Origin of the sequence: Lentzea sp. NPDC058450 (assembly GCF_042721395.1) — a bacterium.
In the GTDB taxonomy this organism is placed as follows: Bacteria; Actinomycetota; Actinomycetes; order Mycobacteriales; family Pseudonocardiaceae; genus Lentzea.
Genome location: NZ_JBHXLO010000018.1, coordinates 1 through 56287 on the forward strand (window position 1 = coordinate 1; position 56287 = coordinate 56287).

General features: G+C 69.6%; 55 protein-coding genes (1 of these 55 cut by a window edge). 18 read left to right on the forward strand and 37 right to left on the reverse strand.

From position 1 onward, the window contains the following. Positions 1 to 3: 3 nt before the first annotated feature. The 3 genes from ACFWNN_RS26155 to ACFWNN_RS26165 form a co-directional block, all read right to left on the reverse strand. Entirely contained in the window at positions 4 to 1677 is a 1674-nt protein-coding gene (locus tag ACFWNN_RS26155; RefSeq protein WP_382442557.1) for an amidohydrolase, read from the reverse strand. A 139-nt stretch (positions 1678 to 1816) separates the two neighbouring features. Further along, positions 1817 to 2143: a hypothetical protein gene (locus tag ACFWNN_RS26160; RefSeq protein ID WP_382442558.1), complete on the reverse strand. Its 327-nt coding sequence runs from the start codon at positions 2141 to 2143 to the stop codon at positions 1817 to 1819. Positions 2144 to 2161: 18 nt separating this feature from the next. Then, positions 2162 to 2707 carry a DUF6232 family protein gene (locus ACFWNN_RS26165; RefSeq protein WP_382442559.1) on the reverse strand — a complete coding sequence of 182 codons (546 nt, stop codon included), beginning with the start codon at positions 2705 to 2707 and terminating at the stop codon, positions 2162 to 2164. Positions 2708 to 2811: 104 nt separating this feature from the next. Between ACFWNN_RS26165 and ACFWNN_RS26170 the strand changes: the two genes are divergently transcribed. Together ACFWNN_RS26170 and ACFWNN_RS26175 are read left to right on the forward strand one after the other, a co-directional pair. Next, a complete protein-coding gene (locus ACFWNN_RS26170) occupies positions 2812 to 4536 on the forward strand; it encodes a histidine kinase (protein ID WP_382442560.1) in 1725 nt (574 codons plus the stop codon). Next, positions 4533 to 5186: a LuxR C-terminal-related transcriptional regulator gene (locus ACFWNN_RS26175; protein WP_382442561.1), complete on the forward strand. Its 654-nt coding sequence runs from the start codon at positions 4533 to 4535 to the stop codon at positions 5184 to 5186. Before ACFWNN_RS26170 ends, ACFWNN_RS26175 begins: the two co-directional genes overlap by 4 nt. Here the strand turns inward: ACFWNN_RS26175 and ACFWNN_RS26180 are convergent. After that, positions 5168 to 5533, reverse strand: coding sequence for a response regulator transcription factor (locus ACFWNN_RS26180; RefSeq protein WP_382442562.1), 366 nt, complete (start codon positions 5531 to 5533; stop codon positions 5168 to 5170). The two genes, ACFWNN_RS26175 and ACFWNN_RS26180, sit on opposite strands and share 19 nt — an antisense overlap. 107 nt (positions 5534 to 5640) lie before the next feature. Here ACFWNN_RS26180 and ACFWNN_RS26185 point away from each other — a divergent pair, with 107 nt between their 5' ends. Then, positions 5641 to 6408, forward strand: coding sequence for a hypothetical protein (locus ACFWNN_RS26185; RefSeq protein ID WP_382442563.1), 768 nt, complete (start codon positions 5641 to 5643; stop codon positions 6406 to 6408). Here the strand turns inward: ACFWNN_RS26185 and ACFWNN_RS26190 are convergent, their stop codons facing one another. Genes ACFWNN_RS26190 through ACFWNN_RS26200 form a run of 3 tightly spaced genes read right to left on the reverse strand, consistent with a single transcriptional unit; the run spans position 6409 to position 7982 of the window. After that, positions 6409 to 7092: a DsbA family protein gene (locus tag ACFWNN_RS26190; protein ID WP_382442564.1), complete on the reverse strand. Its 684-nt coding sequence runs from the start codon at positions 7090 to 7092 to the stop codon at positions 6409 to 6411. It lies immediately after the preceding gene. Positions 7093 to 7148: 56 nt separating this feature from the next. Next, a complete protein-coding gene (locus ACFWNN_RS26195; RefSeq protein WP_382442565.1) occupies positions 7149 to 7502 on the reverse strand; it encodes a hypothetical protein in 354 nt (117 codons plus the stop codon). A gap of 36 nt (positions 7503 to 7538) precedes the next feature. Further along, positions 7539 to 7982, reverse strand: a complete 444-nt coding sequence (locus ACFWNN_RS26200) for a YdeI/OmpD-associated family protein (protein ID WP_382442566.1) — start codon at positions 7980 to 7982, stop codon at positions 7539 to 7541. Positions 7983 to 8034: 52 nt separating this feature from the next. On the opposite strand from ACFWNN_RS26200, the gene ACFWNN_RS26205 reads away from it, so the two are divergent. Beyond that, a complete protein-coding gene (locus tag ACFWNN_RS26205) occupies positions 8035 to 9699 on the forward strand; it encodes a hypothetical protein (protein WP_382442567.1) in 1665 nt (554 codons plus the stop codon). Positions 9700 to 9703: 4 nt separating this feature from the next. On the opposite strand, the gene ACFWNN_RS26210 is transcribed toward ACFWNN_RS26205, so the two are convergent. Continuing rightward, entirely contained in the window at positions 9704 to 10504 is an 801-nt protein-coding gene (locus ACFWNN_RS26210) for an SDR family NAD(P)-dependent oxidoreductase (RefSeq protein ID WP_382442568.1), read from the reverse strand. 129 nt (positions 10505 to 10633) lie between these two features. Here ACFWNN_RS26210 and ACFWNN_RS26215 point away from each other — a divergent pair, with 129 nt between their 5' ends. After that, positions 10634 to 11224, forward strand: coding sequence for a TetR/AcrR family transcriptional regulator (locus ACFWNN_RS26215; protein ID WP_382442569.1), 591 nt, complete (start codon positions 10634 to 10636; stop codon positions 11222 to 11224). Between the two features lie 39 nt (positions 11225 to 11263). Here the strand turns inward: ACFWNN_RS26215 and ACFWNN_RS26220 are convergent, their stop codons facing one another. Then, positions 11264 to 11776: an IclR family transcriptional regulator gene (locus ACFWNN_RS26220; protein WP_382442570.1), complete on the reverse strand. Its 513-nt coding sequence runs from the start codon at positions 11774 to 11776 to the stop codon at positions 11264 to 11266. A gap of 153 nt (positions 11777 to 11929) precedes the next feature. On the opposite strand from ACFWNN_RS26220, the gene ACFWNN_RS26225 reads away from it, so the two are divergent. The 5 genes from ACFWNN_RS26225 (at position 11930) to ACFWNN_RS26245 (ending at position 15313) form a co-directional block, all read left to right on the forward strand. After that, positions 11930 to 12289 (forward strand): VOC family protein, encoded by a 360-nt coding sequence (locus ACFWNN_RS26225; RefSeq protein WP_382442571.1) that lies wholly within the window; start codon positions 11930 to 11932, stop codon positions 12287 to 12289. 89 nt (positions 12290 to 12378) lie between these two features. Then, positions 12379 to 12735 carry a UBP-type zinc finger domain-containing protein gene (locus ACFWNN_RS26230; RefSeq protein WP_382442572.1) on the forward strand — a complete coding sequence of 119 codons (357 nt, stop codon included), beginning with the start codon at positions 12379 to 12381 and terminating at the stop codon, positions 12733 to 12735. 114 nt (positions 12736 to 12849) lie between these two features. After that, positions 12850 to 13305 carry a YbaB/EbfC family nucleoid-associated protein gene (locus tag ACFWNN_RS26235; RefSeq protein ID WP_382442573.1) on the forward strand — a complete coding sequence of 152 codons (456 nt, stop codon included), beginning with the start codon at positions 12850 to 12852 and terminating at the stop codon, positions 13303 to 13305. Positions 13306 to 13412: 107 nt separating this feature from the next. Then, positions 13413 to 13745: a hypothetical protein gene (locus ACFWNN_RS26240; protein WP_382442574.1), complete on the forward strand. Its 333-nt coding sequence runs from the start codon at positions 13413 to 13415 to the stop codon at positions 13743 to 13745. Then, positions 13742 to 15313, forward strand: coding sequence for a hypothetical protein (locus ACFWNN_RS26245; protein WP_382442575.1), 1572 nt, complete (start codon positions 13742 to 13744; stop codon positions 15311 to 15313). Before ACFWNN_RS26240 ends, ACFWNN_RS26245 begins: the two co-directional genes overlap by 4 nt. Positions 15314 to 15368: 55 nt before the next feature. Here the strand turns inward: ACFWNN_RS26245 and ACFWNN_RS26250 are convergent, their stop codons facing one another. Genes ACFWNN_RS26250 through ACFWNN_RS26270 form a run of 5 tightly spaced genes read right to left on the reverse strand, consistent with a single transcriptional unit; the run spans position 15369 to position 23003 of the window. After that, entirely contained in the window at positions 15369 to 18260 is a 2892-nt protein-coding gene (locus ACFWNN_RS26250) for a carbohydrate-binding protein (RefSeq protein ID WP_382442576.1), read from the reverse strand. Between the two features lie 35 nt (positions 18261 to 18295). After that, positions 18296 to 19156 (reverse strand): carbohydrate ABC transporter permease, encoded by an 861-nt coding sequence (locus ACFWNN_RS26255; protein ID WP_382442577.1) that lies wholly within the window; start codon positions 19154 to 19156, stop codon positions 18296 to 18298. Then, complete coding sequence (locus tag ACFWNN_RS26260; protein WP_382442578.1) at positions 19153 to 20037, reverse strand: carbohydrate ABC transporter permease; 885 nt, start codon at positions 20035 to 20037, stop codon at positions 19153 to 19155. The genes ACFWNN_RS26255 and ACFWNN_RS26260 overlap by 4 nt, the downstream gene beginning before the upstream one ends. 7 nt (positions 20038 to 20044) lie before the next feature. Next, complete coding sequence (locus tag ACFWNN_RS26265) at positions 20045 to 21397, reverse strand: ABC transporter substrate-binding protein (protein WP_382442579.1); 1353 nt, start codon at positions 21395 to 21397, stop codon at positions 20045 to 20047. Positions 21398 to 21413: 16 nt separating this feature from the next. Continuing rightward, a complete protein-coding gene (locus ACFWNN_RS26270) occupies positions 21414 to 23003 on the reverse strand; it encodes an alpha-amylase family glycosyl hydrolase (RefSeq protein ID WP_382442580.1) in 1590 nt (529 codons plus the stop codon). Positions 23004 to 23149: 146 nt separating this feature from the next. On the opposite strand from ACFWNN_RS26270, the gene ACFWNN_RS26275 reads away from it, so the two are divergent. After that, entirely contained in the window at positions 23150 to 24169 is a 1020-nt protein-coding gene (locus ACFWNN_RS26275; protein ID WP_382442581.1) for a LacI family DNA-binding transcriptional regulator, read from the forward strand. Between the two features lie 51 nt (positions 24170 to 24220). Here ACFWNN_RS26275 and ACFWNN_RS26280 read toward each other — a convergent pair whose 3' ends face one another. Together ACFWNN_RS26280 and ACFWNN_RS26285 are read right to left on the reverse strand one after the other, a co-directional pair. Next, positions 24221 to 24514, reverse strand: a complete 294-nt coding sequence (locus tag ACFWNN_RS26280; protein WP_285640644.1) for a DUF4342 domain-containing protein — start codon at positions 24512 to 24514, stop codon at positions 24221 to 24223. A 106-nt stretch (positions 24515 to 24620) separates the two neighbouring features. Further along, positions 24621 to 25394 (reverse strand): class I SAM-dependent methyltransferase, encoded by a 774-nt coding sequence (locus tag ACFWNN_RS26285; protein ID WP_382442582.1) that lies wholly within the window; start codon positions 25392 to 25394, stop codon positions 24621 to 24623. A 41-nt stretch (positions 25395 to 25435) separates the two neighbouring features. Here ACFWNN_RS26285 and ACFWNN_RS26290 point away from each other — a divergent pair, with 41 nt between their 5' ends. From ACFWNN_RS26290 to ACFWNN_RS26300, 3 genes are all read left to right on the forward strand, one after another. Beyond that, positions 25436 to 26020 carry a TetR family transcriptional regulator gene (locus ACFWNN_RS26290; RefSeq protein WP_382442583.1) on the forward strand — a complete coding sequence of 195 codons (585 nt, stop codon included), beginning with the start codon at positions 25436 to 25438 and terminating at the stop codon, positions 26018 to 26020. A 99-nt stretch (positions 26021 to 26119) separates the two neighbouring features. After that, positions 26120 to 26506, forward strand: coding sequence for a hypothetical protein (locus ACFWNN_RS26295; RefSeq protein WP_382442584.1), 387 nt, complete (start codon positions 26120 to 26122; stop codon positions 26504 to 26506). A gap of 76 nt (positions 26507 to 26582) precedes the next feature. After that, positions 26583 to 27008 (forward strand): nitroreductase family deazaflavin-dependent oxidoreductase, encoded by a 426-nt coding sequence (locus ACFWNN_RS26300; protein ID WP_382442725.1) that lies wholly within the window; start codon positions 26583 to 26585, stop codon positions 27006 to 27008. Positions 27009 to 27068: 60 nt separating this feature from the next. Here the strand turns inward: ACFWNN_RS26300 and ACFWNN_RS26305 are convergent, their stop codons facing one another. Beyond that, entirely contained in the window at positions 27069 to 27824 is a 756-nt protein-coding gene (locus ACFWNN_RS26305) for a class I SAM-dependent methyltransferase (RefSeq protein ID WP_382442585.1), read from the reverse strand. Positions 27825 to 27949: 125 nt separating this feature from the next. Next, complete coding sequence (locus ACFWNN_RS26310) at positions 27950 to 28462, reverse strand: hypothetical protein (RefSeq protein ID WP_382442586.1); 513 nt, start codon at positions 28460 to 28462, stop codon at positions 27950 to 27952. A 260-nt stretch (positions 28463 to 28722) separates the two neighbouring features. Between ACFWNN_RS26310 and ACFWNN_RS26315 the strand changes: the two genes are divergently transcribed. After that, on the forward strand, positions 28723 to 29304 hold the full coding sequence (locus tag ACFWNN_RS26315; RefSeq protein ID WP_382442587.1) for a hypothetical protein: 582 nt from the start codon (positions 28723 to 28725) through the stop codon (positions 29302 to 29304). On the opposite strand, the gene ACFWNN_RS26320 is transcribed toward ACFWNN_RS26315, so the two are convergent. The 3 genes from ACFWNN_RS26320 to ACFWNN_RS26330 form a co-directional block, all read right to left on the reverse strand. After that, positions 29289 to 30191: a DUF5984 family protein gene (locus ACFWNN_RS26320; RefSeq protein ID WP_382442588.1), complete on the reverse strand. Its 903-nt coding sequence runs from the start codon at positions 30189 to 30191 to the stop codon at positions 29289 to 29291. The genes ACFWNN_RS26315 and ACFWNN_RS26320 overlap by 16 nt on opposite strands. Next, on the reverse strand, positions 30097 to 31047 hold the full coding sequence (locus ACFWNN_RS26325; RefSeq protein WP_382442589.1) for a hypothetical protein: 951 nt from the start codon (positions 31045 to 31047) through the stop codon (positions 30097 to 30099). Before ACFWNN_RS26325 ends, ACFWNN_RS26320 begins: the two co-directional genes overlap by 95 nt. A gap of 152 nt (positions 31048 to 31199) precedes the next feature. Further along, on the reverse strand, positions 31200 to 31967 hold the full coding sequence (locus tag ACFWNN_RS26330) for a DinB family protein (RefSeq protein WP_382442590.1): 768 nt from the start codon (positions 31965 to 31967) through the stop codon (positions 31200 to 31202). Between the two features lie 648 nt (positions 31968 to 32615). On the opposite strand from ACFWNN_RS26330, the gene ACFWNN_RS26335 reads away from it, so the two are divergent. Beyond that, entirely contained in the window at positions 32616 to 35126 is a 2511-nt protein-coding gene (locus tag ACFWNN_RS26335; protein WP_382442591.1) for a tetratricopeptide repeat protein, read from the forward strand. Positions 35127 to 35190: 64 nt separating this feature from the next. On the opposite strand, the gene ACFWNN_RS26340 is transcribed toward ACFWNN_RS26335, so the two are convergent. The 10 genes from ACFWNN_RS26340 to ACFWNN_RS26385 form a co-directional block, all read right to left on the reverse strand. Beyond that, the gene (locus tag ACFWNN_RS26340) at positions 35191 to 36531 is read right to left on the reverse strand and encodes a tachylectin-related carbohydrate-binding protein (RefSeq protein WP_382442592.1); all 1341 of its coding nucleotides are present in this window, start codon (positions 36529 to 36531) and stop codon (positions 35191 to 35193) included. 534 nt (positions 36532 to 37065) lie between these two features. Next, entirely contained in the window at positions 37066 to 37824 is a 759-nt protein-coding gene (locus ACFWNN_RS26345) for a DeoR/GlpR family DNA-binding transcription regulator (protein WP_382442593.1), read from the reverse strand. A 53-nt stretch (positions 37825 to 37877) separates the two neighbouring features. Continuing rightward, positions 37878 to 38798, reverse strand: a complete 921-nt coding sequence (locus ACFWNN_RS26350; RefSeq protein ID WP_382442594.1) for a carbohydrate kinase family protein — start codon at positions 38796 to 38798, stop codon at positions 37878 to 37880. Beyond that, positions 38798 to 40084, reverse strand: coding sequence for an alpha-galactosidase (gene melA / locus ACFWNN_RS26355; protein WP_382442595.1), 1287 nt, complete (start codon positions 40082 to 40084; stop codon positions 38798 to 38800). Before melA ends, ACFWNN_RS26350 begins: the two co-directional genes overlap by 1 nt. A 3-nt stretch (positions 40085 to 40087) precedes the next feature. Next, complete coding sequence (locus ACFWNN_RS26360; RefSeq protein ID WP_382442596.1) at positions 40088 to 40909, reverse strand: ketose-bisphosphate aldolase; 822 nt, start codon at positions 40907 to 40909, stop codon at positions 40088 to 40090. 15 nt (positions 40910 to 40924) lie between these two features. After that, entirely contained in the window at positions 40925 to 41836 is a 912-nt protein-coding gene (locus tag ACFWNN_RS26365; RefSeq protein ID WP_382442597.1) for a 1-phosphofructokinase family hexose kinase, read from the reverse strand. Further along, positions 41833 to 42732: an SIS domain-containing protein gene (locus ACFWNN_RS26370; protein WP_382442598.1), complete on the reverse strand. Its 900-nt coding sequence runs from the start codon at positions 42730 to 42732 to the stop codon at positions 41833 to 41835. The genes ACFWNN_RS26365 and ACFWNN_RS26370 overlap by 4 nt, the downstream gene beginning before the upstream one ends. A gap of 23 nt (positions 42733 to 42755) precedes the next feature. Next, complete coding sequence (locus tag ACFWNN_RS26375) at positions 42756 to 43562, reverse strand: carbohydrate ABC transporter permease (RefSeq protein ID WP_382442599.1); 807 nt, start codon at positions 43560 to 43562, stop codon at positions 42756 to 42758. After that, positions 43559 to 44443 (reverse strand): carbohydrate ABC transporter permease, encoded by an 885-nt coding sequence (locus tag ACFWNN_RS26380; protein ID WP_382442600.1) that lies wholly within the window; start codon positions 44441 to 44443, stop codon positions 43559 to 43561. The genes ACFWNN_RS26375 and ACFWNN_RS26380 overlap by 4 nt, the downstream gene beginning before the upstream one ends. Further along, positions 44440 to 45708, reverse strand: a complete 1269-nt coding sequence (locus ACFWNN_RS26385) for an ABC transporter substrate-binding protein (protein ID WP_382442601.1) — start codon at positions 45706 to 45708, stop codon at positions 44440 to 44442. The genes ACFWNN_RS26380 and ACFWNN_RS26385 overlap by 4 nt, the downstream gene beginning before the upstream one ends. A 176-nt stretch (positions 45709 to 45884) precedes the next feature. Here ACFWNN_RS26385 and ACFWNN_RS26390 point away from each other — a divergent pair, with 176 nt between their 5' ends. Then, entirely contained in the window at positions 45885 to 46721 is an 837-nt protein-coding gene (locus ACFWNN_RS26390; RefSeq protein ID WP_382442602.1) for an endo alpha-1,4 polygalactosaminidase, read from the forward strand. A gap of 42 nt (positions 46722 to 46763) precedes the next feature. Here the strand turns inward: ACFWNN_RS26390 and ACFWNN_RS26395 are convergent, their stop codons facing one another. The 3 genes from ACFWNN_RS26395 to ACFWNN_RS26405 form a co-directional block, all read right to left on the reverse strand. After that, positions 46764 to 48158 carry a radical SAM protein gene (locus tag ACFWNN_RS26395; protein WP_382442603.1) on the reverse strand — a complete coding sequence of 465 codons (1395 nt, stop codon included), beginning with the start codon at positions 48156 to 48158 and terminating at the stop codon, positions 46764 to 46766. Beyond that, on the reverse strand, positions 48158 to 50668 hold the full coding sequence (locus ACFWNN_RS26400) for a glycosyltransferase (protein WP_382442604.1): 2511 nt from the start codon (positions 50666 to 50668) through the stop codon (positions 48158 to 48160). The genes ACFWNN_RS26395 and ACFWNN_RS26400 overlap by 1 nt, the downstream gene beginning before the upstream one ends. Positions 50669 to 50756: 88 nt before the next feature. Continuing rightward, positions 50757 to 51524, reverse strand: coding sequence for an SDR family oxidoreductase (locus tag ACFWNN_RS26405; RefSeq protein ID WP_382442605.1), 768 nt, complete (start codon positions 51522 to 51524; stop codon positions 50757 to 50759). 99 nt (positions 51525 to 51623) lie between these two features. Here ACFWNN_RS26405 and ACFWNN_RS26410 point away from each other — a divergent pair, with 99 nt between their 5' ends. Beyond that, a complete protein-coding gene (locus tag ACFWNN_RS26410) occupies positions 51624 to 52193 on the forward strand; it encodes a TetR/AcrR family transcriptional regulator (protein WP_382442606.1) in 570 nt (189 codons plus the stop codon). Here the strand turns inward: ACFWNN_RS26410 and ACFWNN_RS26415 are convergent. The 3 genes in view from ACFWNN_RS26415 to ACFWNN_RS26425 are tightly spaced (at most 28 nt apart) and all read right to left on the reverse strand, a layout consistent with a single transcriptional unit that may run on beyond the window. After that, positions 52174 to 54552 (reverse strand): hypothetical protein, encoded by a 2379-nt coding sequence (locus ACFWNN_RS26415; protein ID WP_382442607.1) that lies wholly within the window; start codon positions 54550 to 54552, stop codon positions 52174 to 52176. The genes ACFWNN_RS26410 and ACFWNN_RS26415 overlap by 20 nt on opposite strands. A 28-nt stretch (positions 54553 to 54580) precedes the next feature. Beyond that, positions 54581 to 56170, reverse strand: a complete 1590-nt coding sequence (locus ACFWNN_RS26420; protein WP_382442608.1) for a glycoside hydrolase family 43 protein — start codon at positions 56168 to 56170, stop codon at positions 54581 to 54583. Next, positions 56167 to 56287, reverse strand: partial view of a carbohydrate ABC transporter permease gene (locus tag ACFWNN_RS26425; RefSeq protein WP_382442609.1) — the end only. Its footprint extends 719 nt past the window's final position; the window shows 121 of its 840 coding nt (coding positions 720-840); its start codon lies off the right edge, out of view — the gene reads right to left on this strand; the stop codon is at positions 56167 to 56169. The genes ACFWNN_RS26420 and ACFWNN_RS26425 overlap by 4 nt, the downstream gene beginning before the upstream one ends.

Sequence of the window (56287 nt, forward strand, 5' to 3'; positions counted from 1 at the left end):
CCCTCATACCGGGCGTATTCGGGCGTTGCGGCGGCACCGCCTCCGGGTCCCTCGGCCGCTGCTGTCGCCCGATGAACTTGCAGGGCAGCGCGCCAGGAAGTCCGCGGGCGGCTGGTACAGCGGCTGCTGGACGCCGTCCGGGATCATGCTCTTCCACTGCGCGGGTGCCGTCCGCGCGACGAACTCGTCCTTCATGCGCACCAGCAGTTCGGGCTGGGTCAGCAGGTCGATCGACGTCGCCGCCAGGTACCGCGCGGCCGACAACGCCGCCTGGTGGCCGATGTTGGTCGAGGCGACCGCCGACACCGCCCAGTTGTGGTGCGGCACGCCGATCGGGAACGTCGCCACCAGCGCGGTGACCTTGGGCGCCTGCCAGCTCACGTCGGCCGCGTCGGTGGACGGGCCGCCGAGGTACACCGGGGCGGGCGCGGTGAGCGGCACGAGGGTGGTCGCCATGCCCGCCTCCGGCCTGCCCAAAGCCCGCTGCAACCCTTTGGCCAACTCCTGGTCGGCGGCGGTGAAGGCGGGCGGGCCGATCTTGACCATGTTGTCGTTGAGCACCTCGGCGGCGACCTTGTTGCCGAGCGAGTTCCAGGTGCCGGAGTGGAACTTGTGCACCAGGCGGGTCTGGCTGGCCTGCGCCGCCGCCTTCGCGCACTCGACGATCTTGTCGTAGAGCACCCGGGCTCGGGCCGGGCTGCCCTCGCGCACGAAGAACCAGATCGAGCACATGTCCGGGGTGACGTTGGGCGCGCCGCCGCCGTTGATGATCGCGTAGTGGAACCGGCCGGACGGCGCCACGTTCTTCTCGCGCAGGTACTCGCTCATCGTGGCCATCAGCAACGCGCCGTCGAGGCCGCTCTTGTTGCCCAGCGGGGTGCCGCCGTGGCCCGCCGCGCCGAGGAACGTGAACGTCGCCGACATCAGCGCCGCCGTGGTGCCCCAGTCGGCGAGCGTCGAGGTCAGCGGGTGCCAGTCGAGGTAGGCGTCGAGTCCGTTGTAGACACCGGCCTTGGCGCTGAAAGCCTTGCCCACCAGCTGTTCCTCGCCGCTGGAGCCGTAGACCTTCAGGGTGCCGGTGAGGTTGTCCTGCTTCATCGCCTTGCTCACGGCGATCGCGGCGCCGATCGAACCCGCGCCCAGCACGTTGTGCGCGTCGCCGTGGCCTGCGCCGTACGTCGGGCCGTAGGCGTCGTAGTTGTAGACCAACGGGTCGTGCGTCGCCACGCCCTTCTTCTGCGACAGACCGGGCAACGCGTCGTACTCGGCGTTGAACCCCAGCACCGGCTTGCCCGAGCCGTAGGTCGCGGTGAACGCCGCCGGGAACCCGCCGGTCCCCCACTCGATCGTGAACCCGTGCCGCTTCAGCAACTCCGCGCTGTCCCACGCGGAGTTCCACTCCCGCAACGACAGCTCGGCGTGCTGCCAGATCCGGTCCGACAGCCCGGTCACCTCGCCGCCGTGGTCGCGCAGCCAGTCGAGCGCGGTCGCCTTGCCCGCGCTGTCCTTCGCGATGCCGGTCGGCGCCGTGTACGTGGCCGGGTCGACACCGATCGACTCGTCGTAGCCCAGCGTGGCCCCGAGCACGGGATCGGCCGCGTACATCGCGGCGGCGCTCGCGGCACCGGCCGCACCGAACGCCTGCAGCATCTTGCGCCGGTTGAGCTGATAGCTCATGGAGAAACCTCTTCAGTCTCGCTCCAGGTATTGCCTCCTTTCCATGAAAACCACGCTCCCGGCGAACAGCGCGAAACAAGACGGAATGCGTCTATCGCGAACGTCACAAAGGCCGGTTCATTTCCCGGTAAAGGCGATTTCAGCGGCCCAGCAGAGCGACGACGAGTGCGGCCACCCCGCCCTGCACGACGGTGAGCACCGCGTCCTTCGCGCCGCCGAGCACCGCCTTGCCCAGGGCGGCGAGCCGGCTCCTGCCGGACTCCACCTCGGCCACCACCGCCGTCGGGTCGTTCACCTGGCCGTTCGGGCCGACCGCGCCGGTGCGGGTCAGGTGGTCGATGAACGCCCGCAGCTCGACCACGGCGGCGTCGACGTCCGCCCTGGTCACGCCACCTGAGTTGTTCACCGTCATGTTGCTGTTGGAGCCGGTCTGCTTGTACTGGCTGCCGTGGACGACGTCGCCCATGTGCGTTCCCTCGCTCGCTCAGTTGTTGATGGTCATGCGGCTGCCGGAGCCGGTCTGCTTCGTCTGGTTGCCGAGCACCAGGTCTCCGTGGACCTCGACGACGTGCTCACGAGTCGGCGGCTTCTCGATCGCGCCGACGATTTCCGCCTCGATTCGGCGGAGTTCCGGAAGATCGGTACCGGACAACGCGGTGTATTGCGTGCCCGCCGTTTCCAGCAACAACGCGTAGTGCTTGCGGCGGAACAGCACGCGGTACAGGAACGCCAGGACGAGATACGCGATCCGGACGCCGAACAGCACCATCGCGCCCATCATCAGATCGGTGATCAGCTGACGGCCGCCGAGGCCGAGCGCGGGCACCCCCACCTGGATCGCCACGGCCACCAGACCGAACAGCAGGAGGAGCACCGCGGTCTCCTTCGGCGGGTACGACGTGGCCTTCCGCCCGCCCCACCGCACCTCCAGCGTCTGCACCCTGGAGATGTTCGCGAGCGGGTACACCTGATGCCCGATGCGGACCGTCCGGGGGTTGATCCGGATCTCGGCGACCTTGTCCCGTGCCATGTCCTCGACGGTAGGAGCGCGGACGGCCGGTGACATCGGGGCCTGCACTGAGAAACCTGTTACGCGCCCCGGCGTTCGGGCGACAACCGGGTGGGGAGGTTCGCGTGGTGGAACCGGTGGGTGCGGCCCGGCACGGCCCGGCGCCGTTGATCGGGGTGCTCGCCGCGGCCGGTGCGTGCTGGGGCGCGCTCGTGCTGGTCGTGACGGCGTCCGGGCAGCACGAGACGTCGACGGGAACGGTGTTCTCGGCGGCGGTCGGCGGGGGTTACCTGCTCACCGGGGTGATCGCCGCGTACCGCAGGCCCGACGTGCCCGCCGTCCGGATCGGCCTGCTGATGGTGCTGATCGGCATCGCCTGGTTCGCCGAGGACGTGCAGATCTCGGTGGATCCCGCGGTGCACACGGCCGGGCTGCTGTTCCGGTCGGCGTCGTCGGCGTTCCTCGTGCACCTGCTGCTCGCCTACCCGGACGGGGTGCTGCGCGCCGGGCTGGAGCGGCTGCTCGCGCGGACCTGTTACGCGGTGGCGTTCGGGCTCGTCCCGCTGAGCGCGCTGTGGCTCGACTCGCTGGTGCCGAACCTGCTGCTGGTGTGGCGGTTGCCGTTCGGGACGGTCGGCAGGGTCGTCGACGGCGTGCAGTTCGTGCTGGGTCTCGCGGTGACGGCGGTGCTGGTGCGGCGCTGGGTGACGGCCAGCAGGCCCGCGCGCCGGGTGCTCGCGCCGGTGTTCGCCGTCGGGTCGTTCGGTGGTGCGACATCGGTGCTGGACGCGTTGCTGGGCACCGGGATCTCCTGGCACCACGAGATCCTGGTGAACCTGACGCGGGCGGCGACGCTCGCGTTGCCGCTGGCGTTCCTCAGCGGTGTCTGGCGGGTGCGGCTCGGCCGGACCTCGGTGGCGAACCTGCTGGCCCGCCTGCCGGGGTCGCCGCCGGAACGGTTGCGCGACCTGCTGGCCGAGGCCCTCGGCGACCCGTCGCTGAAGGTCGGCTACCACCGGCCCGAGCACGACGACTACGTGGACGCCGACGGACGGCCGATCGAACTCGGCCGCGCGTGCACGCCGGTCGACCGCGGCGGACGAAGGGTGGCGGTGCTGGTGCACGACCCCGCGTTGCTGGACGACCATCACGTGCTGAGCGCCGTCGCGTCCGCCGCCGCCCTCGAACTCGACAACCAGCGTCTCGCCGCCGAGGTCCGCGCCCAGCTGGCCGAGGTGAAGGCGTCCCGGGCCCGGATCGTCGCCGCCGGAGACGAGGAACGCCGGCGCGTCGAACGGGACCTGCACGACGGCGCGCAGCAACGGCTGGTCACCGCCGCGCTCACCCTCCGCCTGGCCCGGCAGCGCTCGGCCGGCGACCCCGAGCTGGACGACCTGTTGCGGCGCAGTGCCGACGGCCTGGAGGAGGCGCTGGCCGAACTGCGCGAGCTGGCCAGGGGCATCCACCCGTCGGTGCTGACCGACCTCGGGCTGCTCCCGGCGTTGCGCGCGCTCGCCGCCCGCTCGCTCCAGCCGGTCGACCTGGTCGAGACCGACCTGCCGGACCTGCCCGGCCTGGTCGCCGCCACCGCGTACTACGTGGCTGCGGAAGCGGTGACGAACGCGCTCAAACACGCTGCCGCCCAGCACATCCGCGTCGAGGCCGGTGTCCACGAGGGCTCGCTGCGACTGGCCGTCGTCGACGACGGAACGGGTGGCGCCGCTCCCGCCCTGGGCACCGGACTGACCGGACTGCGGGACCGGGTGTCCGCTGTGGACGGTTCGCTGACCGTCGTCAGCAGCACGACCGGCACCACCGTGATCGCCCTTCTCCCGCTGGAGCGCCCATGACCGGACTCGGGGTGGTCATCGCCGACGACGCACGGCTGTTCCGCAGCGCCCTCGCCGAACTGCTGACGAAGGCGGGCTGCCGCGTCCTCGCCGAGGTCGGGGACGCGGACGCGTTGCTGGCCGCCGTCGAGGCCCACGAACCCGGCCTCGCGGTGGTGGACATCAGGATGCCGCCGGACCACCGCCTCGAAGGCCTGCACGCGGCCGTGCGCATCCGCACGAGCAGGCCGTCGATCGGCGTTCTGCTGCTGTCGCAGTACCTGGAGGTCGCGCACCTGACCGAACTGGTTGGCGACGTCACGCGCGGCGTCGGCTACCTGTTGAAGGACAGGGCGTCCGGCGCCGACTTCCTCGACGCCGTGCACCGCGTCGCCGCCGGTGGCTGCGTCTTCGACCCGGACGTGGTGGCGGCGATGCTCGCCGGTCCGCGCCGCCGGGACCTGCTCGACGGCCTGACCGCCCGCGAGCTCGAGGTGCTCGCGCTCATGGCCCAGGGAATGTCCAACCAGGCGATCGCCGAGCGGCTCAGCCTGACGGGCAAGACCGTGGAGACGCACGTGCGCAGCATCTTCCAGCGCCTCACCCTGCCCGTCGAGTCGGGCCACCACCGCCGGGTGCTCGCCGTGCTGGCCTACCTGCGGTCGCGCTGAGCGAGCACGGCGGCCAGTGCCGGCGCGGACAGCCGCGACTTGGGCAGGAACCCGACGGCGGGTGACCGCCGCACGGCGTCCTCGTACTGGTCGGCCCCGCGCACCGAGCAGAACACGATCGCCGCTTCCGGCACCACCGCCTGCAGATCGGCGCACGCGCTCACGCCGTCGCGGTCGGGCAACCCGATGTCGAGCAGCACCACGTCCGGCCGCACCTCTGCGGCCCTGCGCAACGCGCCCGCGACCGTGCCCGCCTCGCCGACCACCCGGAAACCGCCCTGCTCCAGCAACGCCCTGGCCACAGCGCGAAACGACGCGTTGTCGTCCACGAGCAGCACGTCGTCCACCGCTCCAAGGATGACCATCCGGCGTGAAGGCGGCATCAGGGCTGGCCCTGATGACAGCACGGCTCCGCGCGACGAGCCTGGACCGTGATCGGCGAAGGAGTCAGGACATGAGCGTGCAGGCCGGCTGGCGGTGGTGCGATCGGTGCTACTGCCTGGCGTTCAACGCGTACGGCGACGGGGTGTGCGAGACCGGCGTCCCGCACAACCTCGGTGCCGGCGAGTACTTCCTCGCGGTGGGCGAGGTCCCGGTGGGCAGCCAGCGGGGCTGGCGGTGGTGCGCCCGCTGCCAGAACCTCTGCTTCGGCGGCGCCGGCAGCGGCGACTGGTGCCCGGCGGGCGGTGGCCACGACCACACCGGCAGCGGCGACTACGCGGTCCCGCTGGACACCGTGCCGCCGTCCGCCCAGGAGGGGTGGCGGTGGTGCCGGGCCTGTCTGTGCCTGTCGCTCCTCGACGACGGCTGGGGCCGGTGCGCCACTGGAACGTTCCACGACTTCAGCCTGAGCCGCGCCTACTCGGTGCTGACGGTGATGCCGCCGCCGAGGCCGCGGCTGAGCATCACCGTCCACCGCGACAACGGTGTGCTGATCGTCAACGGGGAGCACTTCACCCCGAACGGCGACGTCAACGTCCGCTACCTCAACGACGGCAGGACGCTCGACCTGCGGGCGCTCGCGAACGAGATCGGCCGGATCTCGCACGTCACCGGCTACCGGCGGACCGAGGGCAGCTGCACCCTGTTCGTGCGTGACGAGACCACCGGCGACCTGGCGATCGGGACGGCGGGCACGTGGGTGCCCGACCGGTTCCCGCTGTCTCCCGTCACCATCGACCCCGGCACCGCGATCGGCGAACCCGACCCCCGGTACGAGTGATCACTTGGCGAGCTCCTGGTCGAGCGCGGCCTTCAGGCCCTCGTAGCTCGCCCGGCCGGTGAACTTGACGCCGTTGACGAAGAACGTGGGCGTGCCCTGCACCCCGACCGTCGCGCCGTCCTTGCGGTCCTTCAGCACGCGGTCGAGCGTGGCCGGGTCGTTCAGGTCGGTCTCGAACTTCGCCATGTCGAGGCCGAGGTCGCGGGCGAAGCGGACGAACAGCTCGCGCTGCTCGACCTGCTTCTCGCCCCACTCGGCCTGGGTCTCGTACATGCGCTTGTACATCGCCTCCAGCTTGCCCTGCCTGCTCGCGGCCTCGACGACGGTCGCCGACAGCTCGGCGTTGCGGTGGCTGGGAATCGGGAAGTACCGCAGCACGAACGTCACGCGGTCGCCGTACTCGGCGCGCAGTTGCTCCACGCTCGGGTAGGCGGCCCGGCAGGACTCGCACTCGAAGTCGAGGAACTCGACGAGCGTCACCTTGGCGTTCGGGACGTCGTTCAGCTTGTGGCTGTCGGGCCGGACGAGCAGGTCGGCGGGCGCGGCGGCGACGGGTCCCGCCGCCCTGGTGGTCCCGGCCTGGGGCTGTGCCGGTGTGGTCAGCCTGCTCATCAGGATGAAGCCGCCGACCACCACCACGACCGTGGCGATGATGATCAACGAGATTCGGGCGTTCTTGGTCATGACGAAAGCACCTCTGCGGGTTCGTGGACGTGGAGCGAGCGCTGAACGGGCTCGGTCTACGTCCGCAACACGCAGAGCTGGGTGAGACGCACTTCCGGACGCCGGCGCGGGCCACTTCGCCGCACGGGTGCCGAGACGGTCACCGGGAACAGAGCGGGGATCCGCAGTACGCCGACGACGAGGAGCACGGCGAACAGCACGGCGAGACAGATCTCCGGAACGCCACCGAGGCCGTCGAGGTCAACGGGCTCGGCGAACACCTGCACGCTGGAGATCGAGCACTCCGCCGAGGGCACGAGGTCGCGTTCGCACGGCGTGCCCTGGAGCAACGCGATCCCCACGGCGAGCGCGAGCACGGCGAAGACGCGCACGAGACTCACTCGCGCGATCTTCCGCATCGTGCCGACCACGGGCCACAGGCTAGCGGTACGGACGTTCCGCGGGTGTCAGGACAGCTCGGTGATGATCTTCTCGATGCGCCGCGTGCGGGTCTCGGGCTGCTTCGCGGCGGCCACGGCCTCGGCGCGCTGCCGCTGGTTGCTGTACGAGAGCGCGGTGAACGCGGCCTTGGCCCCAGGGTGCCGGTCGAGCGCCGCGGCGAGGTCGTCGGGCACCTCCACGGTGCGTTCCGCGAGGTCGGGTTCGAGCGTCACCTCGACCGTCTCCCCGGCGGCGACGCCCGCGGCCTCCCGGTTGGCGGCGCTCAGCGGGAGCATGAAGTCACCGTCGTAGACCGCGACGGTGCTGCGGTAGGTGTGGGCGCCGATCGTCACCGACACCCTCGGCTTCTTGCCCTGCCCGAGCGCCTCGACCACGGCCGCCGGGACGCGGAGACCGGTCGCGGTCTTGCCGTTCAGCTCGACCAGGGTGGTGAACGAGTGGCGCGTCACGGGTCGTCCTCCGGGGATCGGGTGCCCGCATACAAGCACATATGCTGCGGCCGTGCCCGGGACCGCGTTCGACGCCGCCGACCTGCCCGCCTACGAGCCGCCGACGTTCGACGAGGAGGAGCAGGACGGGGACGAGCGGCCGCCGCTGCGGGGCACCACCTCGCCGCCCGCCGGGATGGACGAGGTCGACTGGGCCTCTCTCGAAGACGCCTACGACACGGCCGAGCAGACGCCGTTGTTCATCGAGGCGCTGACGAGCGACGACGCCGGTGACCGGGGCTTCGGGCTGTACGGCCTGTACTCGGCGACGACGCATCAGGGTTCGGTCTACACGGCGTCGGAGGCCGCGATCCCGTTCCTCGTCGACCTGGTCCGCCGCGACAACGCGATGGCCGTGCAGTTCCTCTCCAGGATCGCGGTCGGCGAGACGCACTTCGTGACGCGGCCCGACGACCTCCGCGACGCCTACAGCCAGTACGCGGACGTGGTCGGGGAGTTCGCCGCCGACGTCGAGGCGATGTGGACGCGCACCGGTGACGACGACGCGTTGCGGCTGCTGGTGTTGCTGGGCCGAGAGCCCGAGTTGCCTCCGGTCGGGCCGGACGCGTCCGCGAGCCTGTGCCTGGCGCACGGTTTCGCGGCCGCGCGCGCCAACGGCGTCACCCCGGGTGCGTCGAGGCCTGCCGACGTGCGGGTGGATCACGTTGCGGCGGCACGGGATCTGATGGTTTCGAGCCCGTCGTTGTACGTGCGTTGCGCCGCAGCAGCGTCCATTGTGTACTCCGGGCTCGCCGACGAGCACTCGCTGGCGTTGCTGCACCACCTGGCGCAGGGCGAGTACCCGGTGTTCGACTCGTGGACCGGCGACATCGCCGACCTGGCCGCCGCGGCGTGGACGTTCGGCACGACCGACGACGACCTGCTCGGCACGCCCTCGCACAGCAAGCCGACCCTCCACACCAGACTGCTCGAACGGATGACCCGGCAGTTCCGTCACAGCAGCGAGGTGTACCGCCCGGTCGCGCCGGACGAGCTGACGGCGGCCCAGCGCACCACCCTGGAGACCGCCCTGCGGTCCTCGCCCGAGACGATCACCGGCGCGGACGTCACCTACCGGTGGCTCGACGTGCCCGGCTCGGTGCCGGCGGCCCAGCGGCTGCTCGGTACCGCGACCGGCGAGCTCACCCGGCGCACCTCGCACGGCCTGCTGTGGTTCGTGCTGGAGGACGGCCTGCTCGCCGAGGGCGACCGGAAGACCGCACTCGCCGCACTGGCCGAGGTCGACGCGTGGGCCGCACTCGGCGAGGTGTTCACCGCACCCCGGCCGGACAGCAAGGCCGAGAAGATCTCCCTGACCGTGCGCCACTTCTACGGCGACGGCAGGGAGAACGCCGCGACCCTCACGCTGTGCTCGCTCTTCGCCGACGCGCTGGGCGGGTACCGCGACCGGGCCGAGGCGTTCCTGGACGAGTGGCGGCCGGTGGTGTCCGAAGTGGAGGGACAGGACCTGGCGTTCCAGGTGCCCGGCCAGCGCATCGGCACGGCGCTGGCGGCGCTCGCCCGGTCAGGCGGGCTGGACGAGCGCTTCCACCCGATGGTCCAGCACTACCACCGGTTCCCGCGGTACTCGACGGTGCCGTTGCCGCTGCTGCGGGAGATCGCCGAGGTGCTGCCGCCGGACGTCCGCGCCGCCAAGCTCGCCGAGTGGGCGGACTGACGCCTCAGGCGACCTTCGTCGAACCGCCGTCCACCGACCAGTTCGAGCCGATGACGCTCGGCATCGTCGGCGACGCGAGCACCAGCACCGCGCGGGCGATCTCGTCCGGTTCGATCATCCGGCCGGTCAGCATGCCGAGCTCCTTCGGCAGCGCGGCCAGCAGGTCCGCGTGCCCGACGCCGATCGCCCCGGCGACCTGGGACATGTAGCCGCCCTCCCCGGCGATCGTGTGGGTGCGGGTGAGCGACGGCGACACGGCGTTGACGCGCACGCCTTCGGGGCCCACGCGTTCGGCGAGGGCGCGGGTGAACATGTTGATCGCCGACTTGGCCACCGCGTAGGGCAACGGGGTGGCGCCGGGCGCGCCGATCCGCCGCCCGCTGTCGGAGCTGATGTTGATGACGGCTCCACGGGCCTCGGTCAACGCGGGCAGCGCGGCCCTCGTGACGCGGACGGTGGCGTGCAGGTTCAGCTCGAAGACGTCCTGCCAGATGTCGTCACCGCCGTCGAGCACGTCGCCGAACGAGCCGTCCGGCAGGCCGTCGCCACCCCCGGCGTTGTTGACGAGGACGTCGAGCCGCGGGTTCGCCGCCAGCACCGCCTCGACGGCACGGCGTGGTCCGTCCGCTTCGGACAGATCGGCCGGGACGAAGGTGGCGCCGGTGGCCTCCAGTTCGGGGGTGGTGCGGCGGGACACGGCCACGACGTCCGCGCCCTCCGCCCGGAACGCCCGCACGATCGCGAGGCCGATGCCCTTGCTGGCGCCCGTCACGAGCACGCGCTTCCCGGCGAGGTTCAGATCCATGACTCTCAGCTCCTTGTCGACTGACCGATGCCATAAATGCAACACCGCCGTCTCACTTCTGTCAACAAGTGAGACTTGCGTGTTGCATTTATCCTGGTCGTTAGGCTGGGTCACCACCATGGAGGTCAGATGAGCGCGCCCACCCCGCCCCGGTCGGTCCGAGCGGACGCCGAACGCAACGTGACGCGCATCCTGGAGGCCGCCAAGATCGTCCTGGCCGACGACCCGACGGCCTCACTGGAGCGCATCGCGGACGAGGCCGGACTCGCGCGCGCCACCGTGCACCGCCGGTTCTCCTCGCGCAAAGCGCTGTTGGAGGCGTTGTTCTGCCAGCTCAACGACCAGTACCTGCACGCGCTGAACGAGGCCAGGGCGGAGACCGCGCCCCCGCTCGTCGCGCTGCACCGGATCACCGAGCTGGTCATCGAGATCAAGTTCCGGCACCGGCTGGCCGTCGAGATCGTGAACGGCAGCGGCGTCGGCCACTCGTTCCTGAGCGCCGAGGTCCAGGACCGGGCGCGGGCGCTGTTCGTCCGGCTGCACGAGACCGGTGCGATCACGGCGGCGAACCCGACGTGGTGCCTGCGCGTCTACCTCGCGATCCTCGACGAGGTCCACCAGCTGCCGGCCGGAGCGCCGGAACTGGGCGACGGCGACGACCTCGCCGCGCGCACGGCCCTGCAGGTCTCGACGGTCCTGGGAGCGCTCGGCCACCGCTGACGGCGCCCGGACGTCCCCGCTGACGGTCTGCGGCTGAGGTCAGATCGTCGGTGCGGCGGACGGCATCCGGCCGCCCAGCAACCGCGTGGCCTGCTCGGCCGCGTCGACGATCAGGTCGATCCACTCGGTCGCCCTGGCGAGCGGGATGCGCAACGTCGGACCGCTGATCGTCAACGCTCCCACCAGGTCCGCGCCCGCGTTGAACACCGGCGCGGCGAGACCGGAGGCGCTCTCCTCGCGTTCCCCGACGGAGATCGCGTAGCCGTCCGCGCGGGTCTGCTTCACCGCGAGCCGCAGCTCGTCGGCACTGGTGATCGTGCTGCCGGTGATCTGGCCCAGCGGGTGCGACAGCACGCTCTGCGTCAGCTTCTCGTCCCACGCCAGCAGCACGCGGCCGGCGGCACCCGCGTGCAACGGCAGGATCTTGCCGACGTGCATCTCGCGCCGCAGCGGGTGGTCGGTCTCCGCCATCGCCACGCACACGCGGTATTCCTGCTCGGCGCGGAAGAAGCACGTCGTCTCCCCCGTCACGTCGCGCAGCTCGCGCAGCACCGGGAGGAGCAGTGGCGGTCCAGGATGCCGAGCGCGGCCATGTTCGTGACGAGGCGCTGCACCGTCGAGGTGGGGAACCCGGTTACCGACACACGGACCGGAACGCGTGCCGGGCCTTGACCTCCACCGAACTGGAGGGTGTTCGCTGCGATCATGGAGATCACCGGACTGGGCTGGCTGGGCACGAAGACCAGGCACGCGAGCGCGTTGGCGGACTTCTACGGCGAGGTGCTCGGGCTGCCGCTCGTGCACCGGGAAGAGGGCTTCTGGGCGTTCGGGTTGCCCGACGGGCGCAACGTCGAGGTGTTCGCCGAGGACTACCGGACCAAGGAGCACTTCGTGACCGGCCCGGTCGCCGGGTTCGCGGTGCGGGACCTGCCGGCCGCCGTCGCCGAACTCGAGGCGGCCGGGATCGAACTGCTCGGCACCCCCGGCCCGACCTGGCAGCACTTCCGCGCACCGGACGGCAACGTCTACGAGCTCGTCGCCGCGGACGGCGAGCACGAGTTCTGACGAACACGCCCGTCACATGACGGGCGCTGCGGGCCGCGCTCCCGTCCAGGATGGAGTCGATCGACACCGACCGCGACGGGAGCACGGACATGGCGAACACGACTGCGGGCGTCGACCCGGCGGCGGCACCGAGCGGGACCGGGTGCACCGAGTGCGAGTCGGCCGGGGGCTGGTGGTTCCACCTGCGGCGGTGCGCGCAGTGCGGCCACATCGGCTGTTGCGACTCGTCACCGTCCCAGCACGCCACGGCGCACTTCCAGGCCACCGGCCACCGGATCCTGCGCAGCTTCGAACCCGGCGAGGAGTGGTTCTGGGACTTCGAGACGCAGACGGGTTTCGAAAACGGGCCTGAGCTGGCCGCGCCCGCCCATCACCCGCTCGACCAGCCCGCGCCCGGACCCGCCGGTCGCGTGCCCTCCGACTGGATGGAGAGGCTGCACCAGTAGTCCCGCCGGGCGGACGAGCTGTTCCGGTCCGCCAGGTGGCCTACGTTGGGATGCAACGACTTTCGGCCCGGCAGAGCCTGGCGTGGTCGTCGTGGCACCGGAATGATCGGACGCATGACCGGGGGCACGTGGGAACGTGAGGTCGCGGAGAACGCGCGTCGGCTCGGAGCGTTGCGGGACAGGCTGTCCGCGCAGACGGTGCGGGAGGTCTCTCGCGACGGGACGGTCGAGGTGAGCGTCTCCACGAGTGGTGCGCTCACCGGGCTGGTGTTGCGCGAAGGACGGTTCCGGGAACCGCTGCCCGTCATCGCGGCGCAGGTCATGGACTGCGTTCGCCGTGCGCAGGCAAGGATTCCGGAGCTGATGGGCCAGGCGATGGCGGAGACGATCGGGCCGAACGACCCGGCGGCGCAGCTGATCCTGGCCGAGACGCGAGAGCGCTTTCCCGAGCCACCGCAACCGAGGGACGCGCCTCCCCCGCCGCCGGTACCGCAGTCGGGACCGCCACCGGCACGTCGCGGCCAGGACGGGGACGACTGGGACGGGCCGGAGATCTTCGAACGCGGCTGAACCCGCTTTGCGCTGTACGGCCGAACTTCGGCGGTAGCGGTGTCGTCACGGGTTGTGGCTGGGCCATTGTTGACGGTGACGGGTGTGGGGTGACACCGGGAGCGGCGATGCGGGATGGCTACAGCGTTTCAGCCTCGGTCCTCGTGGAGCAGGCGCGCAGGGTGGGTGAGCTGGCGGCCGAACTGCAGGCGGCGGCGGACGCGGCGGGATCGATCGCGCTGACGCCCACGGCGTTCGGAGATGCCGCCGGCGCAGCGGTTCCGGCACTGGACCGGCTCGGTTCCGACGTGCTCGACGCGGTGGTCGCCGCGCTGAACACGTTGACGGAGACCGGTTCCCGGCTGCGGGCGACAGCGCAGGAGTACGAACAGCGCGAGACCGACGCGGTGACGTCGTTCGGCGCGCTCGGGGAACCGGACTCGAGCGGACTCTCGGCATGACCACCGCCGAGCAGCTGGCCACCACCGTCTCCGGCGGCGAGTGGGTCGCACCGGCACTGCGCAACGGCGCCGTGCCCCAGAACGGGACGCGCCCGGCGCAACGGCTGGCCGCGGCCGGGCTCGGCGACCTCGTGTCGTTGATCGAGCCGATCCAGCAGGCCGTGGACCGGATGGTGGTCGACGGGTCGGTCGCCGCGTTCACCGATGCCGTGCACCGCGCCGGCACCGCCGTCGAGGAGGTCGGGCGTGAGTTCGTGCGCGCCGCGAAAGCGGGTGAGGCCGACTGGACCGGAGACGCCGGTGACCGCTACCGGGAACGGGCCGCGGCGGTCAGCCAGGCGCTGGCCGGTGTCTCCCGGCTGCTGGCGGCCGGTGGGGCGGCGGCGCGGCTGATGAGCGCCGCCGTCGGGTCCGCGCGGGCGCAGGCCGACGCGTTGCTCGACCACTGCGTCACCCAGCTGATCTCCTACGTGCAGCTGGCGCTTTCCGTGCAGGGCGGGAACTCCGTCGCCATCCGCGCGGAAGCCGCGCAGCTCGTCGCCTCCTACGCACGGCCCGTGGCCGATCTCGAACAGATGCTGCGCCAGACCGCGAGCCGGCTGGGCGGTGCGTCCGGCGTGGGCCAGGCCGCCGAGGTGCTGACCGGGTTGCGCCAGGCCTTCGTGCTCCCGGCCGCTCAGGGCGCCAACGACTTCACCCGGGCGGCCGGCGGGGTCTCCCTCGGCGACCCGTACCTGGTCAAGGCCTCGTTCGACGGCACCACCAGCGGCACCGGCGACACCAGGAACGTCCAGATGGCAGCCGCCGGCGGCTGGCGGAACACCTGGCGCCCGAGCGTCCAGAAGGGGAAAACCCCCGGCGGCAGGCCCGGCACGCAGCGGCCCGGTTCCATCGGACGCCCGGTCGGTTCGCCGGGCTCCGCCCAGAAGGTCACCGGCCGCAAGACCGACCCGTTCGACCTGACCAAGCTCCGGCCCACTCCCCGCAACAAACCCGGCCTCGACCGCTCCAAGCCGAAGGACCGCGAGGAGATCCAGGAAGCCGCCGAGGAGATCCACCACCAGCTCGAAGAGACGCTCATCGACCTCACGAACGGCATGCGCGACGAGGTGGTGCACGACCTGGCCAACGCGCGCAAGGGCTACCCGGCGGACTGGACCGGCGAGCAGGTCATCGGCGCCGAGACGGACAAGCGCGTCGGGCAGTGGATCAAGGACAACCACGACAGCCTGATCGACCCCGGCAGCGGCTGGCGGGTGCGCACGCAGGTCGCGTTCATGAATCCCGAGGCCGAGGTGCTGTGGGGCACGGACAGGTCGAAGCGCCCGGACATCATCCTCGAGCGGGAGATCCCCAATCCCAAGTGGAACGGCGGCGCGAACGGGTTGCCGCAGTACGGGCACGAGGTCGTCACCGCCTACGACGTGAAGACCGGCGAAAAGGGCATCCAGGCCGACTGGGCCCGGGACGTGAAGCGGAGGCTCGACCCGCTGTTCGAGCCGGTGGAGATCCATCCCGACCGGGGCATGGTGGACCGGAACTCGTTGCGGGGCATGCGGATCAAGTGACCCGGCCGCATCGGGTCCGCGTTCCGCCGGCCGCGGAACGCGAACCCGGTGCGTCTCACCAGCCGGAGTTCCCCGCGCCGCGCTGCACGGTGTAGCGGTTCTCGTCGTTGGTCATGCCCTGGCTGCCGGTTCCCTTGACGCCGCTGACCGTCACCCGGTCGAAGCGCCCGGTGCCGGACACCAGGTTGAAGTGCATCCCGTGCGACCCCGCGTTGGACACCGCCACGCCCTTGTCGTCGGTGAACGCGTCGGTCGCCCCGCCCGTGCCGGTGATCCGGACGTCGGACACCGTCAGGTTCGTGATCGCCTTGTTCCAGCTGAACAGGATGCCGTGGTAGCTCGCGTCGTTGATCTCCAGGTCCTTCAGCACCAGCGCGCCGGTGATGTCGGACTTCTCGGCGAACACCCAGACCGCGCCGGTGTGCGTGTTCCAGTCCCAGTTGCGGGTACCGGCCCGGGTCAGCGTCGTGCGCTGCACGGAGGTCGTGCCACCGAACGGCTTGGCGTCGTGCCAGCTCGACACCATCACGCCGGAGCCGTTGAAGACGGTGTCGCTGATGAGCGTGTCCTCGATGCGGTTGTCCGTGCCGCCGTAGATCGCGGCGCCGTTCGCGAGGATCGGCAGCGCGATGGTGTTGAACGCGAACACGCTGCGGCTGACCGCGTTGTTCGGGTTCCACGACCACATGGCCATGCCGTCGTCGCCGGTGTTGCGGAACGTGCTCTGCTCCACCCGGACGTTGGTGGTGGGGCCGTTGTTGCCGTTGATGTTGAGCCCGTCGGCCATCGTGTTGCGGACGCGCAGGGCCGCCGCGTAGAAGCCGTCGCCCTGCTTGAGCCACAGGCCGGTCTTGGCGTGGTTGGTGGCCACGTTGAAGACCGTCGCGCCCGAACCGTTCTCCACCTCGATGAACGAGTCGGAGTTCGGGGCGTCGTCGGGGTCGCGGGTGGTGACGTCGCCGTCGAAGGTGAGGTCGGCGATCGTCGCGGCACCGGTGATGGCGAACCCACCACGCCTTGCCGCGCCGTTGAGGACCGTGTGCCAGATGCCGGCGCCGCGGACGTCGACGCCGCTGACGTTCACGATGCTGTTGAGGTTGTAGGTGCCCGCGGGCAGCCACACGCCCTTGGCCGTGGTCCCCTGTGCCGCCGTGATGGCCGCACGGATGGCCGCGCTGTCGTCGGCACCGTCACTCGGGTTCGCGCCGTGGTTGCGGACGTCCACATAACCGGCCGGGGCGGTGGTCGCGGTGGCGATCTCGGCGTCCACCAGGTCCACGGTGATGTAGGCGCTCGCCGTGGTCTCCTTGGCCAGGCGGATCACCGTGCCCGCCGGGTAGGTCTGCGGGAGCAGGACGCGGGCGTCGTCGAAGTAGCGGTGGGGACGGGCGCCGCCGGGACCTTCGGCGAACGGGTAGCCGCCGTACATCCAGCTGTACTTCGAGGTCAGCGCCAGGTCGGCGACCTTCGTGGCGCCCGCGTACACGGCCAGGGGCGTGGTGGTGCCGTCCGGGATGCTCGCGCGGACGGTGAGGGCGTTGGCGGGCTTGGTCAGCGTGACCTGCACGTACTGGTTGCCGGTGAGCTTGACCGCGCTGCGGCCGGACGCCTCGGCGGCCTCGGTGGTGTAGGTGCGGGTCGGGGTCAGCTTGGTGCCGGTGGTGGTGCCGGACTCGGCTTCGTAGCTGGTGAACGGGATGGTGGCGCCTCGTGTGGCGAGGGAGGCCGAGCCCGTGACGGCGATGTTGTCGAGCACGGCACCCGTCGCGTTCTGGTAGCCGATCAGGTTCACGCCCGCCCGGAGAGCAGCGGTGTGGGTGATCGTGCGCCAGCCGCTGCCGCTCGTCAGGGAGAGCTGGGTGCCCTGCACGCCGTTGACGTACGGGGTGACGTTGCCCGATCCGGTGTAGCGCAAAGTGATCGTCGCGGTGCCGGCCGCCGTCTGGTTGATCGTCCTGATCACGCGGGCAGAAGTGCTCGGCAGGGACACCGCCGAGGATCCGGTGGCGCCCGCCGGGGCGGTCGTGACGGCGCCGCCGCCGAGGAAGCCGGTCTCCAATTCGATCGTGCCCTCGGGGGTGGTGGTCTCCGGGGTGAGGGCGATGTTGTCGAGGTTGATGTTGCCGTTGTCGTTGGCGCCGAACGACACCACGACGGTGTTGGCGCCCGCGACGGACCCCACCGAGACGCTCGTGGTGGACCAGTCCGCCCAGGAGTCCGTCGCGGGCAGCGAGACCTGTTGTGCGGTGCCGTTGGCCGTCACGGTCATCGTGCGGGACGTGCCGGTTCCGTTGGCGTAGCGCAGGGTCAGGCTGGATCGCCCGGCCGTGCCGGTGACGGAGAACGTCGCCGCGGCTCCTCGGTTGGCGTCCACGAAACCGCCGACGTAACCCGAGCCGGTGTACCCGGCGTGCTCGGACTCCACCCGCGCGCCACCGGACAGCACGGCGGACTCGGCCTCGCCCGCGGTCAGCGCGACGGGCTCGACGGACAGCGAGTCGATGTTGACGTTGCCGTTGTCGCCGCTGCCGTAGGACACCGCGAGGGTGTTGGCGCCGCCGTTCAGGGTGACGCTCTGGGTCGCGCTCCCCCACGACGCCCAGCCCGCCGTGGCCGGGAGCGAGACCTGGCGGGCGGAGCCGTTGACGGACAGCGTGACGGTGCGGGCCGAGCCGGTTCCGTTGGCGTAGCGCAGGACCAGCTGGTTCGTGCCCGCCGTCGCACCGCTCGTCGTGACCGTCAGCGCGGCACCGCGGTTGGTGTCCACGAAACCGCCGACGTAGCCGGAGCCGGTGTACCCGGCGTGTTCGGTCTCGGCGCGGGCGCCGCCGGACAACGCGGCGGACTCGGCCTGGTAGACCGCGGGGGCGGCCGACACCGTTGGTGTGACGGCGATTCCGCCCACTACTAAGACGGCCACCACGGCCGCGCGGATCTTCGACAACATCGTTGTTGTTCTCCTGAGGACTGGGGACAGGGGACCTAGCCTTTGACCGCGCCTTCGAGCGCGCCGCTGTTCAGGAACAGCCGTTGGAACACCAGGAACAGCGCCACCGGGATGACCGACGAGATGGCGAGCGCGGCGAGGAACACGTCGAGCTCGACGTAGCGCTGCAACGCGGGCAGCCGCACGGACAGCGGCTGCACCGCCGGGTCGGGCAGCACCAGCAACGGCCAGAGGAAGTCCTTCCAGCTGGCCACCACCGCGAACACCGACACCACGCCCAGGATCGGGCGCGAGAGCGGCAGCACCACCGACCAGAACACCCGCACGGGACCGGCGCCGTCGACCCTCGCGGCCTCCAGCACCTCGCGCGGCAGGTTCGCGAAGAACCGTTGCACCAGCACGACGTTGAACGCGCTGGCACCGGCGGGCAGCCACACGGCCCAGAACGTGTTGATCATCCCGGTGCGCACGACCGTCAGGTACAGCGGCACCAGCAGCACGATCGCCGGGACGAACAACGTGCCCAACACGATCGCCGTGATCAACGGCCCGTAGCGGGGCCGCAGCACCGCCAGCGCGTACCCGGCCGTGGTGGCGACGACGAGCTGCACGAGCCAGGACCCGGCGGCGATCACCACGGTGTTGAGGAAGTACCTGTCGATCTCCACCCGCGTCCAGGCCGTGGCCAGGTTGGCGAGGTCGACCCCGGCCGGGAAGAGCGCGAGCGGCGTGCGCAACGTGTCCTGCGTGGGCGTGATCGCGGCCTTGGCCAGCCACAGCATCGGCCCGAGCCCGGTCAGCAGCAACGCCCCGAGCAGCACCGACTGCACGACCCGCAACGCTGCCCGGATCCCCGGGGTCCTGCGTTCCGAGGGTGAGATCAGCCCGCGCTTCACGACGTGCTCCAGGATCTCGTGATCCGCAGGTACAGCGCGGAGAGCACGGCCAGGACGGCGGCGAGCATGATGCTCAGCGCGGTCGCGGCGCCGTAGTCACCGCCGAGGCTGCTGGCGAACGCGTAGTCGTAGATCAGCAAGAGCACCGTCATCGTCGAGTTGGCCGGACCACCGCCGGTGAACAGGAACGGTTCGAGGAACACCTGCGCGGTCCCGATGATCTGCAGGATGAACGTCACCAGCAGCACGCCCCGCAACCGCGGCAACGTCACGTGCCAGATCTTGCGCCAGATCCCCGCACCGTCGATCTCGGCGGCCTCGTACTGGTCGGCGGGCACGCCGGCGAGCGCGGCGAGGTAGATGATCACCGTGCCGCCGGCCGCCGCCCACGTCGCCTCCAGCACGAGCGCGGGCATGGCGCTGCCGGGGTTCTGCAGCCACTGCCACGGCCCGAGCCCGACCCACCCGAGCACCGTGTTGAAGACCCCGGACGGGCTGGCGTCGTAGAAGAACTTCCACAGCAGCACGGCGACCACCGGCGGCACCACGACGGGCAGGTAGGCGAGCGCGCTGAACAACCCTCTGCGCGCCCGCACCTCGCTGATCAGCACGGCGGCGACGAGCGGGATCGGGTAGCCGAACAGCAGCGCCAGCACCGCGAACCACGCCGTGTTGCCGATAGCGGTCCACAAGAGAGGGTCGTTCACCACCTGAGCGAAGTTGTCCAGGCCGACGAACTCGACCGGCCCGACCAGGTTCGTCCGCTGGAAGCTCATCACCACCGACTGCACGATCGGCGCCCACGAGAACACCCCGAACACCAGCAGCAACGGCAGCAGGAACAACAGCGTGGTCAGCCCGCCGCGGCGAACCCAGTTCACCACCGGCTCAGCCCCGGCCGATCGTGGCCTGCGCGTCGGCGTCGGCCGTCTTCAGCAGTGCGGCGATGTCGGCGTCCCGCTCGGTCAGCAGCTTCTGCACCGTCGTGTCCAGGATCTTGTAGACCTCCTGGGTCGACCTGGTCGGCTCGGTGACGAGCGGCTGCCCGAACATGGCGTCGGTGTACGGCTTCATCTGCTGCAACGGCACGTTGACGTACTGCTTGACCCATTCCTGCTGCTTGTCGTACGTCGCGCGGTCCACCACGGGCAGCGCGGGCACCCCGACGGGCTGCTTGGTGTCGGCGAGCGTCTTCGCGTCGGCGGTGGCGGCGTCCTGGTTGGTCAGCTTGCCCATGTAGTAGAAGTCGATCCACTTCACGGCGGCGTCCTTGGCCTTCTCCCCCGCGTTCGAGCTGACGACCGCGAGCGTGCCGCCGCCGAGCACCCCGGCGTCGGGCTTGTCGGCCAGCGGGAGCGCGGCCACGCCGTAGTCGGCGGGCTTGAGGCCGTTCTGGGTCACCAGGTTGCCGTAATTCCCGCCGCCCGAGACGTACATGCCGATCCGGCCCGCGGCGAAGTCCTGGTTGATGCCCGCCCAGTCGTAGAGGAAGTTGGCGCCCATCGAGTTGTCGTCCCAGCGCATGGCCCGCAGGGACTTGAGCACCTCGGCCATCTCCGGCGTGTCCACAGTGGATTCGGCCTGGTCACCGCTGATCTTCTCGGTGCGACCGCCGAACGCGTAGTCCAGCGTGGTCAGGATCCAGCCGCCGGTGTTGCCCTGGGTCATCTGCGCGTAGCCGGCCTGGCCGGTCCGTTCGGCGATCTGCTTGGCGGCCGTGCGCACCTCGGCCCACGTCGTCGGCGGCTTGTCGGGGTCGAGCCCGGCCTGGGTGAACAGCGTGCGGTTGTAGTGCAACGCCTGGCCGTAGGCCGCGATCGGGACGGCCCACTGCTTGCCGTCCGACGACTGGCCGGCCTTGGCGACGGTCGGGTTGAGCGCCTTCGCGTACGGCAGCGTCGACACCTGGGTGCTGATGTCGGCGATCTGGCGGCGTTCGATCAGGCCCCGGCCGTCGGTGAACGGCACGGTCAGCACGTCCGGCGCGGTGCCGCCCGCGAGCTGGGCGGTGAACGTCGCCGCGGTCCAGGTGTACTCCTGCGGCTTGACGTCGACGTCCGGGTTGGCCTGCTCGAACTGGGCGACGCGGGCGTTGAACGCCTCGATCGCCTTGGCCTCCAGGCCCGCGTCCATGGCAACGGTGAGGACGACCTTGCCGTCGGCGTTCAGCTCGTCGTCGGCGGTGGAGCAGGCGGCGAGGGTCAGCGCGAGGGCGATGAGTGTCAGGCGGTGGGACTTCATTGTCTCTCCTGGGTACTTACGCGCGGAGCCATGCGGCGGCGTCGACGGGCAAGAACGTGGTGCTGAGCGCAGAGCTCACGAGCAGAACTTCCTGGTGCGGTGGCAACTCCAACGGCTCGGGCCCGAAGTTGACCACGCACACCACGTCACCGCGGCGGAAGGCGATCGCGTCCGGCCCCAGGTCCACCCACTCGAACGACTCCCCGCGCAGCCCCGCCTCGGCCCGCCGCACCCCCAGCGCCGTCCGGTACAGCGCCAGCATCGAGCCCGGGTCGTCCCGCTGCGCCTCGACCGACCGGCTCCCCCAGCCGTCGGGCTGCGGCAACCAGGTCGCAGCACCGTCCTCGGGCCCGAACCCGCACGACCGCCCCTCCCGCGTCCACGGCAGCGGCACGCGGCACCCGTCCCGGCCGGGGTCGACGCCGCCGGACCGGAAGTGCATCGGGTCCTCGAGCACCTCCAGCGGCAGGTCCTCGACCTCGGGCAACCCGAGCTCGTCGCCCTGGTAGAGGTACAGCGCGCCGGGCAACGCCGCCGTCAGCAACGCCGCCGCCCGCGCCCGCCGCTCCCCCAGCTCCAGGTCGGTGGGCTGCCCGAACCTCTTGGCCAGGAACGAGAACGACGTCTCGGCGCGGCCGTACCGGGTCACCGGACGGGTCACGTCGTGGTTGGACAGCACCCACGTGGCGGGCGCGCCGACCGGGGCGTGGGCGTCCAGAGTGGACGCGATCGAGTCGCGGAGCTCCTTGGCGTCCCAGGGACGGCCCATGAAGTCGAAGTTGAAGGCCGAGTGCATCTCGTCGGGGCGCAGGTAGCGGGCGAAACGCTTCTGGTCGTCCAGCCACACCTCGCCGACGAGCACGCGCGGTTCGGCGTAGGAGTCGGCGACGGCACGCCAGCCCCGGTAGATGTCGTGGAGCTCGTCGCGGTCGATGAACGGGTGCTCGCCGTCGGCGTGCGTCTCCGGCACCTCGGGCAGCGCGGGGTCCTTGACCGGCATGGACGCCGAGTCGACGCGGATGCCGGCGACGCCCCGGTCGAACCAGAAGCGCAGCACGTCCTCGTGCTCGCGGCGGACGTCGGGGTGGTTCCAGTTGAGGTCGGGCTGCTCGGGGGCGAACAGGTGCAGGTACCACTGGCCGTCGGCGACCTGGGTCCAGGTGCCGCCCGCGAAGCTGGACCGCCAGTTCGTCGGCGCGGCATCGCCGTCGCGGAACCAGAAGCGCTCGCGTTCCGGCGAACCGGGCCCGGCGGCCAGCGCGGCCTGGAACCAGGCGTGCTCGCTCGACACGTGGTTCGGCACCACGTCGACGATCGTGCGGATGCCGAGCGCGGCGGCGTCGGCGATGAGCGCCTCGGCGTCGGCGAGCGTGCCGAACGCGGGATCGATGGCGCGGTAGTCGGCCACGTCGTAGCCGCCGTCGGCCATCGGCGAGAGGTACCAGGGCGTGAACCAGATGGCGTCCACGCCGAGGTAGCGCAGGTGGCCGAGCCTCGACCGCACGCCGGCGAGGTCGCCGACGCCGTCACCGCTCGCGTCGGCGAAGCTGCGCGGATAGATCTGGTAGATGACCGCGGTGCGCCACCACGGCGGGTCCGTCGTCACGGCTGCTTGTCCCCTCACTCGACTTCAGGCGCGCAACACCGCGCCGATCATCGCTGATCAGAGTAGGTATAGCGCTAAATCGTCGTGGTGTGGAAAGCTAGCCTGCGGCACGGAAGGTGTCAACGACGGAATCGGAGGGGCAGCACTTGCGGGTCACCTTGAAGGACATCGCCGAAGCGGCCGGCGTCAGCGTGATGACGGTGTCCAACGTGATCAACGGCAAGAGCGCGCGCGTCTCGGCCGACACCGTCGAACGGGTGCGGCGGATCATCGACGAACGCGGCTACGTCCCCAGCGCGTCGGCCCGCAGCCTCGCCGCGAACCAGTCCCGCCTGGTCGGCCTGCTGGTGCCCGCCGCCAGCGAGGACAGCCTCGCGATCAGCCCGCACAACATCGCGATCATCGGCCAGATAGAGCGCCGCCTGCGCAAACGCGGCTACCACCTGCTGCTGCGCGGCGTCGCCGACACCTCCGAGATCGGCGAGGCACTGCGCTCGTGGAGCCTCGACGGCGCGGTGCTCCTGGGGTTCCTCGACGAGGAGATCTCCGACCTGCGCCGCCAGGTCACCGGCGCGACGCCGGTCCTCGCGATCGACAGCTACGCCCCCAACCCGCTCACCACGGGCGTGCGTTCCGACGACTTCACCGGCGCCCGCCTGGCCGCCGCGCACCTGCTGTCCCTGGGCCACCGCAGGATCGTCTTCGCCGGCCCGTCCTTCACCGACGTGGGTGTCGTGCACGAACGCTTCCTGGGCTTCCAGAAGGCCTTCGAGGAATCCGGTCTGTCCACCGAGGACTGTCCGATCGAGACGCTGAACACCACGCACGAGAACGGCGTCGCCCTCGGCAGGCGCTGGGCCGTGGCCCACCCCGATGCCACGGCGGTGTTCGCCACCGCCGACATCCTCGCGATCGGCATCATCGAGGGCATGCTCCAGGCCGGAGTGAGCGTGCCGGACGAGGTGTCGGTGGTCGGCTTCGACGACCTCGACATCAGCGCGTACATCACGCCGAAGCTGACCACCATCGCGCAGGACATCGTCGGCAAGGCGACCCACGCCGTCGACCGCCTGCTCACCCTCATCGACGGCGGCGACCGCCCGGCCGACCCCCTGGTCCTGGACGTGCGCCTGGTCGAACGGGGCTCGACCGCACCCGCACGCTGAAACATCGCCGCGGCCGGAGGGTCGTCCCCCGGCCGCGGCGGCTCAGCACACTCAGATGCGCTCGGACTCCACGGTGGTCGCCGGCGGCTGCGCGGCGGGCTGCTCGCGGTTCTCCAACTTGATGCCGCACTTGCTCACCAGAGCGACACCGGCACCGATCGTCGTGGCCACCGGGGCGGCCAGCGCCGCCACGACGCCGAGAGCCACCGGCACCTCCAGAACCACGTCGTCCTTGCTGTCCCGCACGACCACGCGGCGGTTGATGCCCTCGCTGACCAGGCCGCGAACGGCGTCGACCACCGAGTCGACGGCGGATCGGGCGGACTCGGGCTTGGGTTCGCTCATGACTCTCCTAGAACTGCGGTTGATCCCTGACAACTACAGAGTGCCCGCGTCCGGTCACGATGCCATCAGGGTTTCCCCTGACGATCGCCTGATATCCCCCTCAGCCTCAGGTCTGGTTGCCCGAACGAACAGCCGTGAGCCCCCACGTCGAGTACCTCAAGGTGACCGTGTCGCCGGTCACAGCACCGACGGCGGCGAGCGACGAGTCCACATCAGACGGTGGCAGCATCGTGAGACCGCCGGAGGTCGGAATCATGTCCAGCAGTTCGGCACGAGTACAGGAGCGTTCCCAGTCGTGCCGCCAGATCTCCGGCTCGCCGAACCCACCAGCCGCACGGATTCCGTCGGCAGCCCGGACGTACAGCCCTTCGTACGCGTCCAACATGGACGTTCGAGGCACGATCGGCGAGTCGGGGAGCAAGCGCCGGAACTCCGAGGCCAGCACGGAAGCAACGGCCTCGGGAAGTTCGTAGACGTGCCCGAACGGCGACAGCACGCCTCCCGGACGCAGGACCAGCGCCGCCTTCCGGGCACCCGCGACCGGCTCGATCCAGTGCCAGGCCGTCCCGGACACGACGGCGTCGAAGACACGCCCGGCCGGCTCCCACTCCTCGAACGTCGCGACCTCGACGGCGACGCCGGTCCCCGACGCGAACTCGGCCATCCGCCGGTCCGGCTCCACTCCGAGGACCGCACGGCCGCGTTCCAGCAGCTGACGGGCGACGATGCCGGTCCCACACCCGACGTCGAGGACGTCGTGGCCGACCAGCCGATCGAGCACCGGCTCGGGATAAGCGGCACGGGTGCGGTCGTAGCGGGCGGGGTCGGTGCCGAACGACTCCGCCACCGCTCGATGACTGTGCGGCGGTAAAGTGACCATGCGCCCACTCTAGTGGGCAAGCGCCCACTAAGGAGTAGTCATTGCCCACCGGGGTAGCGCTGCGCGACGCGCGCCAGCAGCTGTTCGACGCCGCCGCACGCGTCCTGCTCAGGGACGGCGCGAGCGAGCTGACCAGCAGGTCCGTCACGACCGAGGCGGGCGTGGCCAAGGGCGTCCTGCACCGGCACTTCACCGACTTCGACGGCTTCCTCACCGAACTGGTGCTGGACCGGATCTCCCAGGTCAACGCGCAGTCGGCCGAACTGCAGCACGCCGCAGGATCCGGCACCGTCGCGAACAACCTGACGAACGCCCTGATCAGAGGCTTCGACCCGGTCATGGTGGCGATCATCGTCCTGGTCATCGCCCGTGACGAGCTGCGCCGCCGCCTGCGGGAGGCGGGCACCTCCCGACTGCCACTGGTAGGCGAAGCGACAGCCCTGGTCGCCGACTACCTGAAGGCCGAGCAGAACGCGGGCCGGATCGCCCCAGACGCCGACATCGACGCCCTCGCACCCACGGTGATCGGCGCCGCACACCTGCGGTTCACCGAGTCGAGTGACGTGCCGGCGGACGAAGTGCGGAAAGTCGTCACGACGGTGCTGGCAGGCGCCATCCGGGAATGAGGCCGGACACAGCGAAAGCCAGCGCCGGAGTGGAAGACAGACACACCCAGTCGAGTGACACTGCGTAACACGATCTTGGCGGGCTGCGACAGGCCACACATGCGCATTGCCGTTGCCGCCCTTTTGCTGTTGCTCACCGCCTCCGCGTGTGGAACCGCGCCGCCCTCGACGACCGCCGCGAGCACACCCGCAGCGACCACCCCAGCGCCGCTCCAGACGACGGCACCAGCCGCAGCCACCACGGTCGCGCCCGCACCGGCAGTGAAGACCTGCACGGTCCCCGACGTCGTCGGCATGATCCACCAGACCGCGCAGGACACCATGCAGAAGGCCGGCCTGTTCCTCCTGACCGAGGAAGACGCCAGCGGTCAGGGCCGACTGCTCATCAACGACCGCAACTGGAAGACCACGAAGCAGAACGTGGCGGCCGGCACGGTCGTCGACTGCAACACGAAGATCCTCCTGTCCGCCGAGAAGATCGACTGACGGCGAAGCGTCCACGTCGGGCTTCATCCTGATCTGCGGGGGAATGAGAGCTGCCGCAGAATCGTTGATCGTGGACATGGCACAGGCGAAGCTCAGCCCCACCGGGTGGGTGCGGGACCAGACGGCGAAGATCCTGGAAACGGGCACCACAGAGGGCGTGAAGGTCCTCAACAGGCCGATCGTGCTGCTGACAGTGCGCGGCGCCAAGACCGGCGAACTGCGCTACACGCCGGTCATGCGCGTGGAGCACAACGGCAGCTACGCCGTCGTGGCCTCCAAGGGCGGCGCGCCCGAGCACCCGGCCTGGTACCACAGCATCAAAGCGCATCCGGAGATCCTTCTGCAGGACGGCACCGAGACGAAGGACTACGTAGCTCGCGAGGCCGACGGCACCGAGCGCGCGGAGTGGTGGGAACGCGCTGTCGACGCCTTCCCGAACTACGCGGAGTACCAGGAGAAGACGGACCGCCTGATCCCGCTGTTCGTACTCGACCCCAAGTGACCCGCCGGGGCTGTCCCTCACGATCGCAGTGACAGCCCCACCAGGTGGTCGTGCAGCTGTCTACGCCTTGCTCGCCACCACCATGTAGTTGTCGGTCTCAGGGTTGAACGTGCTCATTTCGATCCGAAGCCCGACCCGCCGCAACTCGACTTCGAGTTCGTCGTATCGGTAGGGCCAGCACGACAGCAGTTCCGAGCGGACAAGAACCGCCCCGGCCGCATCCACTTCCGCGATCGCGATCTCGACGTGGTGCTCCTCCTCCCAAAGCGGCGCAATCTCCCACCGGTAGACCACGACGGCATCACGCCCGTTCCGGCGGACAAGTCGTTCACCGATGTCCAGCCGGGAACCTTTGGCCCTCACGAGTTCCCACGTGCGAGAGGTGAGCACCAAACGCCCGCCACGGCGCAGCAGCCGTGACATCGACTCCAGAGCAGCGCCCCTGCCCCGCGCGCCGACGGCGTGGTGCAGCGAGTTGCCAACGCAGAACACCATGTCGAAGGTGTCGTCATCGAAATGGCCGGGCAACTCTTCCCAGTCCGCCCGCAGGGCCCGAACAAATGCCCCGAACTCCTCGGACAACTCCGCAGTCCGACGCACCATCGCTTCGCTGGCGTCAGTCGCGACAACCTGGATGCCACGACCGGCGAGGCCAACCGCCAACTGTCCGGTCCCACAAGAGCAATCGAGGACGTGGGCGTTCGACGGCAGGAGGCTGAGGACGTCCTCGAACGACGCAGCGAACTCGGCCGGAGCCAGCTTCGCATCGGAGATGAGCCACTCGTACACCTCGGCAAGCGCGTCATAGCCCGTCACAACCCAGTACCTCCGTCACGCGGCATACTTCACGGTGGCACGCCAGTAGATCAGCGGAGCAAGTCGGTTCACCAATGGTTTGTCAGGGCAACCCGTCCGCTCACGCCGCAGAGCACGTGCCGGTGTCAGTGCGATCTTCCGAGCCAGTAGAGGGCGAGATCGACGTCGCGGGCGATCCAGGTGTGATCATGCTGGTGAGCCAGGGTGAGCAGGTCGTCGATCAACTGCATGTAGCGGCCGTATCGACCGGGAGACGAGGACAAGGTCCCGCCCAGAAATTCCAGACCGCGGTGGGCTCGTGTGTCGTACACGGCCATCCGGTGTGGGGCGGCGGCTACCAGCAACGCGGAGGCCAGGGCGTCTCCTTTCGTGAAGCCCGGCAGCGAACTCAGCAGTCGACGCCCCTGGGACGCTGCCGCCGGTGTCGACACGCGCTCGTCACAGACCGCGGCCACGGCACGCGCCGTGGTGGCGCGCACCTCGAGGTCCGGCAGGCTCATCAGCCGGCGCGCCCACGGAGTATCTGCTCGAAGCCGCTTCCACACGAGCAGCGCGCCGATGTCGGACTTGCCAATGCTTCCCGCGGCTTGAACACGCGCCACTACGTCAAGGAGCACCTCGTCGTAGGAGGATGCCACTTGGCTCTCGTACGCAATGCGTGCGGTAGCTAGCCGAGCCCACCTCTGATCTTGAGCGCCATCCTGTCCTGTCACACCCGTCAGCATGCAGGGCAACACCCGGCCAGTTCGACAAACACGGCATCGAACCATCCGCATCTGCCGATGAGCGTGCGTCGACGACAGCGGAAATGGACTGCGCGAAGACGACTCCGTGCCTAGGCTCAGCAAGCCCGTCGACTGAATCCGACAGGTCCACTACCCATGGGAGAAACAACCACGTGACTGACGACCTGTCGGCGCTGTGGCAACAGCAGTGGCCCCATTGTCCTCCGCTGGCGGACAACTTGAAGCACGTCTACCGGGACCGGTGGGTGCGCTTCCACAGCCTGCCGGAATCCAAGCGCTATCCCGAAGACAGTTCCGAGTACGACATTGTGCTCCACCGCTACAACACGGTCCTGGACGAACTGTTCCGCGGGCAGGAGGTCCGGATCGTCACAGCCACCTGGTCGGACGGACCCGAGCCTCCGGCGCTGCCCGAGCGTCATTCGCGCTGGCATCCCGATGCGGGTCACTGGACGTCCTTGCGCACCCACGAGGACGAAACGGATCCGGACTTCATCACCTACATCCACCTGCACGCAAGCCGCGTGTCCTGGCGACGTGGTCTGGCGGACGACCTGCTCCGCGCCGTGGCCGACGATCTCACCGCTGGAGTGATGATCACCAGCCTGACCTTCGACCGGATCCACCACCCCTACGACGGAGGCGCCGACGTCCTCTTGCCCACGCCTGTCGACCGCGACGCCGTGAAACACCGTCACACCGACTGGCTCTCACTCCATCACAGCGGCTTCTGAACGTCCGGGGTCCGCGTCGAGAAGATGCGCGCGGCGCCCTCACGAACGGCTGACCAGTCCGTGTCGGGGACGCGGCGCATGGCTGCCGCCAGAGATCCTGAACGATGCCGGTGTTCGCGGTGGAGTTGCTCGAGGTCGACTCGGATGTCCGCAGCCAGCCCGCCGGCCTCGATCTCGGCGATGCGCTGGTCCATAGCGGCAATCAGTTCCCGGTCGAACTCCTCCACGGCTCGCAGGAACGTCTCGGTGTCGACAACTGCCCGCCCCTGCCTCGGCACGGTGCAATTAAGTCCGTTCCCGGCGCGGTGACGCCAGTCGACGGTGATCGTGTCGCGGTCGGTGACCGATCGCCACCACAGGATGTACGGGGAGGCGACGAGGTAACTCGTGTACATGAAATGGCTGCTGTACCAGTCGAGAGCCGTTTCCTCGGCATCCGCCCCGCGCCACGCGTCCTGATCACTGGTCATGAGGTGGACGAGATCCGCGGGCACCGGTTCCAGCAGCGACGGCAGCACTTCCTGGATGTCCTCCCACAAGCGGACGACGTAGTAGTCGACCGGTGAGGGCTGTTCCCCGTCTGCGTTCGCCGGGTGGTGGAACAACCGGTGCCCGTCCACTTCGATCCAGTACCAGCCGTCTGTCAAGGCAAACCAGTGCAGGATGCGATCACCCCAGGGCTCCACATCGGCCAGTGGTCTGAGACGGAATCGAAAACGGATCACGCTCGCAGTGTGCTTGCGGTCTTGGACGGCTGTCGAGCACTTTGCACACTGGCCGAGGGCGCTCGCACTACTTGGTATTCGACATGGCCACGAATGACTCCGGGCGTAGCGGCCACTCTGCGGAGGTGAAGCTGAGTCGATCGCCGTAGGGGTACCGGTCACTCTCGTCAGCCGGCAGCGGATTGCTGACAAGACAACGATGCAGCAGGAGTTCTCGGCGCTGGTGCAGCGGTTCCATCTCGTCCTCAGACCAACCTGCTCGGGGTTCCGGAGGATCAACGGCGATGTCCACCTCGCCGTCCCAGTTGAGATGCAGCCCCTCCTCATCCGAGTAGAACCGGCTGAAGCACGTTCGCCACTGTGAGTTCGAACCCCAGCCGTGCGAAAGGTCATCAGTCCGACGCGGCTCGCGACAGTAGGTGAAATACAGCGTCGAGGTCGTGGCCGCAGTGGCGTCGATGAGGTGCTGCGGCGCCCGCACTCGCACACCGGCGCGACTGAACAGCAGGTCGCCGAACCAGAAGCCGGGCCACAACACCTCCTCCACGGTCACGCTCGTCGCCGAGGGATCCTGAACCACGGTGAAGATCTCGTGGTGGAACGGGGAGAACGCCTCGGCGTGGTCGAACGGGGTCAGCCCGATGCCCGAGAAGAACTCCGTGTGCACGGCGAGCTCGTCGGACTTCACCCCACCGGTGACGCCGCCCCTAATGCCGGCACGTTCTCCGGTGGCGCTGAACTCGGTGGGTGGTTCTCCCTGTGTGCAGAACCCTTCGATCAGGAGGTCACTGACACGGCTGAGCCCGTACAGCTTCATGATCCGCCACAACTGCTCGTCGTCTTCGACGTAGCCGCCGGCGGGTATTTGCTCCCGTTTCCGCAGCGCCTCCAACTCGACCAGATGCTCGGCTGCGGTCGGCCTCTCACTGCTCAGGTACGCCCGACGCTCGCCAACGCCGTCATCGTGACGGAACAACCCTCCGAACAGCTCCCGAAAGTAGCCCCAGTCAAGTTCCACGGCGCGATCATGATCCAGCCGGCCAACATCCGCAACGACATTCCACAACCGGAGGGAACGCACTCCAATGCTGCCGAGCGCTCTCATTCCGATGAGCGTGCGGTCATTCGCAGCTACGCCGCGTCGCCACCTGGTCGGAGTCCACGCGGGAACTACTGCCGTTCACGCACACCTGCCTCAAGCACCGCCAAGTCGCGCACCGCGTACCGGTGGTGCTCGGCTTCTTCCTTCAGCACAACTTTGAGGCAGCGGCGCACGACGTACTCCTGCTCGGGATACATGTCCGCCGGTTTGCGGCCACACACTCGGTCGAGTTCGTCCGCGGTGAGCCCGTCGACGACACGCCGCATCGCGGCCATGCGAGCGAGCCGCGGCGCCAGCACCTCCTCGAGCGTCGGGGTGGCTCCAAGGGTGAGGCCGAGCTTCGCCGCCTCCTCCGGCGGCGTCCCCCCGGCGGGGAGGCCCAACGGGTGGTAGGGCGCTTCCTCCTCCAGCACGGCGTTCCCGAACCACGCATCGCAGGCGAACAGCAGATGCCGCTGCGTCTCGACGAACGACCACTCGCCATCGACTTGCTCGTGCAGTGCGGCCTCGGGCAACTGCTTCGCCCGGTCGAGCGTCGCGTCCCACAGGGTCTCGATGGCGTCCCAAGCAGCCCGGTAGTCCTTGGGGGAAGCCGCATCCCGCGCCAGCACCCGCGCGGGATGCCGGCGGTCGAGTTCAGCCTCGACGTAGGCGGTCACGTCAACGTCGTTGACGACGAGGCGCTCGAAGAAGCCGCCGAGGTAGACGTCGCTGCCGTAGCAGTCGACGATCTTCAGACCAGTCACCTCGCAATCGCGGATCTCGAGACCATCGAGGTTGCTCAGGTGGATACGAGCGCCGCGGAGTTGGTCGTTCTGGGCGTATTCGGAAACCATCGGAGCAGTCTCGCTCAGTCGTCACGCCCACGCCAGGTTCGGCAGTGATCTGAAGCGGGCCCGCCACGGAAGACGAAGTACGGCGTCGAGGTCGTGGCCACGGTGGCGTCATGAGGTGCGGTGGCGCTCACGCCCTCACACCGGCGCGGCTTCCTACGCCTGCAGACACCGTCATCGTGAGCGAGCAAGCCTTTGTACAGATGACCGAAGTATCTCGGGTAGAGGTTGACCGCGCGATTTGGACCGACCGGCCCGCACCTGCAACGACGTTCCTTCGTCAGCGGGAACGTACTCCCCAGCCGCAGGTCGCTCGCTCATGCCGATGACAGCGTTGCCGGGCTGACCGGTGTGCGTGGCGAGGCCGGTCCGGCCTTTGCAGGCGGCAGCCATGTTCCGGCGAACGGCGCTATGCGCGGAACTCGACATGCTCCGGCACCGGCTGTGCTCGCGGATCGACGGCATCTGCCGGTGGCGTGGTGCGGCTGGCCGTCGACGAGATCGCCAACGTCAGCAGCCGACCGAACTGGCGGTACGGGTGCAACGTCTGTTGCTCGGCCAGGAGGAAACCTGACGTTCCCGAACCTTGCTGAGTTCGGAGCATGCCGACGGTAGGCTTTTTCTGGGAGCCGAGGTAGCCAGGAGGGGCCGGTGTTCGGTTCGGTCTTGCGTGCTCGGCGTCGGCGTGCCGGTCTTACCCAGGAGGCGCTTGCCGAGCGGTCCGGTTTGGGCGTGCGCACCATCCGAAAGCTCGAGAACGGTCTCATCCGCCGACCCCGCAACGACACCGTGCGGCTTCTGGCGGACGGGCTGAACCTCGCGGGCGAGGACCGCGATGTCTTCGTCGCGTCCGCGCTCGCCGAGGACGACGCCGACGTGGTGGCGCGGCGGCCATCGCCGGTCTTCTCCCTGCCGTCGGACACCGCCGACTTCACGGGGATGGACGAGCAGATCGCGGTCATGGAGGCGCGGCTGGCCGAACGGCAGGCGGCCGACACCGCAGTTCCGGTGGTCGCGCTGGCCGGAGCGGCCGGGATGGGCAAGACGACGGTCGCGGTGCACGTCGCCCACCGCCTGCGCCGGACCTACCCCGACGGTGGCATGTTCATCAACCTCCGTGGGACACAAGCGAACCCGGTGCCTCCCGACGAGGCGCTCGGGCGATTGCTGCACGCGCTCAACGAGTCGGCCGCCGCGTCAGCGCGCAGCCTCGACGAGAAGGTCGAGCGGTACCGGCTCACCCTCGCGGCCCGGCGCGTCCTGGTTGTGCTCGACGACGCGGGCGGCCTCGAGCAGGTGGCGCCACTCCTGCCAGGCCATCCAGGCTGTGGGGTGATCATCACCAGCCGTGCGCCGGTCGCCGGTCTGCCAGGGGTGATCACGCTCGACGTCCAGGCGATGAGCGAGTCGCACGCCCTGGATCTGCTCCGGCACATCATCGGCGACACCCGGCTCGACCAGGACTCGGGCGCCGCCGAAACCCTTGTGCGGCTGTGCGATCGGGTTCCGCTGGCGGTGCGGATCGCAGGTGCGCGGCTGGCCAACCGTCCACAGTGGCCGGTCGCGACGCTGGTGGGCCGGATGGGTGACGAGCGGCGCAGACTGGACGAGCTCAGGCTCGGCGAGTTCGGCGTGCGCTCGTCGCTCGCGGTCAGCTACCGCGGACTCGACGGGACAGGCAAACGGGCGTTTCGGCTGCTCGGTTTCCTCGACCCGTCCGACTTCTCGGCGTCGACCGCCGCCGCACTGCTCGCCGTGTCCGTCGCCGCAGCGGAGGACGTCCTCGACCGGCTCGCCGACGCACGGCTGGTCGAGTACATCTCGAAGACGGGCGGTCGGATCCGGTACCGCATGCACGACCTCGTCCGGATCTACGCCAGGGAATGCGCCGAGGCGGAGGAGAGCGTCGACGACCGGACGACGGCCGTGGTGCGCGCGATCACGCAGGCACTGCGGGCGGTCGAGGGGGTGGCCGAGCATCTGCCGGTGGCCGTGCGCCGCATGTACCAGCCGGACCTGGACCCGAGCTGGCTCGCAGTCGACGAAGGTTACGGCCCCGAACTGCTTGACGATGAACCGATGCTGGTCGCGATGGTCGAGCGGGCGAGCGCGCTCGGACTGGATCGGCTCGCTTGCGCACTGGCCGAGGCCCTGGTGTTCGCCGTTTTCGGCACGTACAACCGGTTCGACGGCTGGGACCGCACCCACGCCGCGGCCTGCGCCGCCGCTGACGCGGCAGGCAACGACTCGGGGCGGGCCGCGCTGGAATGCGGCCTCGGTCAGCTCCGGTACACCGAAGACCGCTTCGCCGAAGCGAAGCACCACTTCCAGCTGGCCATCGACCGCTTCCGCGCGGGCGGGAACCCACACGGCGAAGCGGTCGCGACCAACGGCATCGGCACGGCTCACCGTGAGCTGGGCGAACACGACCTGGCCCTGCAGTACCACGAACGAGCCCGGGAAGCCTTGTTCGCACTGGGCGACTGGCACGGCGTCGCGCACGCGCTCTACGGAATCGGCTACGCACACCGGGAACTGGGCCACGACGAACTGGCAGCACACCACTTGGAAGAAGCGGCACGCCAGTACCGCCGCATCGGACACCACCGCGGCGAGGCGATCGCGATCCGGGGCATCGGCTTGATCCACCGGGCCCGCGACGAACACGCGCTGGCCGAACAGTTCTGCGAACGAGCAGACCGGATCATCGAGACAACCGGCGACCGGCACCTGCGGTGCTACACCTCGCAGGCACTGGCAAAGGTCTGGATCCGCCGCGGCGCAACCGACCGGGCGAGACCGGCGCTGTTGAACAACCTGCGCGTGTGCCAGGAACACCAGGATCGCCTTGGCGTCGCGCTCATGCTCCGCACGATCGGCGAACTGCACCTGGCGGAAGGCGACGCCGAGTCCGCCCTGCGCTGGCTGACCCAGGCCATGACGATCTGGCGTCACCTTCACCTCCTCCTCTGGCAAGCTCGCACACTCCGGGACATCGGGGCGGCACATGCCGTCGAATCGGACTGCACCCAGGCCCACCCGCACTGGGCGGAGGCCATGACCATCTTCCGCGCCCACCGCACAAGGGAAGCGGAAGAGCTCGACACCTGGCGCAGTTCATGGGGCTGCCACTGCGATCCGGACGTGCTGACCGAGCGGTAGAGCGAGCCGGCCGACCCGCTCCACCGCTGGTAAGAAGGTCACCCTCGCAGACCTCCGTCCTACCTCACAGCCAGCCGTCGCCGACCGTGTTGCCACACGGTGCGACAGGTGCCCAACTGGCCGAGCCGTTCGTCGGATCGGTGTGGCGCCACCAGTGGAGAACTCCTGCCTGGTCGGCGGCATAGATCCGGCCGTCACCGGCCGCGAGAACGGTCTGGTAGTTGCAGGTTCCCTCGACCCAGCCGGACCCGATGGTCGCCCCGCTGCTTCCAGCCCACGCGACGCCCGAGCCGTCGTCCGGCGTGAGATACCGGTACCACCGCAGCGATCCGTCGTGTCCGACGGCGTAGAGCACCCCGTTGGACGCGGTGACCGAACGGAACGTGTGCCAGCCTTCTCCGATGATCTTGCCGGAGTTCGGCGCCCAGGAACCGCCAGAACCAGGCGTTCCGCGATACTGGTACCAGTACAGGGCGCCGGTCCAGGAGACCCCGTAGATGACCCCAGAGCCGGCAGAGATGACGAACTTGAAGATGTTCCACCCGCTGCCGATCAGCGCGCCGCTGGCCGCGGCGAACCCCTGGTCGGTGTCGTAGCGGTACCACTGCATGTTGCCGTTCGGGCGGACACCGAACAGGGTCCGGTCCGCGGCGACGAGCTTGTCGAAGTTCTGGAACCCGGCGCCCGCGGTGAACCAGGATTCCCAGCTCGGCGTTCCTGAAGACCAGCCGGTGTGCCTGTACCAGCTCAGTGCCCCGTCGTCGGAGACGATGTTCAACCGGCCCAACTGGCCGGACACGACGTCGTTGGCGAGCTTCGCATAGCGAATGGGAGAGTAGGAGTTGACCTTGGACTGGGACCAGACGGCCGCCCGGGTCCGGTCAACCGCCCCGGTCTGCTCGTACACCAGCGCGCCGCCGGAGACCCATGCCACGAACAGGGCGGCGTGGTCGTTGTTGGGGTCGCTGTCCGCGATGTGCAGCAGCAGTGCGTCCCCTGGAGCGAGCTGCGACTGGGCGATCGAGACGGTTCGCCCGCTGGAGTACGCCGGCCGCAGATTGCCCGTGTACCAGGCGTCCCCCCGGCCACCCATCCCCCAGGCCATGGCGAGGAACCCGGAACAGTCCTGCCGGTACGAGCCGTAGCTGTTGCTGTGGCAGGAAACCTGCGAGTACGGCACGTAGTCGCCGTGATAGTTGATCGGGTCGGCACTCGTGTCAACGCGGTCCAGCCACGACCGTGCCCGGCGCAGCGCCTCGCTGCGCGACGGCACGAGATCGTTGCCGTTGTCGAGGCAGGCCGCCTGGACCCCGACATCCGGTGCGGCGGCGGCGGTGCCCCCACCTCCCAGCAGTCCCACTGCCACCACCGCGGCTGTGACGATGATCGTGGTCAGTCGTCTCATCATTCCCTCCTCGTCTGAGCGGCACCCGGCGTCGCGCACCACCCGGACAGGAGCGTCCCGTGCACAGCGGCGGTGTGACAGGTCCACGACCGGCCGCTGACCGGCACCTTGACGGCCCGTGAAAGACGTTCCGAGCCAGCAACATCATCAACCGCCGCCTGATCAATCCCTTGAACTTCCATGGCGGACTGTCAATTGTGCAAAGCGGGTTGCTTGAGCGTGTTCATGCCGATCAACGGATGCTGAGGCACAACACCCTCGATGCTCGCGACACTGACTCGCGGAGGAGTCCTGGATGTGTCCCGCACCGCTCTCGCACGGGCGCACAAACGGCCGAGAAGGGACCTGTTACCGGATCCCCGAAAACAGGGGTGTTGTTGCGCCAACATCAAGGCACACCCCGAGATCGTGCTCCAGGACGGTGCCGAGTTGAAGGACTCACGGCCCGCGAGGTCGACGGCGACGAGCACGCCGCGTGGTGGGAACGCAGCGTGGCCGCCTGATCCCGATGTTCGTGCTCGACCTCGAGCAGCCTCAGGCGACGACGACCTCGACGCCCGCCGCGCGCAGCCGGTCCAGCTCCTCGGTGTTCGCCGACGAGTCGGTGATCAGCACGTGCACGTCGGTGATGGCGGCGATGCGGGAGAACGCCCGCTTGCCCACCTTGGAGCCGTCCGCGAGCACGACCACGCGGGCCGCGGTGCGCAGCAGGCAGTTGTCCGTCTGGGCCTCTACCTCGTCGTGCGTGGTGATGCCGGCGCGGGCGTCGATGCCGTCCACGCCCAGGAACACCAGGTCCAGGCTGATGCCCGCGAGTGCTCGGTCTGCGATCGGGCCCACCAGTTCGTAGCTCTCCGGCCGGACGCCGCCGCCCGTTACTACCAGGTCGATCGTGGGGCGCGAGCACAGGTCTGAGGCGATGTTCAGCGCGTTCGTGACCACCTTCAACGACCTGGTGGTCGCCAGCAGGCGGGCTAGCTCGGTGGTTGTGGTGCCGCCGTTGAGGCCGACGGAGTGGACTGCCTCGGTCACCAGTTTGGCGGCTGCCCCGGCGATCTGCCGCTTCTCCTCCTGCTGGCCCACCCGGTAGCGCAGCGGCAGCTCGTAGATGACCTCGACCGCGACCGCGCCGCCGTGGGTTCGCTTGAGCAGCTTCTGCTCCTCCAGCGCCTGGAGGTCGCGGCGGATCGAGGCGACCGACGTGTCGAGGGTCTCGGCCAGCCCGGTGACGGTGACCGAGCCCGTGTCCGCGAGCTGGCCCAGGATGGCGGCTAGCCGCTGCTCTTGACGCATCCGATCACTATAGCGCACGAATGCTGCTCGCTTTACGGCAATTTGCGACCTAATCACGCATCCGGCCTGCGCGTTATCTCTACCTGACGCGCCAGCGCGGACGCCTCGGCCCACGTCGGCTGGGTTGCCGTGCCGCCCGGTCCGCGGGTCGACAACGCTCCCGCTGCCGCGCCCAGGGTCAGTGCGGAGGCGAGGTCCCAGTCGCGCAGCCACCCGGCCAGGAAGCCCACGTCGAACGAGTCCCCCGCGCCTACCGTGTCCACGGGCTCCAGGACGGGCGGGCGTGCGGTGATCCGTTCGCCGCCGAACAGGGCTTCGCAGCCGTCGCCGCCGTTCTTGACGACCGGGATCGCGCCCAGGTCGGCGAACGCGGCCAGAGGGTCCTCTGCCCTGGTCAGAGCCGCTGCCTCGGCCCGGTTGGGCAGCACGAAGGTGCAGTGGCGCAGCAACTCCGGCTGCACCTTCCAGTTTCCGGACGGGTCGTCGTTGGTGTCGAGCGACGTGCTCCCCGCGGCTTTCCGGAAGATCTCGGGCAGGCCGGCGGCCAGGCGGGGCTGGAGGAAGTACGACGCCGCGTGCACGTGTCGGGCCTCGACTTCGGGTACGTGCTCGGGACCGAACTCCGCCAGACATCCTGTGGCCGTGAGGATCGCGCGGTCTCCCCCGGTCTGGTTGAGACACACGGTCAACGCCGTCGGCAACGACTCGTGCCGGACGCACGCGCTGATGTCCACGCCCGCGGACCTCAGCTCGTCCAGCACGAAGTCTCCGGCCGTGTCGCGGCCGACCATCGCGGCCAGACCGACCCGCAGGCCCAGCCGCGCGGCCCCGTGGGCGACGATCGCCGCCGACCCGCCGAGAGCCAGCACCCCTTGCTGCACCAGCGTTTCCGCCTGCCCGTAGGCCGGAGCGGCGGGCGCGCCGAACACGAGCACGTCCGGGTTCGCGTCACCGACGACGAGGAGGTCCAGCATCACGCGCTCCGCAACGCGACCGGCAGCAGGTCGCCGTGCGCGGCCGTCATCGCCACCACGAGATCGTCGATCTGACCGACCGTCAACGCCGCCGCGGTCGCCGGATCGCACAACGCCGCGTGCCGGACGTGCGCGGGATCGCCCTCGACGGCGGCGGCCACGGTCAGGTCGACCACGTTGAGGAAGCTCCGGTTCAGCGCCGCCAGCTGCCGCGGCAACGCGCCCACGTGGTGCGGGTGCACGCCCAGCCGGTCGAGCGTGGCGGGCACCTCGACGGCCGCGCCGGCGGGCAGGTTGGTGATCAGCCCGTCGTTCGCGACGTTGACCTGGATCGTCCGCCGTTGCCCCGTCACGAGGCTGTGGATCACCTGCGGCGCGTACTCGACGGCGTCGTCCGTCAGCGGCGGCGGTGGCTCACCGGCGGCCAGCGCGTCCCGCGTCTTCTCGTACGTGGCAACGTTCTCCGCGCTGATCGTGGCGTAGTCGCGGACCGGCAGGCGCAGTCGCTCCACTTCGGACTGATGCTGGAGGTACCACGGCACGTACTCCGACGAGTGCTCGCTCGTCTCCGTCGGGTAGAAGCCGAACCTGCGGTAGACGTCCACGCGCACCCGCCGGGCCAGCCCGGGATCTTCGGCGATCGCGGCGTCCAGCGCCGGGTACAGGTCGCGGCCTTCGTGCTGCCACCGCAGGATCCACGCCTGGTGGTTCACCCCGGCCGAGAGGAAGTCGACCTCCTCGTGCGGCACCCCGACCAACGCGCTGAGGTCGTGGATCGTCCAGTGCACCGAGTGGCACAGGCCCGCGACCTTCAGTCGTGGCGCGACGGTCGCCAGGTACTGGATGTTCATCGCCATCGGGTTGGTGTAGTTGAGCAGCCACGCGTCCGGGCACACGGCGAGCACGTCGGCCGCCAGCCCGTCCAGGAACGGGAACGTGCGCAGCCCCCGGAAGATCCCGCCGATGCCGAGGGTGTCGCCGATGGTCTGCCGCAGCCCGAACGACTCGGGCACGTCGAAGTCCGTCAGGGTCGCCTGATGCCCGCCGATCGCGACCATGTTGACGACGACGTCCGCGCCCTCCAACGCTTCCCGGCGCACCAGCGAGGTGCGGACGTTCGAGCTCCCGGACAGCCGGGCCAGCGCGGCCGCGACCTCCAGCCGTTCGGAGTCGATGTCGTGCAACGAGATCGTGCAGTCCGCCAGCTCGGGGAACGACAGGACGTCCCGGAGCAGCTGGCGGGTGAACTCGACGGAACCCGCGCCCACGAACGCGATGGTGAACATTGATCAGCCTTCCAGTACCCGGATGAGCCGAGCGACCTCGGCGGACATGGCCTCGCGACCGGCACCGAGGTAGCGCCGGGGGTCGACGAGCGACGGGTGGTCGTCGAGCACGGTCCGCACGCTCGCGGTGAAGTGCTTGTTGAGCTGCGTGGCGATGTTGATCTTCCGCATCCCCGCCCGCACCGCCGCCGCCAGACTCTCGTCCGCCACCCCGGACGACCCGTGCAACACCAACGGCACCGGCACCGCCTTGTACAGCAACGAGATCAGTTCGAAGTCCAGCTCGGCGTCGCGCGTGAGCATGGCGTGCGACGACCCGACCGCAACGGCGAGGAGGTCCACCCCGGTGGCCGCGACGTATGCCGCCGCGTCCTGAGGATCGGTGCGCACCCCCGGCGCGTGCACGCCGTCCTTGCCCCCGATCTCGCCGAGCTCCGCCTCGACCGCCACCCCGGCCTCGTGGCACTCCCGCACGACCGACGCCGTGCGCGCGACGTTCTCCTCGTGCGGCAACGCGGAGGCGTCGAACATGACCGACCCGAACCCGAGCCGCACCGCCTCCCGCACCAGTTCCTCGGACGTGGCGTGGTCGAGGTGCACGGCGATCGGCGTGCGCGCGACGGCGGCGACGGACAGCGCCGCCACCCCGATCGGTCGCAGAGATCCGTGGTAGCGCACGGCGTTCTCGCTGATCTGGAGCACGACCGACGCGCCGGTCTCCTCGGCTGCGGCGGCGATCGCCTCGGCGTGCTCGACCTGGATCACGTTGAACGCGGGCACCGGCGCGGGCCCGTCGATGATCTCGCGAAGCTGGATCAACGGCATGGTCTGTGGTCCCCGTCAGAGTCGTGTGGGCACGATGGCGGCCCGGTGCTGGTCGTAGAAGGAACGGTCGAAGTCGCCGGCGAGCGGGGCCCGCACAGCCGCAGCGGACAGCGCCACAGCCTCGGCGAGCCGTTGTGGCCACGGCAGGTGCCAGGCGGCGACGAGGGCGGCCACGGCGGCATCGCCGGCACCGGTGGGGTTGCCGGCGAGGACTTCGGGTGGGGCGGCGGTCCAGACGCCGTCGAGGGTGTGGAGGGTCATGCCGAGGGGACCGTCGGAGACAAGAGCGGCTTCGGCACCGAGAATGAGGGGGTTGTCGAGGGTGGGGGCAGATGCAGCGGCAGGTTCGTGGCAGTCCGACTTGATCGCGGCGGTGAGTTCCCTGCGGTTCGGCGTGATCACCGCCGGACCTGCCGCCGCCCCCGCTGCCAACGCCGGTCCGTCCGCGTCCAGCACCACCGGCACCCGCGAGGCCCGCACGAGCGTCGCGTAGGCATCGCCCGGCACCCCCAGCGGCAGCGACCCCGACAACACCACGACGTCCGCCTCCACCTCCCCGAACCAGCCCAGAAACCCGTCCCACTCGGCCGCCGTGACCATCGGCCCGGGCTCCGCGAACAACGTCGCCTCCCCCGCCGACCCGACCACCGCGACCGTCCGCCGCGTCTCCCCGGAGATCGGGAACATCGCCTGCGGCACACCGGATCGAGCCAGGTCCGCGCGCAGCGACTCCCCCGCCGCACCGCCGCAGAACCCGGACGCCACCACGGAGACTCCGAGCCCGCACAACACCCGCGCCACGTTCACGCCCTTGCCACCGGCCCGCACCGCGACGTCCGAAACCCGATGTGTGGCACCGGGTTCCAGCGCGTCGACGCGATACGTGACGTCCAGCGCCGCGTTCAACGTGACGGTCAGAACCTTCACGGCGTGCCGTCGAGGATCACCGAGCGGGTCAGGTTGCGGGGAGTGTCGGGGTCGAGGCCGCGCAGCAACGCGACCTCCACGGCCAGCCGGTGCACCGCGACCAACTCCGCCAACGGATCGCGGTCGCGCGCCACCCACCGGCCACCGGCAGCGGCCACGTCGAGGTCGAGGCCGGTCGGCGGCGTGCCGAACGACCACACCAGCGACCCCTCGTCGGTGATCGCGATCGGCCCGTGCCGGTACTCGGCGGCCGGGTACGACTCGGCCCACGACAGCGACGCCTCCCGCATCTTCAACGCGGCCTCGGCGGCCAGTCCGGTGGTCCACGGCGCGCCACCGAGGAACGTGAACTGGTTGCGCTCCACCAGGTCTGCCCCCAACGGCTCGGCCAGCGCCTGCTCGGCGTCGAGCACCGCGCGCTCCAGCCGTTCGCCGAGGTGGGCCCGCAGCAGCACGAGAGCGGTCGTCGCGAACCGGGTCTGCACGACCGAGCGTTCGTCGGCGAACTCCAGCGCCACCACGTGATCGACCAGCGAGGTCACGGGCGTGCCCGGCGTCCCGACGATCGCCGTCGTGGGCACGGACAGCCGCCGCACCACGTCGATGACCTCGGTGGTCGTCCCGGAACGGGTCAGCGCCACCACCCGGTCGTAGGCACGGCCGAACGGGAACTCCGACGCGGCGAAGGCGTCCGTCTCGCCCAGGCCCGCGTCCTCGCGCAGCCGGGCGTAGGCCTGGGCCATGAACCACGACGTGCCGCACCCGACGACGGCGACGCGTTCGCCGGGCGCCGGCAGGGCGGCCGCGGTCTCCGGCGAGGCGGCCAGTGCGATCGCCCGGCGCCAGCACGCGGGCTGGGACGCGATCTCCTCGGTGGTGTGCAGCTGAGTGCGCATGGCGGATTCCTTTGGTTGTTCAGTCACTTGATGCCCGCTGCGGCCACCGACCGCACGAAGAACCGCTGGGCGAAGAAGAAGACGAGCAGGACGGGCAGCTGGCTGAGCACCGTGCCGGCCATGAGCTTGGGCCAGTTCGTGGTGTGCGCGCCCTGGAACGACTGAAGTCCTAGTTGGACGGTCATCACGCCGGGGCTCTGCACCGCGATCAACGGCCACAGGAAGTCGTTCCAGGTCTGCAAGAAAGTCAGCACGGCCAAAGTGGCCAAAGTAGGCCGCATCAACGGCAGCAGCACCTGCACCAACGTCCGCAGCCGAGAAGCGCCGTCGATCCGCGCGGCCTCCTCCAGCTCCCGCGGCAACGTCGTGAAGAACTGCCGCATCAGGAACACCCCGAACGCCGTCGCCAGGTTCGGCGCGATCAACGCCCCCAAGGTGTCGACCAGCCCCAGCGACCGCATCATGATCAGCAGCGGCAGCATGACGATCTGGAACGGCACCATCAACGTCGCCAGCATCAGCACGAACGCGACCTTCGAGCCGATGAACGGGATCCGCGCGAACGCGTACCCCGCCAGCGAGCAGAGCAGCAGGTTGCCGGCCACGCACACCACCGACACCACGAAGCTGTTGACCAGCCACGATCCCAGCGGCGCGTCGCGCACGGCGGCGAGGTAGTTCTCCCACTCGATCCCGCCTGGCAGCCCGGGAGGGAACCGCCGCGACTCCTCTTGCGTGGAGATCGACACGAGGATCATCCACACCAGCGGTGTCACCATCACGAGCGAGAGCGGCAGCAGGATCAGGTGCAGCGCGCTGGGCCTTCTCATCGGACCTCGTAGTGGGACGTGCGGCGGTTGAACCGCAGCTGGACGAGGGTGAAGGCGCCGATCACCAGGAACACCGCGCAGCCGATCGCCGCCGCGTACCCGCCGTCGAAGCTCACGAACGCCTCGTTGTAGAGGTGGTAGACGAGCACGGTCGTCGCCCGCAGCGGCCCGCCCTTGGTCGTCACGTAGACGGCGTCGAAGAGCTGCAGGCCGTTGATCGTCAGCCACACCAGCAGGAACCCGGTGGCGGGCGCGACCAGCGGCAGTTCGACGTGCCAGAACGAGCCGGCGCGACCGCAACCGTCCAGACTGGACGCTTCGATCAGGTCTTTGGGCACGTTCTGCAACGCCGCCAGGTAGATGATGACCGCGAACCCGAGCCAGCCCCACACCGTCATCGCGACGACCGCGAACAACGCCTGGTCCGGATCGGCGAAGAAGCCCTGCTTCGGCAGGCCGACGGCGTCCAGCGCGGCGTTGACCAGCCCGAACTGCGGGTTCGCCAGCCAGCTGAACATGATGCCGGTCGCGACCGTCGACGTCACCAGCGGCACGGACACCGCGAGCCGGTACAGCACCACACCGCGGATCTTCTGGTTGAGCATCACCGCGATCGGTAACGCCAGCGCGAGCGTGATCGGCACGAACAGCACGACGTAGAGCAACGTCCGGCGGGCCGCGTCCCAGAACAGCGGGTCGGCGACGAGCTTGGCGTAGTTGTCGCCGCCCGCGAACGTGCCGGGCGAGGTGAGGTCGGTGTACTGGAACGACAACACCGCCGACCACACGACGGGGACCAGGCCGAACACGCCGATCAGCACCACGGCCGGTGCCGCGAAGCCCCAGCCCGCGACGTGGTCGGCGACCTTCCGGGACGTCATGAACCCGCCAGCTCCTGGTCGACCTCGCCGCGGGCCTGGTCCAGCGCCGCCTTGGGTTCCGCCTGCCCCAGCAGCACCGACTGCACCGCCGTGCCCAGCACCTGCGAGATCTTCGGGTACTGCGGAATGTTCGGCCGCGCCTTCGTGACGTTCTTCGCCAGGTTGTCGACAAACACCTTGGTACCGGGGTACTTCGCCTCGAACTCGGCGTATCCGGCGAGGTCCACTTCGGACTGCCGGATCGGCAGGTGCCCGGTCTCCAGCGCGAACTCGAGGTGGATCTCCGCCGACAGCAGCCACTTCAGGAACGGCACGGCGTTCTTGCGGCCGTTCTCGCCGAAGACGACGAACGTGTCGGGGCCCGCGATCGTCGCGTGGCTGACCTTGCCCGGCAGGAACTCCACGCCGTACGACACGTCGTCGTTGATCGCGCCGAGGTCCCACGGCCCGGTCCAGAGCATGCCGATGCGACCGGAGTTGAACAGGTTCAGGTACTGCTGGTCCCCGGCGTCCAGGTACACCGACTTGTCCGTGACGGCCATGTCCCGCAACAACTGCATCGCCTGAACACCAGTGTCCGAAGCGAACGCCGCCTTCTTGCCGTCCGGCGACAGCAGGTCACCGCCCGCCTGCCAGAGCAGGGCGAGGAACCGCCAGACCGTGTCCTCGGTGCCGTCGTTGACGTACGCCCAGCCGAACCGGCCGTCCGCCGTCAGCTTCTGCGCCGCCGAACGGAACTCGTCCCAGGTCCAGGACGAGGTCGGGTGCGCGATGCCGGCGTCGTCGAACAGCTTCTTGTTGTAGACCAGCGAGAGGTTGTCGACCAGCGCCGGGACGCCGTAGATCTTGCCGTCGACCGTGGACGCCTCGCGCCCGGCCTGGAACAGGTCGTCCCACGCGAACTCGGCGTCGCCGCGCAGCAGGTCGGTCAGGTCCTGGGTCTGCGGACGGCCGGTCAGCCCGGTGATCGAGGAGCCGTACTGGTAGGCGGCCTCCGGCGGGTTGCCCGAGGCGAACGAGGCCAGCGTCTTCTGCAGCGCGTTGTCGTTGCCGCCGTTGAACACGAGCTCGACCTGCTGGTTCGGGTGCGTGGTGTTCCAGCGGTCGGCGAGCTTGGCCAGCGCGGAGGCCTCGGCGTCGGTGTAGCCGTGCCACACGCGCACCTTGCCGTCGGAGCCGGACCCCGTGCCGCAGGCGGCCGTCATGAAGAGCGCGGCGCCCATCGTCAGCACCGTGCGGCGACTCAGCCCTCTGCCGTGCGCCATGTCGACTCCCTCGCGTGGTGGGTGCGGCTCTGTGGTCGGGGACAGTAAGCGGAAATCGCTCAAACACGCAAGAGTCGTGACCGATTGAGATTGATTCCTAGCCCGATCCGGACATTCTCGGTACGGTCGCTCACACCCGATCAGCAACACTGAGCGAACAAGGAGATTCGGCGCCTATGACCTCCCCTGCCCGCGCCCTCGCCGGAACAGTCCTCACCGCACTCGCCGTGGCCGCCTGCGCGGCCGCTCCGCTGACGTCCAGCGCGGCGAGCCCGGCGGCGGTCCAACTGCCGCCCGTCGGTGCCGTGCTCGACTACCAGCTCGGCGCCGCGTACACCCCGCCGTCCGGCGTGACCCTCGTGACGCGCGACAGCACGGCCTCACCCGCGGCCGGCATGTACTCGATCTGCTATGTCAACGGGTTCCAGACCCAGCCCGCCGACCGGAACACCTGGCTGAACCAGCGGGGACACCTGATCCTCAAGGACTCGTCGGGCAAGCCGATCATCGACCCGAACTGGCCGGACGAGTTCCTGCTCGACACCTCGACGTCCGCCAAGCGCACCGAGCTCGCCGGGATCATCGGCACGACGATCGACACCTGCGCGAACAAGGGCTTCAAGGCCGTCGAGGTCGACAACCTCGACTCCTACCTGCGGTCCAAGGGCAAGCTGAGCGTCAACAACAACCTGGCCTACGCCAAGCTGCTCGCCGACCGCACGCACAACCGCGGCCTCGCGATCGGCCAGAAGAACTCGGCGGAGCAGACCGCCCGTGCCCGCACCGAGGTCGGCTTCGACTTCGCGGTCTCGGAGGAGTGCCACCGCTGGGAGGAGTGCTCGTCGTACTCCGACGTCTACGGGCAGCACGTGATGGACATCGAGTACACCGACGACCTGCGGGGCACGTTCAACGACGTCTGCGCGGACCCGGACACCCCGGCCACGACGACGTTGCGCGACCGCTACCTGGTGGCGCCGGGCAAGCCGAACTACGCCTTCGACCACTGCTGACGAACTGAACCGGGGTGGGCTCGCACAAGCCCACCCCGGTTCTCACAGCTCGGTGTTGATGATCGCTTCCACGAGCACCTCGCCGTCCTCGGTCAACGCCACCCCACCCGCGTCGACCGTCACGAGACCGCGTTCGGCCAGCGAGGCGAACTTCTCCCGCCACGGGCCGTCGTGCAACGACGTGCCGTAGCGGGCGCGGTGCAGGTCCTCCCGCACCGGTTGCAACGTCGACAGCGCCATCTTGACCGCCCGCGCTTCCTGCGCGCCCGCGTCGAACCCGGTCGCGGACCCGAGCGGCACCCGCCCCGCCTCGACGGCCTGCGCGTAGTTCTTCCAGTTCACGTCGGTGATCGCCTCGGACACCCGGCAGCTCGAACTGCCGCCCAGGCCGATCGCGACCTCGGCCTCCTGCTTGTCCTGGTCGACCATGATGGACTTCCACTTCTCCGGCCCGAGGCCGTCCCGCGCGAAGTACATCGTGGGGTGCTCGGTGTAGCCGGCCGAGCGCAGGCCGTCCGTCAGCACCTCGCGCATCCGGTACTGCTCCAGCAGCGTCGGCCAGAAGTGCCCGTCCCGCACCAGCTTCTCCCGGTACTGCGGCAGCTGCCACGGCGCGGGCTGCTCGCCCGCGACCCCGGTCCTGGTCTCGGCGTACGACTTCAGGTGCAGCTTCGTGCACACCACGGCCGTGACCTCGTTCTCCAGCACCACGTCCAGGTCGCGCCGCACGCTGTCGACGGTCTGGTCGAGCAGCCCGTACATCAGGTCGATGCTGATCCACTCGAACCCGGCGGCCTGCGCGTTGCGCACGAAGTCCACGCACATCTGGGACGAGTGCTCGCGGCCGCATTCCCGCAGCACGTGGTCGTCGAACGACTGCACGCCGCTCGACAGCTTGGTGCAGCCCAGTTCCCGCAACGTCTCCAGCTTCGCCGGGGTGAACGTGCTCGGGTCGCCCTCGAACCGGATCGTCGTGTCCTCGGTGAACCCGAAGTTCTCCCGGTAGAAGTCGAGCAACCGCCGGATGTCGCGCTCCGGCAGCAACGACGGGGTGCCGCCGAAGACGTTGAACTCCCCGACCGGTGCGCGCCGGAGCTCAGGCACGCGTTGCAGCCACAGCTGCGCCTCGCGGATGTTCCAGTCCACCCACTGCGAGAGCTTCTCCTCGTTGCGGCCGCCCTTCACGAGCACGACCGGGTACTGGCAGAAGCGGCACTTGTAGGCGCAGGTGGGGATGTACGACCAGAGGTGGATCGGCGCGGTCGCGGCGAGCTGCGCGCTCAGGTCGCCGAGGAAGTCGTCGACGCCGTAGCCTGGCACGTTGCCGGGGAAGACGTGCGCCCCGAACGGGTCCTCGGTGACGTAGTCGAGCAGGTGCGCGTTCGCGGGGTCCTGCAACGCCGCCCACACCCTGGGTTCGGAGAGAACTCGGGTCATCAGAACACGCCTCCATTGCCGAAGTAGTTGTGCGCCTCCCCGGATTCGCGGTCCTCGCAGTAGTACTTCACGAACTCGGCGAACCGGTCCTCCGGCACGTCCGCGAAGCACTCCGGCAGCGGCGGCGGGTACCCGATGTCCTCCCCGACGGTCGCGCGCAGCCGGGCGAAGATCTCGTCGCAGAACTCCAGGTAGAGCCGGTACGAGGGCGTCTTGTAGGAGTGGATCGGCAGGAAGTCGGTCACGCTCATCTCGGCCTTGATCTCCGCGATGCGCCTCCCCAGCCGTGCCGCCAGGTCCTCGCCGAAGAACGCGACGACCGCGTCCTCGTCCAGGAAGGACGGTGTGAGCAGGACCGGCAGGATCGTGTTCTTCGGGGTGAAGTCCTTGATCGAGAACTCCCACGCCTGCAGCGCCTCGGCCTCGGTCAGGTCCGCGGTCTTCGCCGGCGCCTCCGGCCGGATGTCGCGCATGACGATGATGCCGTCGTTGCCGTACGCACGGCCGGTGATGACCTCGTCGATCGCGTGGTTGACCCGCCGCGGGTTGATCTCGACCTTCGACAGCGGCGCGTAGGCGATGTCGTGGCCGGAGCCCGCGACCCGGATGCCGAAGTCCCAGTCGTCGGACAGGTGGTTGACGAACCTCCCGTTCCGCAGCTGGTAGAAGATCTCGATGCCGCCGACGTCCTCGTACGCCTCGCGTTCGACGGCGAAGCCCTTGCCGTCCGGGAAGCCGCCGAACAGCGAGAACGTGACCGCCCGACACCGCAGCGTGCGCTGGATGGCGTCCCAGAGCCGTGGCCTGCCGACGAAGTGCTCCGCGTTGTAGTAGTAGTCGCAGACGCCGATCGCGGCCTTGTCCTTCTCCATCACCGCGATCAGTTCGGTGATCCACCGCCGGTCGACCTGGCAGTCCGCGTCGGCCGAGAGCAGGTAGAAGCGCTCGCCGGGGTCCTTGCGGTGGCGGCTGCGGCGGACCGCGAACTCCATGCCCGCTCTGCGCGCGCACGCCACGCCCTGCTCGCGTTCGCTGATCACGTGCACGGCGACCGGTGACGTCTCGGCGAACCGGCGGGCCAGCTCGACCGTGGCGTCCGTGGAGTTGTTGTCCACCAGCACGATCTCGTACGTCTCGGGGTCGACGTCCTCCTGGTCGCGCAACGACGCCAGCACGGCGTCGATGTTCGCGGCCTCGTCGAACACCGGCAGCACCACGCTGACCTGCACGCGCGGCCCCATCGCGGGCGGGAACAACTCGCTGACCAGGCCGTTCGCCGCCTCGCGGGTGTGCGTGCCGAGCCGCCTGTTGTGCTCCACCACTTCCGCCCGCCTCTCCGCGTTCGTCATGAGCTCGTGCACCTGCCGGGCGAACTCCGCCGTGGGCAGGTCGTGCCGCAAGATGTCGAGCACCGGCGCCTCGTAGCCGCCGTAGACCGTGTCGTACAGGGCGTACCGGCTCGCGACGTACGGCACGCCGGCCGCGATCGCCTCGCCGATCGGGTTGCCGAAGCTCTCGTAGTCGTACGAGGTCAGGAACGACACGACCGCCGCGTGCGCGAGCAGATCGCGCACGCTGAACCCGTCCCCCGCCGACTCGCACGGCGCCAGCACGCCGCCGAAGACGACCGGCACGTCGAGCTCCTCGGCCAACGCGCGGAGCCTCGCGGTCTCGGCCGGATCTTCTTCGGTGTCACCGGCGACGAACAGGCAGGTCCCGGGCAGTCGCGCCACCAGGTGCAGGTCGCGGTCGATCCGCTTCTGCGGGATGATCCTCGTGAACCGGGCGACGACGGGCGTGCCCGGCGCGATGCCGTGGTGCTCCAGGAAGTCCGGCCGGCCGGGCCGTTCCGGCGCGGTGAACGTGTTCGGCAGCAGGTCGAGGTTGCGCAGGTGCGGCATCCACTCCAGCGTGCGCCGCCGGGCCTCCTCGTGCAGCGCGAAGTAGTGGACGTGCGGCGAGTTCACCATCGGAGGCGTTGCGGGATAAGGGAAGCTGCCGTACTTGACCGGCTCGCTCTGCCACATCAGGTCGTGGTCGCGCCACAGCACGAACCGGCCGAGGTCGTGAGCGGCCCCGTACCGTTCGATGGCCTGGTAGAGCGCTCTCGTGTACGCGACGTTCTCCGGCAGCGTGCCGTTCTCGACCATCACGAGCGAGACGTCGCGCGCCTCCCACGTCCGCACGAGCGCGTCGGCCAACTCGTCGACGACGTCACCGGTGTCGGGAACCTCGTTGCGACGCACGGATTCCAGCGTGGCTGCCACGAATTCCCGGTCATATCCGGCGATGTGCTCGATGCCGTCAACGCGATCGAGTCTTACCCACTCCGGCACGAGTTCATGCCGGTACGGCTCGAAGAATCTGTCCTTGTCGGCCTTGATGTCGTAGCCGAGGTCGAGGTGAACGCGAAAACCCTGCTCCGCAAAGGATCTGGCGGTCTTGAGGAACTCCACCACCACGCCGGACATGGCCGTGGCGTCGAACGAGACACCCCAAAGAGCCGGCATAGGCTGCTCCGTTCCGAGAGGTCACTCTCATTCGAAGCTAGCATGAAAGCGCTTCCCCGCCAGGTCGCGTCTCAATGGGCCGGAGTGCTCACCAGTCAAGGGGAACGGGCAGGAAGGGCTCTTCGTCCGAAGCCTTCTTGCGTGCCTCCAACGCGTTCGCGGCAGGCGCGCCGACGGGCACACGCAGCGGCGGAGCGGGGTTTTCGAGCGTGTCCGCGACGGCCGCGGCGACCTCCTCCTGCGTCACGGACTCACCGCGCAACGCGGGCACCTGACGCAGCAGGGGCAGATACGGATCGTCGTCGGCGAAGAACGACTTCGCCCGTTCGGCCCCACCGGACGACACCGCGCCGGGCTGCACGATGCTCACCTTCACCCCGAAGTGACCGGTTTCGAGGGCCAGCCCCTCGGCGATCGCCTCCAGCGCCCACTTGCTCGCGCCGTACGGGGCGATGATCGGCAGCACCACCCGTCCCTGCACGCTGGACACGAAGACGAGCCGGCCGTCACCGCGCTCGCGCATCGCGGGCAGCACCGCCTGCGCCACTCGCAGCGCACCGAACGTGTTGAGCTGGAAGAGGCTCTCGACCTCGCCCAGCGGCACGCTCTCCAGCGGCGCGCGCACCGTGGTTCCCGCGTTGCTGACCAGGGCGTCGATCCGCCCGGCCGCGGCCACCGCCGCGTCGACGCTCGCCTGGTCGGTGACGTCGAGCCGGAGCTTCACCGCCACCGGCAGATCCGCCAGGTCCTCGGGGTTTCGGGCGGTGGCGACCACTCGGTGACCCCGCCCGGCCAGCTCGACGGCGATGGCGCGGCCGATCCCCCTCGACGCACCGGTGATGAGCACTGAAGACATGACGACCTCCTGGGTTCGGCGTACCTCCGATGCTATGTCGGCCGTCATACATGTCAAGAAGCTATGTCGCACGACATACTTTGACGTAGGCTCGGTCGCATGGCAGGCCGACGGTCCGACGCGAGGCAGAAGATGGTGTCCGCAGCTCGTGAGCTGTTCCGCGAGCAGGGCTACCACGCCACGGCTTTGTCGGACGTGCTCAAGCGCAGCGAGGCACCACGGGGTTCGGTGTACTTCCACTTCCCCGGCGGCAAGGCCGAGCTGGCCGTCGAGGCGGCCGCACTGCACTCCCAGGAGCAGGTCGCGACGATCGACCGGGCGGCGGCCGCGGCCACCTCCCCCGCCGAGCTGGTCCGCGCCTACCTGGAGCAGGCGCGGACCAATCTCCTGGCGAGCGACTACCGGCAGGGCTGCGCGGTCGCGCCCCTGGTGATCGAGTCCACCCGCGACTCCGAGGAGCTCGACGCCGCGGGTGGACGGTCGTTCGCGACGATCATCGCGGCGCTGGCCGGGCACTTCGCCGCGTTCGCGATGGCCCCCGACGACGCCCGCCGGCTCGCGGACGCGACCGTGGCGGGCGCCGAGGGAGCGTTGATCACCGCCAGGGCGTTGCGCGACGACGCCCCGTTCGACGCGATGATCGACGTGCTCACGCGCAGCGCGTCGTGAAGCCCGCCGCGAGCAGGCCGCACAGTGCCGAACGGCCCTGCGGGTACTGGCTGATCAGCGAGTTCACGAACCAGCCCGACGAGCTCGGGAACCCGAAGGGCGGGTTCGCGCCCACCTTGCCGTCGAAGCCGTAGCGCCAGTCGAGGTCGATGAACACCACGGAGTCGATCACGTCCGACAGGTCGTAGCCGGTGCCGAGGAAGTCCGTCTGCCGGCCGTCGACCACGCCGTTGGGGATCGGGCCGCGGTAGTTCAGCAACGTGCCGAGCCGGTCCACGAACGTCCGGTAGTCGCCGTCGGACTGCCTGCCCGACCCGTCCAGCGCACTCGCCATCCGCTGCACACCCACCTCGGACAGCACGATCTTCTTGTTGTGCTGCTTGGCCCACCAGAGCATCCGCAGCACGTTGAGGTCGACCGGGTACTCGTGCCTGATCGCGTTGCGGTTGCCGTTGACGATCGCGTCGTAGTAGCCGAGGCACGTGCGGTTGGCGGTGTTCTGCTCGCCGTTCCAGTACGCGGTCCCGTTCTCCCAGAACGGCTGGCAGAGGTCCTGGTTGAAGATGCTCAGCCCGACCTGGTCGACCACGTCGTCGCCGGGGTAGAGCTTGTCGAACTCCCCGCGCACCGGGTGGTAGACGTACTTGACGTTCGCGCCGCCGGTCCGGGCGTCGATCAGCTGGACGAGCTTGCGGAACGCGTTGCGGTACGAGGAGCAGTCGCTGCCGTTGACGCAGTGGAACGCGCTGCTGACCTCGTAGTCCAGGCGCAGCAGGAACGTCGATCCGCGATGGGCGTTGATGTAGTTGGTCAGGGCGGTGAACTGGTTGTCGTACCGGCCGTTCGCGATGTCCACAGTGGCCTGTCGCGACGCCTGGAGCTGCGTGTTCGGGTCACCGTTCCAGGCCGGCGGGTAGTCCTTCCAGCTGATGCCGACCTGGATCTGCTTGCCGCGCGCGGCGAGGAAGTCGGCGTAGGCGAGGTGCGACGACGACCCGGACTGGCCGGCGAAGTTGCCGTCGCGCACGCCGTAGTAGACCGAGCCACCGGCCGGGTCTGCGCCGGTGGCCGACGTCAGGTCCTGCCACGCGGCCGTGTTGCTCTGCCCGACCAGCAGCTGCCGTCCGGCGGCGGGCGGCGGTGGCGTGGTGGTGCCGGACCCGTTGACGTACTGGGACTTGCGGATCTCGGCGATCCAGCGCGCCTTCACCGTCGGGTCGGCCTGCACCCGCGAGTCGCCCCAGTACCCGTTGGCGCAGCCGGGCTGACCGGCCGGGGCGCCGTTGCACTGCCACTGGGTCTGCGCGTCCCAGTTCGTGTTGATGTAGGCGACCGAGCTGATCACGTCGCGGTTCGCGGTGACGTAGGAGAACAGGTCCTCGAACCAGGTGTCCACGATGGTCTGCCCGCTGACCGGCTGCGGGTTCTTCTGGAAGATGCAGCTCTGGGTCTTGCTGCCGGTGGTGAAGCCCTGCGGCGCGGCCTCCGAGATCATCACCTTCTTGCCGTGGCCGCGGGCGAAGCTCAGCACCCTGTCCTGCAACGCGCGCGGGTTGATGCTCGGCGCCTTGCACGACCACTGGTAGCGGTTGTGCGTGCTGCCGTAGAACGCGGACATGCCGACCCAGTCGACCACGTCGTCGCCGGGGTACCAGACGTCGAAGTGGTTCGGCGCGGTGACGACGTAGTTCCACTCGGGGTTGCCGGTGTGCTCGTTCAACGGCCAGGCCGCGGACTGCCAGACCGTGGCGATCTTGTTGGCGCCCAGCGCGTTGATGCGGCCCTTGATGTAGCGGAAGGCCTGCTTGTAGAAGTCGGCGTTGTAGCAGTTCCACGGGCCGTCGTACTCGTAACCGATGCGCAGGAAGATCTCGCGGTTGTACGACTTGAGCTTGTTCACCATCTCGTCGACCTTGGCGCGGTACTGCGCGACGAGGTTGCCGGAGACGAGGTCGGCGTCGTTGCGGCCGATGATCGCGCGCAACGGCTGGTTGCCGCAGCCGGACGTGGCGTCGGACAGGTAGAGGCCGACGGCCAGCGACGCGCCGGGGAACTCGTTCAGCGTGCGCTGGAAGTCGACCGTGCCGGAACCCCAGTTGACCGGGCCGTACATCCCGGCCAGCGGCGCGGGGTTCCCGCCCAGCACGAGATTCGTGTACAGCGTGACGCCGCCGGGCTGGGGCACGCCGCTCGTGAGCACGTCGCGCTTGTAGTCCGAGAGCGTGTCGCTGTCCTGGCCGACGAACATGCGGATCTTGTCGTTGGCGGGGATGTTCGGGTCGGCGGTGGCGGGCGGGGCGAGGCCCAGCGCTATCGCCGCCGCCACCACGAGCGTGAACAGAGATCGTCGTTGACCCATGTTGCGTTCTCCTTCGATTGCAGGGGAATCAGGAGGCGTCGAGCACGTCGCAGACCATCCGGCGGCCGGTGAGGTCGGTGGCGCAGACGCCGAGGAACGCGCCGGTGAAGCCCTCGACGGCGGTGCCCGTGGCGCCGGCGACGGCCGTGCGGGCGGCGTGCTCGTCGGACAGCAGGCGCGCGTCGAGCGCGGGCCCGACCGGCTGCCAGTCGCCGTGCGGGCGGGCGACGGCGAACCGCAGCTCGGTGCGGTCGACCCGTGCGCGCATCCGCACCGGGCCTTCGTGCGGCCACGGGATCGGGTCGGTGAGCGGGTCGATCAACGTGCCCTGGTCGCAGGTCAGCACGGTCAGGCAGCGGCCGATCCGCTCGTCGTGGGTGAGCTGGAGCCAGTGCCACAACGCCGAGTCGTAGTAGTGGATCAACCCGGCCATCTGCTGGAAGTGCGCCGGGGCCGCGTCGATGACGACGGTGAGGTCCTCGGACAGCGCCCGCTGGCGGCGGGCGAACAGGCTCACGTCGTGCCGGCTCGCGGGTGACTGGTCGGCCCGCAACCGGATCGCGCCGAGCCGTTCGGTGCGCGACAGCCACGACGGGTCGGGAACGCGCCGGACGCTCTGCCACTGCGGCCCGAACGCCGTGACGGGCGCGGGCTGCTGCACCGGGTAGTCGTCGGGGATCGCCACCGCCGTGGCGGGCACTCCCCCGGCCACCCGCGGCCAGCCGTCGACCCACTCGACGCGCTGGATCGAGGTCTCCCTGCCCAGCACGCAGTGCCCGGCGCTGTCGACCGGGCGGGCAGCGAGGTGGGCGACGAACCAGCGGTCGCGTTCGTCGTGCACCAGGCTGCCGTGGCCCGCCTTCTTGAGCTCCAGCCCGGCGTGCCCGGAGCTGGTCAGCATCGGCCCGGCCGGATCGGGTTCGAAGGGCCCGCTCAGATTCCGGGACCGGGCCACTGTGACCGCGTGCGACCAGCTCGTGCCGCCTTCCGCGACCACCAGGTAGAACCAGCCGTCGCGGTGCAGCAGGTGCGGTCCCTCGGTGAGCCCGATCGCGGTGCCGGTGAAGATGACCTCGGCGTCGCCCACCAGCGTCCGGGTCGCGCGGTCGAACTCCTGCAGGAGGATCCCCGAGAACCGGTTCCGTCCCGGCCGGTGGTCCCACTGCATCGACAGCAGCCACGACCGGCCCTCGTGGTGGAACATCGACGGGTCGAAGCCGCGCGCGTGCAACGGCATGGGGTCCGTCCACGGACCGTGCAACGACGGCGCCTGCACGTGGTAGTTGGGCGAGTCGTAGAACCCGTCCACGTTGTAGCCCAGCATGTTCGTGTAGACGAGGTGGAACGTGCCGTCCACATGCGACAGACCTGGTGCCCACACCCCGCCGGAGTCGGGCACCCCACGCAGGTCGAGCTGGGCGCGCCGGGTGAGCGGGTGCGGCAGCGGTTCCCACGTGACGAGGTCCGTGCTGCGGTGCAGCGTCACGCCGGGGAACCACTGGAACGTCGAGGTGGCGACGACGAACTCGCCGTTCACCCTGATCATCGAGGGGTCGGGGTGGAAGCCCGGCAGCACGGGGTTGCGCGCCATCCGCACGCTCGTGCGCGTCGCCGTCACGCGACCACGCTCCCCTGCGCCAAGCCCTGCCTCCAGTGCCGTTGCAACAGGAGGAAACACACGACGAGCGGCACCACGGCCAGGAACGCTCCCGTCACGACGAGGTGGAAGATGACC

Bases quoted from the DNA above. Each gene is read 5' to 3' on its own strand.
- ACFWNN_RS26155 (WP_382442557.1), bottom strand. From the start codon at position 1,677: ATGAGCTATCAGCTCAACCGGCGCAAGATGCTGCAGGCGTTCGGTGCG.
- ACFWNN_RS26160 (WP_382442558.1), bottom strand. From the start codon at position 2,143: ATGGGCGACGTCGTCCACGGCAGCCAGTACAAGCAGACCGGCTCCAAC.
- ACFWNN_RS26165 (WP_382442559.1), bottom strand. From the start codon at position 2,707: ATGGCACGGGACAAGGTCGCCGAGATCCGGATCAACCCCCGGACGGTC.
- ACFWNN_RS26175 (WP_382442561.1), top strand. From the start codon at position 4,533: ATGACCGGACTCGGGGTGGTCATCGCCGACGACGCACGGCTGTTCCGC.
- ACFWNN_RS26185 (WP_382442563.1), top strand. From the start codon at position 5,641: ATGAGCGTGCAGGCCGGCTGGCGGTGGTGCGATCGGTGCTACTGCCTG.
- ACFWNN_RS26190 (WP_382442564.1), bottom strand. From the start codon at position 7,092: ATGACCAAGAACGCCCGAATCTCGTTGATCATCATCGCCACGGTCGTG.
- ACFWNN_RS26210 (WP_382442568.1), bottom strand. From the start codon at position 10,504: ATGGATCTGAACCTCGCCGGGAAGCGCGTGCTCGTGACGGGCGCCAGC.
- ACFWNN_RS26215 (WP_382442569.1), top strand. From the start codon at position 10,634: ATGAGCGCGCCCACCCCGCCCCGGTCGGTCCGAGCGGACGCCGAACGC.
- ACFWNN_RS26225 (WP_382442571.1), top strand. From the start codon at position 11,930: ATGGAGATCACCGGACTGGGCTGGCTGGGCACGAAGACCAGGCACGCG.
- ACFWNN_RS26230 (WP_382442572.1), top strand. From the start codon at position 12,379: ATGGCGAACACGACTGCGGGCGTCGACCCGGCGGCGGCACCGAGCGGG.
- ACFWNN_RS26235 (WP_382442573.1), top strand. From the start codon at position 12,850: ATGACCGGGGGCACGTGGGAACGTGAGGTCGCGGAGAACGCGCGTCGG.
- ACFWNN_RS26240 (WP_382442574.1), top strand. From the start codon at position 13,413: ATGCGGGATGGCTACAGCGTTTCAGCCTCGGTCCTCGTGGAGCAGGCG.
- ACFWNN_RS26245 (WP_382442575.1), top strand. From the start codon at position 13,742: ATGACCACCGCCGAGCAGCTGGCCACCACCGTCTCCGGCGGCGAGTGG.
- ACFWNN_RS26250 (WP_382442576.1), bottom strand. From the start codon at position 18,260: ATGTTGTCGAAGATCCGCGCGGCCGTGGTGGCCGTCTTAGTAGTGGGC.
- ACFWNN_RS26265 (WP_382442579.1), bottom strand. From the start codon at position 21,397: ATGAAGTCCCACCGCCTGACACTCATCGCCCTCGCGCTGACCCTCGCC.
- ACFWNN_RS26280 (WP_285640644.1), bottom strand. From the start codon at position 24,514: ATGAGCGAACCCAAGCCCGAGTCCGCCCGATCCGCCGTCGACTCGGTG.
- ACFWNN_RS26285 (WP_382442582.1), bottom strand. From the start codon at position 25,394: ATGGTCACTTTACCGCCGCACAGTCATCGAGCGGTGGCGGAGTCGTTC.
- ACFWNN_RS26295 (WP_382442584.1), top strand. From the start codon at position 26,120: ATGCGCATTGCCGTTGCCGCCCTTTTGCTGTTGCTCACCGCCTCCGCG.
- ACFWNN_RS26300 (WP_382442725.1), top strand. From the start codon at position 26,583: ATGGCACAGGCGAAGCTCAGCCCCACCGGGTGGGTGCGGGACCAGACG.
- ACFWNN_RS26330 (WP_382442590.1), bottom strand. From the start codon at position 31,967: ATGGTTTCCGAATACGCCCAGAACGACCAACTCCGCGGCGCTCGTATC.
- ACFWNN_RS26340 (WP_382442592.1), bottom strand. From the start codon at position 36,531: ATGAGACGACTGACCACGATCATCGTCACAGCCGCGGTGGTGGCAGTG.
- ACFWNN_RS26345 (WP_382442593.1), bottom strand. From the start codon at position 37,824: ATGCGTCAAGAGCAGCGGCTAGCCGCCATCCTGGGCCAGCTCGCGGAC.
- ACFWNN_RS26350 (WP_382442594.1), bottom strand. From the start codon at position 38,798: ATGCTGGACCTCCTCGTCGTCGGTGACGCGAACCCGGACGTGCTCGTG.
- melA (WP_382442595.1), bottom strand. From the start codon at position 40,084: ATGTTCACCATCGCGTTCGTGGGCGCGGGTTCCGTCGAGTTCACCCGC.
- ACFWNN_RS26360 (WP_382442596.1), bottom strand. From the start codon at position 40,909: ATGCCGTTGATCCAGCTTCGCGAGATCATCGACGGGCCCGCGCCGGTG.
- ACFWNN_RS26370 (WP_382442598.1), bottom strand. From the start codon at position 42,732: ATGCGCACTCAGCTGCACACCACCGAGGAGATCGCGTCCCAGCCCGCG.
- ACFWNN_RS26375 (WP_382442599.1), bottom strand. From the start codon at position 43,562: ATGAGAAGGCCCAGCGCGCTGCACCTGATCCTGCTGCCGCTCTCGCTC.
- ACFWNN_RS26380 (WP_382442600.1), bottom strand. From the start codon at position 44,443: ATGACGTCCCGGAAGGTCGCCGACCACGTCGCGGGCTGGGGCTTCGCG.
- ACFWNN_RS26385 (WP_382442601.1), bottom strand. From the start codon at position 45,708: ATGGCGCACGGCAGAGGGCTGAGTCGCCGCACGGTGCTGACGATGGGC.
- ACFWNN_RS26390 (WP_382442602.1), top strand. From the start codon at position 45,885: ATGACCTCCCCTGCCCGCGCCCTCGCCGGAACAGTCCTCACCGCACTC.
- ACFWNN_RS26395 (WP_382442603.1), bottom strand. From the start codon at position 48,158: ATGACCCGAGTTCTCTCCGAACCCAGGGTGTGGGCGGCGTTGCAGGAC.
- ACFWNN_RS26400 (WP_382442604.1), bottom strand. From the start codon at position 50,668: ATGCCGGCTCTTTGGGGTGTCTCGTTCGACGCCACGGCCATGTCCGGC.
- ACFWNN_RS26405 (WP_382442605.1), bottom strand. From the start codon at position 51,524: ATGTCTTCAGTGCTCATCACCGGTGCGTCGAGGGGGATCGGCCGCGCC.
- ACFWNN_RS26410 (WP_382442606.1), top strand. From the start codon at position 51,624: ATGGCAGGCCGACGGTCCGACGCGAGGCAGAAGATGGTGTCCGCAGCT.
- ACFWNN_RS26415 (WP_382442607.1), bottom strand. From the start codon at position 54,552: ATGGGTCAACGACGATCTCTGTTCACGCTCGTGGTGGCGGCGGCGATA.